Origin of the sequence: Roseiarcus fermentans (assembly GCF_003315135.1) — a bacterium.
Taxonomy (GTDB): Bacteria; Pseudomonadota; Alphaproteobacteria; order Rhizobiales; family Beijerinckiaceae; genus Roseiarcus; species Roseiarcus fermentans.
Genome location: NZ_QNRK01000009.1, coordinates 49,997 through 105,198, shown reverse-complemented (window position 1 = coordinate 105,198; position 55,202 = coordinate 49,997). Strand labels below are relative to the sequence as shown.

Below are 55,202 nucleotides of genomic sequence, written 5' to 3'. Positions count from 1 at the left end.
CGATGCTGAGCTGCACCTCGTCGCCGAGGCCGTAATACGAGTAGGCCGGCCGCGAGACCGCCCGGAGCAGCAGGAACAGGTTCAGCCGCAACCGTTGCAGGGCGTTGCTCCTGCGCGCGGGCAGGAGATGGTCGTGCATGACGTGCACGATCCACTGGTGCGGGTCCGTCGGCAGGTCGATCTCGTGATGGCGGGCGAGGTCCTCGAGCGCCCGTTCGACGTCCGGCTCCTCGAGAAAGCCGAACGACAGCTCGACGCCGATGACGCTGCCCTTCTTGTCGCTGCGGTCGAATACGGTCACCCGGCAGCGGCCGCCGTGGATATAGGGGACCTTCTTGTGGGCGACCTCGACGAAGATGAGGTTGCGCGGCAGCATGCCGGTCCGCTCGGCGATCAGCCGGATCAGCGACGGGGCGCGGTCGGCGAGCTTGTGCAGCGGCCGGGGCGACATGATCAGCGCGTTGCGCTCGAGGAACGACGTGCTCACCCGGTGCAGCGCGACCACCTCGGAGAGCGTCAGCGTCGCCTTGGCGTTGTGGGCGGCGTAGCTCGCCTTGCGGCCCCAGCGCCAGGTCGCCATCAGGGCGAAGGCGACGGCGCCGACCGCGACCGGCACGTAGCCGCCTTCGAGAAGCTTGAGTGAGCTTGCGACGAAAAAGGCCCCGTTCAGCGCGGTCAGCGGCCCCCAGACCAGCGCGGTCAACGCCGGGCTCCAGCCCCAGTAGCGCAGCGCGATCGGGATCATGGCGACCGAGGTGATGACCATCACCCCCGAGACGGCGAGGCCGTAGGCGGCCGCGAGCGCCGCGCTCGAGCCGAACGCCAGGACCAGCGCGACGCAGCCGCTCAACAGAGCCCAGTTGACGGCCGGGATATAGACCTGCCCCTCTTGCGCGTGATGGGTATGCTCGATGTCGAGGCGCGGGAACAGGCCGAGGCGGATCGCCTGCGCGACCAGCGAAAAGGCCCCCGAGATCAGCGACTGCGAAGCGATCACGGTGGCGACAGTGGCCAGGACCACCATGGGCGCCAGCAGCCAGGAGGGGCTCAAGGCATAAAAGAGCTTGCCGCCCGGCGCAGGCAGGCCGCCGAGCAGGAACGCGCCCTGGCCGAGGTAGTTGAGGATCAGCGCGGGAAAGACGATCGCGTACCAGGAGAGCCGGATCGGCAGCGCGCCGAAATGGCCGAGGTCGGCGTACATCGCCTCGCCTCCGGTCACCACCAGCATCAGAGCGCCGAGCAGCATCAGCGCCCCCAACAGGTTCGCCCGGCCGAGGAACTCGAAGCCGTACACGGGATTGAAGGCGGCGAGGATTTTCGGCGCCGCCGCGATCTCGGCCGCCCCGAGCGCCGCGATGACGACGAACCAGACCAGCACGACGGGGCCGAAAAACGCGCCGACGCCGGAGGCGCCCCTGTACTGCACGGCGAAGAGGGCGATGAGCAGCGCGAGCGTGATGGGCACGACGGCGGACGACAGGCCCGGCGCCGCGACGTCGAGGCCTTCGACCGCCGAGAGCACGCTGATCGCCGGCGTGATCATGCCGTCGCCGATCAGGAGGCCGGCCCCGGCCATCAGCGCCCACAGCAGCATGCGCACGCGCCGGTCCTTGCGGTCGTGAAGCAGGCCGTAGAGGGCGAAGACGCCGCCCTCGCCGTCGTTTTGCGCGCGCAGCACCAGCAGCGCGTATTTGATGGCCACGATCAGGGTGAGCGTCCAGATGATCAGCGACACGGCGCCGAGCGCGTCCTCGGCGGTTCGGCCGGGCGCGACGCGGAAAATCTGGTCCATCGCGTAGAGCGGCGAGGTGCCGATGTCGCCATAGACGACGCCGAGCGCGCCGAGCGCGAACGAAACAACCGCGGGATCGCGCGGGCGGTCGGCGCGCAGGCGATCGGTTTTTGCGGCGAGAAGCGACATTGTCCGGCTCTCTTGTCGCGATCTTGCGGCCTGAGCGCGCCGTCGGGCAACGCCCGCCCTCGAAAGCGCTTGCGTCCGATTGACGCACGGGGCGAACCGCGGACCGACGGGCGGCGGGTCGGCGCGTCCAACGACGACGCCAATACAAAGATAGTTCGCTATTTACAGATCGACTCCGAGCGTAGAACATCGCTCACGTTCCGAGTCGCAACATCAGGCTGAAACGAGGGCGGAGAGACCCCCGGGCCGACGGGAGATCGCCATGACGCTCGACAGCCGCGCAGTCCGTTCCGGATCGTGTCGGCAGGCGCGCGCGCGGAGCGCCCGATCGCCGGGACAGGGTCCGGCCGTCCGTCTCGTCAGGCGCCTGCCGGCCCGGGCGGCGCTGGCCGCGCTGGCGCTCGCCGCGCCGCCCGCCGCCCTCGCCGACGACCTGACGCTGCCGGCCCTGACGCCCGCGCCCCTGCTGACGGCCGACCGGGACGCCTGGACCGTGTGGACCCAGCCGCATCTGTTCGGCGACTGGGGCGGCCTGCGGCCGCGATTGAGCGCGCTCGGCGTCGACGTCACCCTGACCGGCGTCGACGAGGCGGTGGCGAACCTCTCCGGCGGCGTCCGGCAAACGGTCCAGGAAGCCGGGCAGGTCGGCTTGCAGGCGAAGTTCGACCTGCAAAAAATCATCGGCCTTCCGGGCGGCTCGTTCGAGGTGACGCTGGTCGACCGTTGGGGCGGCAATCTCGCCGCCGACGCCGGCATTCCGGCCCTGCAGTTGCTGAACGAAGTCTACGGCCGCGGCAACATCGTCCGCACCGAGGAATTCGCCTATAAGCAAAAGATGTTCGACGACCGGTTCGAACTGTCGGTCGGCCGGCTGGCGTTCGGCGACGAGTTCTTCTCGTTCTCCTGCAATTTCGTCAACCTGACGTTCTGCGGATCGGCGCCGGGCAACATCGTCGGCGACTATATCTACAACTGGCCGGTGAGCCAGTGGGCGGCGGTCGGCAAGGTCAATCTTCCCGCGGACCTCTATCTCAAGGCGGCGGTGTTCGACGCCAATCCCGACTATCTCGGCGCCAAGCCCAGCGTCGCCTTCTGGCCGAGTTTTCCCGACAATTCGCAAGGGTTGATCGTGCCGGTGGAGCTCGGCTGGAAGCCGAAGTTCGGCGCGCTCCTCGGCGACGATACGATCGGCGGCTGGTGGAACAACTCGGCCGCGCCCAACGCCGCCACCAGCGTCGACGGCCAGCCGATCTTGGTGTCGGGACTGCCGGCGCAGCCGGGCCACGGGCGCTACGGGTTTTCCGCCAATCTGCAGCAGATGCTGGTCCACGACGCCGCCAATCCCGACCCGAAGAACGGCCTCTACGGCTTTTTCAACGTCACCGTCGCCGATCGGCGGACGGCGACGCAGGACGCCCAGATCGCGCTCGGCGTGTTCCAGCAGGGGGTCGGGTCGCGGGCGAGGGACGGCTTCGGCGTCGCCGTCGGCGGGACGCAGGTCAACCCGAACGTCGCCAACGCGCAGGCCCAGGCCAACGTCCTCGGCCTCGGCCCCGGCTACGTGCAGCACATCGAATACGCGACGGAAGCCTGGTACGGCTGGCAGGCGACCGGCTGGCTCAACCTGAAGTTCGACACGCAATACGTGATGTGCCCGGGCGGCTACACCGCGCCGAACAACCGCAACGCTTTCGTGCTGGGGGTGCGGACGACGGTGGATTTCTGAGCGGCGGCGGGGCCGGCCCGGGCGGACAGGAGAGGCTGCGCGGGAAGCGCGGCCCTCGAAACGTCGAAGAGTCGGAGGTCAGACGACGAGCGCGCGGGCGCTCCGGCCCGACCCGCGATATCCGGCAAACCCGAGACACGCGAATCCGAGTCCCATCATCGCCCAGGTCGCCGGCTCGGGAACGCCGGCCTGGATGGCCGCGCCGCCGAGGCCGTTCCAGTCGCCGCCGGCGTTGGTCGCGACGCTCAGGCCGGTCGCGCCGCCGTCCTCGAACTGGAGGATCTTGATGGTCTGCCAGCCGCTCGGCCCCGAATAGGTTCCGGACTGCCAGTTGAATCCGTGGTCGCCGTCGTTGTCGATCAGCTCGGCGCCGTTGATCCAGAGGGCCGATCCGTCATCCGACCCGAGGCGGAGCTGTTCGCCGCTGACGAGATCGATCCGCCCGGTCAAGACGACGACATGATCGGCAAGGGAGGAGATCGCGTTCGGCGAGACGGCGCTCGCGTTTCCGCCGAGGAAAGACGCCAGATCGCCGCCGTCGCTGACGCTGCCTCCGCAATCGGGAAAGCAGATCGTGTTGGCGATGAAGGTCGCCGTCGGCCCGCCGGCCGCGGCGATCAGGCTTTCGCTGTTGGCGACCGAACCCGGCCAGCTGTTCAACTGGTAATAAGCCCCGTCGAGCCCCTGGGCGGCTTGCGCACTGGCCGAAGACGCCAGCGCGACAGCCAATGCGGCGCCGAGAATCGTCAGTTTTTTCATGAATAGCCCCGTTGGAAAGTGACGCGCGGTCAATTGCCGTCTACGCGTGTCAACTCTCGTGCCAGAGGCCTAGAGACCAAAATCGTTGAGGTTTTTGCGTCGGCGGCGCCGGATTGTGAACGGGGGTTCGCCAAATGCTAACGGGCGTTCGCGATATGCGAACACCCGTTTGCAAAATCCAACGCGTCAGGTCGGGGGCGCGGCGGCGGAGTCGGGGTGGTGGCGAAGCCCTCGTCCCCCTCACGCGCTCGCCGACTGGTTGGCCTGCCGGCGGCTCGCGGCGATGGCGTTGAACTTGGCGCGGAGGTCTGGGTTGGCGCGCATCAGGTTCTGGAAATCGGCGCGGCGCAGCACCAGGAGCCGGCTGTAGGTCTGGGCGCGGACGTCGGCCTGGCGCGGCTCGCCGGTGATCAGCGCCATCTCGCCGAACACGTCGCCGGTGCCGAGCATCACCCGGCCCTGGGGCAGGTCGACCCCGGCCGCGCCGGAGGCGATGAAGAACGCCGCGTCGCCGCGGTCGCCCTTCCTGACGATCAGCTCGCGCGGCGGCGCGAAACGCGGCTTGAGGAGCTTGGCGATGCTGTCGAGATGGGCGGTGTCGAGCCCGGCGAACAGGTCGAGCCGCGCCATCAGCGCGCGCGTGTCGAGCCCGATGTCGAAGCGGGGCAGGGCGCGCGCGTCGCGCTTGCCCTCGACGTCCGAGATCAGGTCGCGATACACCTCCGCGCTGATCAGCCCCTCGTCGTAGAGCGCCTTGTAGCGCCCGACCTCGCGCCGGATCGCGGTCTGGCGCAGGAAGCGCGCCTCGAGCGCGGCGGCGTAGTCGGGATACTGGAGGTGGAGCGCGTCGAGCCCGACCTTGATGCGGTCGAGCCGGTCGGCGAGCATCTTGTCGACCACCGCGTCGAGCCGTTCGCCGAAGATCGCCCGCGAGCGCTTCGAGGCGTCGCTCGCCAGTTCCTGGATCACGAGGCGCATCGTCAAGAGCCACTCGAACCGCTCGCCGAGCCGGTCGGCGAGAAAGCGGCGCACGCCGAACCGGCGATGGAGAAAATAGGCGAAGCGGAACGACAGCGGAAAGCCGAGGCCCGCTTCGGCCGCGCGCTTGTAGCCGAGGCGCCCGTCGGCGCGCGCCCCTTCCACCATCGCGTCGGCGCTGCGCATCAGCGCCTGCACCACCGCGGGCGACGCGGTCCGCGCCGACAGCGTCTGCAGCACCAGCGTCCGCTCCTGGGCGCCCAGCGCCATCAGCGACACCGCGACGCGCTCGTGGTCGGTGAGCGCGACCCCGCGCACCGCCCGGCGCGCCGCGGCCTCGTTCATCGCCACGTCGTAGGGCGCGAGCGCGCGCGCCGTCGCCGCCTGATCGAGCCCGTGCTCGGAGGCGGACTGGCGAATGAGCGTGGAGGCGTCGGCGTAGGACGCCTCGAGCACCCGGTCGCGCAGCACCTGGTCGGCGGGCGACAGCCGGTCGAGCCCGAGCGCGCGGATCAGGAGGCGAAGCGTCGTGCCGTTGACGAGCAGGGTGAAGAACACGAGGCCGGTCGCCAGCACCGCGACGAACCGCTGCACCGACGGCGGCACGGCCGGATTTTCCGTGACCGAGAGCGCGAGCACCAGCGTCAGCGCGCCGCGCAAGCCTCCCCACGCGATCGCCAGCTTGTAGGCGGTGCTGATCGGCTTGGTCAGCCGCGCGAGGCTGAGCAGCGGGATGAGGCCGAACAGCACCGCGAGCCGCGCCACGAACGCCGCCACGACCAGCGTCGCCACCAGCACGATGTCGTGCGCCTGCAGGTCGATCAAGAGCTTGGGCACCAGGATGGAGGCCAAGAGGAAGACCAGCGAATGCGCCCAGAACGCCACCTGGGTCCAGACCCCGGTGATGAACGACCAGTTGCGCGGGTCGATCTGGGCGCGCCCGAAGGCGCTGACGGTCATGCCGGCGGCCAGCGTCGCCACCACCCCGGAGATGTGGAAAAAGCGGTCCGCCACGATGTAGGACAGATAGGCCAGCGCCAGCGTCAGCGTCGCCTCGGCCTGGGGATTGTCGCGCGTCAGGCGGACCAGCGTCAGCATCAGCCGCCCGGCCGCGAACCCGAACGCGGCCCCGCCGAAGAACGACACGGCGAACTCGATCGCGCCGTCGCCCAGATGCGGCTCGCGCCCGTCGACGATGATGCCGAGCAGCACGGTGTAGGCGAGAATGGCGGAGGCGTCGTTCAGGAGCGACTCGCCCTCGACCAGCCGCGTCAGCCGCGCGGGCGCCCCGACGTCGCGGAAGATGGCGATCACCGCCGCCGGGTCGGTGGTCGAGACCACCGCCCCGAGCAGCAGGCAGACCACCAGCGGCTGGCCGGCGACCGGCCACAGCGCGAGCCCGACGATCGCCGCGGCGACCAGCGTCGCGATCACCGCGAGGAGGAGGATCGGAGCGGCGTCGGCGAGAATCCGCCGCACGTCGCTGGTCAGCGCCGCCTCGAAGATCAGCAGCGGCAGGAAGACGTAGATGAACGTTTCCGAGCCGAGCGGCAGATCGGCGAACAGGGTGACGACCGCGCTCGCCCGCTCCGAGAGATGGGCGTGGGTGAGCAATTCCGACGCCGCCCCGATCGCGGCGCCGATCGCGGCGAGCAGCACGACCGGCGCCAGCCGCAGCCGCTCGGCGACCGGCTGGCTCAGCGCCACCAGGACCAGCAGGGCGGCGAACACCGCCAGAACGAGAATGATGTCGGGCACGGGCTTGCTTCGTCAATCGCCGCGACGGGGACGCGACCGCGGCCCGCGACTGTCGCGGCGGCGACGCCGGCTTGTCAACTTGGCCGACCGCTTTCGAGCCGGGCGTCACGGGCGGCGCCTGGGAGGGCGCGCGTCTCCCGGTCACGGGCGGTGCTTGGGAGGGCGCGCGTCCCGCGCGCCCGGGCGGCGAGACGCCGCCCCTCCCGAGGGCGCTCCGTCCAGTTGGCGACAGCAGGACCGCGGGAGCCGTGCGACCGCGCCGGGCGTCACGGGCGGCGCTCGGGAGGGCGGGACGCCGCCGGCGGTCCGGTCAGCCGCCGGCCTCCTCGGCCGCCTTGCGCAGCCGCATTCCGAGTTCGCCCCGCATCCTCGTCATTTCCGACCATCCGCGCGTGGTCGCGGTCATGCCGCCGTCGACGATCAGGTCCTGGCCGGTGACGAAGCTCGCCCCGTCGCTCGCCAGAAACACGGCGGCGCGCGCGATGTCCTCGGGCAGCCCTGCGCGCGGGATCGGCTGGATGTGGGCGAACAGCGCCTTCACCACGCCGGTGACGGCGTCGGCCCGGGTTCCCTCGACGCCGGCGCCCTTGGCGAAGATGCCGGTGACGATCGCGCCGGGCGACAGGCTGTTGACCCGGACGCCGTGTTCGCCGAGCTCCATCGCCACCGAACGGGTCAGCGCCAGCACCGCGCCCTTCGATGCCGAGTAGACGTGCGCGGAGACGCCGCCGCGGTGGCCGGCGATGCTGGCGACGTTGATGATGCTGCCGGATTTCTGGCCGATCATCAGCGGCGCGACGTGCTTCATGCCGAGGAAGACGCCGCGCACGTTGACGGCCATGACCCGGTCGAACACGGCTGCGTCGGTGTCGGCGATCCCGACGATCGGCTGCGGCGAGCCGGCGTTGTTGACGAGGCAGTCGACGCGGCCGAACCGCCCGACCGCGGCGGCGACCATGGCCGCCACCTCGGCCTCGTTGGCGACGTCGGCGCGGACGAAATGCAGCCCGAGCCGCTCGGCCAGCGCCGCGCCCTCCGCCTTGCGCCGGGCGGCGGCGACCACCTGCGCCCCTTCCTCGACGAATGCCTCGGCGATCCGTTCGCCGATGCCGCTGGTCGCGCCGGTGACGATGGCGACCTTACCGCTCAATGCGCCCATGGGCCGTGTCCCTCCGCTTAAAGTCTTGGGAATCTTAGCCGCGCCGGGCGCGCGAGGATAGGGCGCTCGCCCGCGCTACGGCGCGCGCACCGGCGGCGCCCCGATCCGGGCCGCGGCCCGCGCCAGAGCGCGATCGAAGGTGGCGAACGTCTCGGCCGCGGTCGAACTCGCCAGATGCAACGCGTCGGCAAAGTCCATGCCTTGCTCTGCCCAGTCGAGCGCCTGCCGGGCAACGGCGGCGGCTTCGAGCCTGACCGTCGGCAACCGGACGAATGAAGCGAGGGCGCGCAGAACGACCGGACGTTCGAGGCGGTAGAGGGAGCGGAGAACCCATTCGACTTCGAGAAGTACGGTCGTACAGAGGAAAACAGGTCCGCCCTCGACGAGCGCCTTTGCCCGCCGGAATTGCCCGGGGTCGTCGGAGGTCAGGTAGCGAACGACGACGTTCGTATCAATCGCGATCATCGACCGCCTTGCGGAAGCGGCGCACCGCTTCGTCGAGCACCGCCTGATGCATCTCCTCGATCGAAACAGTCCGTGGGAACGGTCCCAGAGAACCCGCGACATCCTCGAACCGCGTGGGGGTCTCCTTCGGCGCCGTGCGCAGGAGCACGCCCTCGGGCCGCTCCTCGATCACGAGTTCGTCGCCCGCGACCCAGCCGCGCCGGTCGCGGATCGCCTTGGGCAGCACGATCTGGCCCTTCGTCGACACCCGTGTCGTCGGGCTCTCGGCTTTCGCCATGGCTCAGGTCCCCGAACAAGTAAGACGCAGGGTAAGATAGATCTCGCGCGACGCCGGCGCAATGCGCTACGTCGCCCCCGCCGCCTCGACCCGGCTCCAGAACCCGAGCTTGCGGCCGTGGCGGCGGCGCAGTTCGGCGCGGTAATGGCGGTGGGGCTCGATCGGCCAGCCGGGCGCCTCGCGCGCCTCCAATCCCTGGAGCGCCGCGTAATAGCGCGCCGCGCGCCCGTAGGCGAGGGACAGGCCGCGATCGAGGATCGCGTCGAGCAGCGCCCGATAGAGGACGACCGCGGCGAGGGGATGCCTCGATTCCAGCGCGTCGGCGGCGGGCGCGAGCGCCTCGCACCGCCGCCCGTCCCATTCCGTGCGCCGCTCGACGACGAGACGCTCCGCGAGATCCAGGCGCGGCCATTGCAGGAAAAAGCGCAAGGCGGCGGCGATCATGGGCGAGGCGAAGACCGCGGCGAAGGCCGCGTCCAGCGCCTCGACATCTTCGAAGTCGGGCAGCCTTGCGACCTGCTCGCGCAGGATGTCCGCGTCGAGCGTTTCCGTGAACAGGCGCCAGCGCAGCGCTTGCGCCGCCGCGTTGTCCCCCAGCGCCTCGAGCGCCGCGATCTCGACGTGGGCCCTGCGGTCGGCGGCGGGGTCGCGCGGCGGCAGCCCGACGTGCAGGTCGGCCAGCGACAGCCGCTTGATCGAGGGCGGGGCGGAGCGCCGCAGCCAGGCGAGCGCCTCGGCGGCGCGGCCGGCGCCGACCAGCCGCTCGCCGATCGCGGCGACGTCGGGACCCTCCCCGGGCAGCGCCGTCGCGAGCGCGATATAGGCGTCGACGTCGCCGCGCCGGTCGGCGATGCGCTGGCGCAGTTCGATCAGGCGGCGCGCCCGCGCCCTCAGGCTCCAGTTGGGCGGGTCGCCCGCGAGCGGCCCGAGCGCAAGGACGCCCTCGGCGAGGCGGGCGTCGAGGGCGGCGACCGTGGCGGCGGGAGCGGCGGCGAGAATGTCCGCCGCCGCGCGGAGGACGAAGGCCGAGCGCGAATCCGCAGCCAGCGCGTAGAGGCCGTCGGCGAGCGCGCCGCCGTCGTCGCCGGGCAGACGCGCCAGCAGCGCGGGCAGGGCCGCGGCAGCGGCGGAAAACACGCCGGCCGCCTCGTCGCCGGCGCGGGCGAGGGCGCCGTCGGCGGCGGCCAGCAGCCGCAGCAGGCGCTCGACCGCGCTCGCCGGGTCCGCGCCGGCGAGGTCGTCGGCGATGATCTTCAGCGTCGCGGACAGGTCCTCGACGAAGGCGCGCCGGCGCGCCGCGGCGATCGTGGAGCGGCCTTTCTCGAGCGCGGCGAGGCGCCGGTCGACGATCGCCGCCACCGCCGCGGGCCCGCGGGCGGCCGCGATCGCGGCGGCGAGGCGCTGTCGGAACGCGGCGTTGCTCCCGGCCTCGTCGAGCGCGAGTTCGGCGAGGCGCCGCGCGCCGAGGCCGATCAACTGGTCGAGGCTCGGCGGCGCGTCGCGCGCCATGGTCGGCTCTCCCTTTCGCGTCCTCGCATCGCGCGGGCGCCCCCGGCGCGATTCGCGCTGCGATCATCGTCCGGAAACCACGCCGGCGCCACGGGGCTGCGACTTAGGCGGCGATTGCCAGCGGCGGCAGGGCGTCGTATCGCAGTGCGACAGGCGCCTGGCGCGCCCTGCGAGAGCCACGATGGACCCCCTGATCGAAGGCTACCGAAAATTCCGCGCGGAGATCTGGCCGACGGAGCGGGCGCGTTACGAGGCGCTCGCGCACTGGGGCCAGAGTCCCGAGACGATGGTGATCGCCTGTTCGGATTCGCGCGTCGATCCCCAGACCATTTTTGCAGCCGTGCCCGGCGAACTGTTCGTTGTCCGCAACGTGGCGGCGCTGGTGCCGCCCTATTCCCCCGACGTCGGCTATCACGGCACCAGCGCCGCGCTCGAGTTCGGGGTGAAGGTGCTCAAGGTCGCCCGGCTCGTCGTGGTCGGGCACGGACAATGCGGGGGCGTGCGGGCGATGGCGTTCGGACCGCCGCCGCAGGCGCGCGACTTCATCGCCGCCTGGGTCGAGATCGGCCGCCCAGCGGTCGAGGCGGCGGGAGAGGCGCAGGAAGGCCGGCAGTCGCGGATCGAGGCCGAGGTCGTCCGCCTGTCGCTCGCCAACCTGATGACCTTCCCCTGGATCGCCGAGGCGGTCGCGGCGGGCCGGCTCGTGTTGCAGGGCTACCTGTTCGACGTCCACACCGGCGTGCTCGCCAGCGTCGGAAAGGAAAAGCTGACGCCGGTCGAGTAGCGGCGACGACGAGGATCGCCATGGCGCCCCGAGCGAGCCCGCGCCGCTCGGACGGCGCCGAGGCCTTCGAGTCCTGAGCGAGAGTTTCTGAATGTATGATCTTGTCGGCGTCGTCGCGTTGGTGGCTGTGCTTTGCCTGTTGATCATCGTGCTCCGGCGAATACAGACCATGTTTCTCCTGATCAACAAGGAGAACGAAAGCATGAGGGCGGAACTCTCCGTCACCAATGCCATGTTGAGGCGCCTGGATGGCGACAGCCAGGGCCTGGTGTCGAGCCTGGTGCGCCTGTCGCGCAACATAACCGATAATCACATCGGTCGGAGTATCGACGCGGCGCACATCAATCTCGAGAACAAGCTGAACCGGATTGTTTCCTCTCTGGATTTCATCAGGACGAATTTCACGACCTATCTCGGCGACGGCGTCGCCCTGAGCTACCTGATCGGAGACATTCCCTTATACGTCAATTGCAACGACACCGGCGTCGCCGCCAACGTCATCATCGGCGGAAACTACGAGCCGGACAATATTGCTGTCCTGCTCAGCTTTCTGAAGCCGGATTCGGTGTTCGTCGACATCGGCGCCAATCTCGGCGTGTTCAGCGTGATCGTGGGCGCATACACGGAAAGGACGGCGGCCAAGATCTACACGTTCGAGCCCAATCCCGAGATCTTCGAATTGCTCAAGCGTTCGCTGGCGATCAACGGGTTCGCCGAGCGGGTTACGGCGTTTCCGATCGCGCTCGGCGAGACCGAGGGGACGCTCGGTCTTGCGATTCCGGTCGGCGTCTCGGGCGGCGCCACGCTGCTGACCGATCGGCAGGACATTCGCGATTTCGATCCCGACGGAACCGCGCTCAGGGTCGTCAAGGTCGCGGTGAAGCGGCTGGACGACGTCATGCCCGCCGACTTTACCTGCGACCTCGTCAAGATCGACGTCGAGGGCAAGGAGGCCGAAGCCATCGAGGGCATGAAGGGGATCATCGGCCGCTCCGACGCGATCAAGATGATCATAGAAAAGCTGGACGTCCGTCAGGAATACACGGCCAAGTTGTGGCGCAAGCTGACCGAATGCGGGTTGTCGGTCTATACGATCAACGCGAGGTCCGTTCTCGAGGAGGTCAGCGAATTCGAGGCGTTTTCGTCGTTTCGCGGCTACATCCTGGCGTCGAAAGAACGGGCGTTCGAGTCGCTGGAGCGGGATCGCATTGCGATCTGGCCGGAGGCGTTGTTTTCCCCGTCGCGCCCGGCCGCCGAGGGGCGGCTGGACAGTTCCGCAGATCGAGGGGATCTGCTTTTCTACGGGCCCTACTGGCCGCTCAGGGCGGGTCTTTACGAGATCGTTCTGGACGCGGAGATCACCGGGGACATCAGGATCATCATCACCGAAAGGAAGGGTCACCCCGTCGCCGACTGCAACATCGCCAACAATCGCGGGTTCTTTCGCGTCGACCAGGACCTGAGCCAGTTCGAATGCGTCGGGCGCGCCCGCAACGGGCCCGCCTCGATCGCGCTGCGCCGGATCGCGTTGATCCGGCGGGGGTAAAAGGTGCGGCGATCTCGCCGCTTTACGCGCCGCCGGTCCGGGCGCGATCGCGCCCGGCGGACGGCAAGGGGAGGCTCGATGCGCGACGGAGCGACGGAACGCCAGTTCGACGCCGTCTTCCGGGCGGAGTTCGCGGATCTGCTCGCCTGGCGGCGCGACGTGCGGCGGTTCCGCAGCGACCCGGTGCCCGAGGAGACGCTCGACCTGCTGTTCCGCCTCGCCGACCTCGCGCCGTCGGTCGGCAATTGCCAGCCGACGCGCTTCGTGCGGGTCGACGACGCGGCCCGCCGCGCCGCGGTGCGGGCGAATTTCGAGGCCGCCAACCGCGAGGCGCTCGCAGCTTACGCCGGCGAGCGCGCAAAACTCTACGCCGGGCTGAAGCTCGCCGGCCTCGTCGAGGCGCCGGTGCAGGTGGCGGTGTTCTGCGACGAGGCGACCGGGCAGGGCCACGGCCTCGGCGCGCGCACCATGCCCGAAACCCGGCGCTACTCGGCGGTGTGCGCGCTCTACACCTTCTGGCTCGCCGCCCGCGCCTGGGGGCTCGGCGTCGGCTGGGTGTCGATCCTCGATCCGGGGCCGCTCGCCGAGGCGCTCGACGTCCCCGCGGAATGGAGCTTCGTCGGCTACCTGTGCGTCGGCCGGCCCGAGCAGGAGGACCGCACGCCGGAACTGGAACGGCTCGGCTGGCAGGCGCGGACCGCGCACCCGGTTCTGAGGCGGTGAGGCGGCCGCCGCCATGGCGCACGACGGCGCTCAACCGAACCGGCGTCCAGGCGCTCGCGTCAATCTGCGAATGGGGAGCGCGATTCGCGAAGCGACGATCGCGCGGGCGCGGGATCTGGGCGTCAAGCTGTTCATCGAGGATGACACCCGCGAGGGCCCCGATGGGGCGTCTTCGATCCTCTGGCTGACGCAGTGAGGCTCGCCGCAGTCGGCCGGATCGTCGACGCCCGTCGGGGCGCTCTCGAACTGCGACGCCGCCGGCGCTTGGCGTGCGCGGCCGGCGGGGGTAGGGAGACGGCATGAGCGACGTGATCCCGTTGGTCGAGGCGCCGACGCGCCTGACGGCCCGAGCCCTGATCGTGGGCGACCGCATCGACACCGCGGGGCTCGAGCGCCCGGACACGATCGCGCTGCTGCCGCTCGCCTTCCGCGTCGGGCCGTACGGCCTGGTGGCCCTCTTTCGTTTCGGCGTGGCGGTGCTGGTCGGCCTGACGCCGCTCGAGGAGGAGGACACGCTGGCGAGACTCCGCTCGCGGGTGAGCGGCGAACGGGCCAAGGGCGACGACGAGACGGCTGTCCTGGAGATTTCCCCGGTCGGCGACGAGCAGAAGTCGTCCGGCGGCCCGATCCAGGTCAAGGACCTGTCGCCGCAGCGCTTCCTCGTGGTGGCGGACGCGCTGGCGAAGTCGGTGGCGTTGGCGCGCGACGAGCGCGAGGTCAACAAGGTGTTCGACGTGATCGAGCCGTTCGCGGCCAAGCTCGCCGCCACCGGCTCGACGCCGTTCCGCCGCCGCGACATGCTGCGGCTGATCGGGCAGGCGCTGCTCGTCCAGCACCGGGTGTCGGGCCGGGTCGCGGTCGAGGAGAAGCCCGACGTGCTGTGGGACCGCCCGGATCTCGAGCGCCTCTACGCCCGCCTCGAGGATGAATACGAGCTTTCCGAGCGGGCGGGCGTGCTCAAGCGCAAGCTCGACGTGATCGTCGAGACCGCGCACGCCCTCACCGACATCATCGACGCCGACCGCTCGACCCGGCTCGAATGGGCGGTCATCGTGCTGATTCTGGCCGAATTGATCGCCGCGATGGTCCAGATCTGGCTCGCGACGGTCGGCCACTGAGGTCGAGGGCCCGGAGGCTTCGGTTTCGGCGCCAGCTTACCTTGCCCGTCTTCCGTTGTCGTCGATTGCGCGTTATCGCGTGTCCCGACGAGAGAGCCGCGCGGCTATCCCGATAGGGCCGTACGGCGGGATGGGGAACAGGCAATCGGCGTCCGACCGGATTGCGGCAAGCGTCGCCGGCGACCTGCCGGGCGTCAGTCGCGCGATATGGACAGGCCCGCGAGAAGCGGAGCGTACGCGGCGAGCCTGCGCGATACGAACTCCGTGAAGAGCCGCACGCGCTTCGTCTTGCGTGTCTCCCCCTGTGTGAGCAGCCAGAGCGTTCCGTACATGTGCAGGTCGGCGCCCGGGACCCGCGCCAGCAGGGGGTCGGCGTCGCCGACGAAGCACGGCAGCGTCGTCATCCCGAGCCCTTGCCGTACAGCGACGATCTGCGCCTCCGCGTCCGTGGTCCTGAACGGAACCCCCGCGGCGCCGACCTCGCCCGCGCTGGCCCAATCCGGAATGCCATGACTACTGATGACGATCCACCGAATGGGATCGGGCGCGCCCGCGCGCCAGGCGGCTAGTCGATCGCGGGCGATATAGACGCCGCCGAACACCTCCGGTCCCTTCAGGCCGTGAAGATTGGGCGGCAGGGTTTTGCGGTCGTAGACGACGCGGATCGCGACGTCGGCCTCTCGGTTGGTCAGATTCGCCAGCTCGCCGGACGACAAGATGTCCATCTCGATGTCCGGATGCAGACGGGCGAAATCGGCGAAGTCGGGCATGAGCAGGTGTGCCGCCAAGGGCGGCGCCAGCGTCACCCGCAGAAGCCCGCGCACGCTCTCGTCGCGACCGAAGACGCGCGTCTCCAGCAGATGCGACGACGCCTCCATCTGGTGCGCAAACTCGAGGACCTCCTCCCCCGCAGCCGTCAGGCGGTAGCCCGAAGGCAGCTTCTCGAACATCTGCGCCCCGAGGCGCTCCTCGAGCTGAGCGATCCGTCGCAGCACGGTCGCGTGGTTCACGCCGAGGCGCTTGGCGGCGGCCCGCACTGAGCCTTCGCGCGCGGCGGCGAGAAAGTAGCGAACGTCATCCCAATCGACCATGGTGCAATCTTGCGCCGAACGGCGCGCTTTCCAAAGCCCGTTTCGAACGCGCCGAGCCGCAGCGCGCGCGATCGACGGGGCGGTCGCTCGTCCATCCGGATCGTTTTCGCACCACCGATGTGCGCGCTTCCGCACTCAAGGCCAGACGCCGGCGAACTATCTGCAAGTTCTCGGAGGCCTCCTCGGACAACCAGAACGGAGCCTCAAAGGAGAAGTCATGGGAAAGCTAGACGGTAAGGTCGCAATCATCACGGGTGGAACGAGCGGCATGGCGCTGGCGAGCGCCAAGCTCTTCGTTGAAGAAGGAGCCTATGTTTTCATCACGGGCCGAAGGCAGGAGGCGCTCGACGAGGCCGTCAAGCTGATTGGCCGGAACGTGACCGGCGTGCGCGGCGACGCGGCCAATCTCGACGACATCGATCGTCTGTTCGACACGGTCAAGCGGGAAAAGGGCAGCCTCGACGTCCTGTATGCGAGCGCCGGCATGGGCGAAGCCGTCCCACTCGGCGAGATTACCGAGCAGCATTTCGACGCGACTTTCGGCCTGAATACGCGCGGCACGCTGTTCACGGTTCAGAAGGCCTTGCCGCTTTTCAACGATGGCGGATCGATCTTCATGACCGGGTCCGTTGCTTCGGTGAAAGGTTTTCCGGGTTACGGCGTGTATGCGGCGAGCAAGGCGGCATTGCGCTCATTCGCACGCACTTGGCTCAACGAACTGAAGGGCAGAAATATCCGGGTGAACGTGCTGAGCCCGGGGCCGATCGCCACGCCGATGCAGGACCAAGTTCTCACCGCGGAGGCGAAGCAGATGTTCGAATCCCTGATCCCGCGGGGGAAGATGGGTCGTCCCGAGGAAATCGCGGCGGTTGCGCTGTTTCTGGCTTCAGACGACTCGAGCTTCGTGAATGGGGTGGAGTTGTCTGTCGACGGCGGCTTTTCGGCCATCTGAATTCGCGCCGATTGGATCGGACACGATACGACGCACGGAAAACGGAGACATTTCGATGAGCGCTCAAGACAATGTCCAAACCGTGAGGGACTTCTTCGCGGCGATCGGCCGCGGCGACAAGGAGGGTCTATTGGCGCTGGTTGCCGAGGACATCGAGTGGATCATTCCGGGCGAGGACTGGCCGCTGGCCGGAACGCACCGCGGGCGCAACGGGGTGGCGGATGTGCTTCGCAAAGCGTCCGAAGAGGTGGAGACGACCTTCCCAGAGCCCCCCGAATTCGTGGCGCAGGGAGACCGGGTTCTGGTCGTGGGCGTCGCGACCGGGAAAATCAAAGCCACGAATCGGACGTTCAGGGACGACTGGGTCTTCGCCATCACCGTTCGAAACGGCAAGCTGACGAAGATCCGGGAATACATCGACACGCAGGCGCTGGCGCGGGCGTCGCAGATGGACGCCTCCGGGCCGAGGTAGCTTTGGCCATCTGCGGCGATCGGATCGGGGTCGACGGTAGTTCAGCCGTAGACCGCCCCTCGCACGCTGCGCGCTCGTTAAATGCGTAACCCTAAAGGAGATCCCGATGTACGACCAATCCAAGCTGTCCGAGTTGATCCGGTTCGCACGCGTCGAGGCGGGCTCCGCCGTCATCGACGTTTATCCGGGCGACGGCGACTGGACCCGTCTTTTCTCCGACGTCGTGGGACCCGAAGGACGGGTCACCAGCTTCGTGCCGGCCGAAGTCGCCCACTTCAAAAACGATCCGGTCGGCCGCATGCGGACGCTTGCCAAGGAGCCGGGCCGAGAGAACGTCGCAGCCGTCTCGGCGGACCTCGTGGCGATTGGGGAGGCCGCGCAACCCGCGGATGTCCTGTGGCTGCATCTGTTCTACCACGATCTCCACACCGCGCTGATCCAGGCCAGAGGCGCGACGGCGGCCCGCTTCAATCGAGCCGTCTACGATCTTTTGAAGCCCGGGGGGTCCTACGTCATCGTAGACCACGCCGCCGCCGTCGGGGCGGGCGCGAGCGACGCCCAGTCGCTGCATCGGATCGAGCCTGCATCCGTTCGCGAGGAGGTGGAGGCGGCCGGCTTCGTACTGGACGCGGAAAGCGCCATGCTGGCGAACAAGGACGATCCGCACGCGATCAAGGTGTTCGATCCCGCGATCAAAGGCGAGACCGATCGCTGCGCCTATCGGTTCGTGAAGCCCTGACAGGTCCCGGCGCCGACGTCCCGTGACCTCCCAACAGGTGCAAACAAGCCGATCGAAGACATCGAGGGCAAGCCTGCTTGCCGCCACGAAGTCGGCTCTGGATGAACTCGTCTGCTCTTCCAACCGTGGATTGGGCGCCGACCGTGGAGAGGGGACATGGTAAACCGCCACCTTGATCCCCACCTCAATCCCTGGCGCGGCCACGCGCTGAGAATCGAGGCGCGCCCGACCGTCGCGCGCCATTGTCACGGCGCCTCCGAGCGATTAGGTAAGCGCGCCATGTCGAGACACATCTTCGTCCTCACCGGCGCCGGGGTTTCCGCCGAGAGCGGGCTCGGGACCTTTCGCGACAAGGCGGGCGAAGGGATCTGGGCGAAGTTCGATCCGATGAAGCTCGCCACCCCGCAGGCCTTCGCCCGCGACCCGCAAACCGTGCTCGCCTTCTATGACGCCCGCCGGCGCAACCTGCTCGCCGCCCGACCCAACCCGGCGCATGTCGCGCTGGCGCGGCTCGAGCGCGAGCTGGCGGCGAAGGGCGACCGGCTGACGCTCGTCACCCAGAACATCGACGACCTGCACGAGCGCGCGGGCTCGAAAGAGGTCGTGCACATGCACGGCGAGCTTCTCAAGGCGCGCTGCCAGAGTTGCGAGGCCGCGCACGCCTGGCTGAACGACCTGACCGTCGGCGACGCCTGTCCCCGATGCGACCGCGTCGGCGCGCTCCGGCCCGACATCGTCTGGTTCGGCGAGTTCCCCCATCACCTGCACGAAATCGATCGGGCGCTGCGCGACGCCGACCTGTTCGTGGCGATCGGCACGTCCGGGGCGGTCTATCCGGCGGCCGGCTTCGTCGCCGAGGCGCGCGCCTTCGGCGTGCCGACCTGCGAGATCAACCTCGAGGCGGCCGACAACGCCCTTCTGTTCGATGACGCGCTGTATGGTCCCGCGACCGAGATTGTGCCGGCCTGGGTTGAGGAAACGCTCCGGACGTGATCGAAAGGGGAGGGGCGTCGTCCGGCGGCGGGGCGCTTGATGCGAGCCGGACCAAGCCTTGGGATCGAGCGATTGGCCGAGTCCTCCCTCGAGTTCAGTTACGCGGACGTCAACGATGTGATGATCCACTGCGCGGCGGCGGGCCCGAGAGACGGCCCGCTCGTCGTGCTGCTGCATGGTTTCCCGGAGTTCTGGTTCGCGTGGCGCGACTATTTCCGGCCCCTCGCCGAGCGCGGGTTCCGCGTCGTCGCTCCCGATCAACGCGGATACAACCTGTCGGGCAAGCCGGAGGGCGCGGCGCGCTATCGGCTCGCAGCCGCGGCCGCCGACGTGTTCGCCCTCGCCGACGCCCTCGGCCGCCAGCGGTTTCACGTGGTCGGGCACGACTGGGGCGCAGCGGTCGCGTGGACCATGGCCGGGATCGATCCCAAGCGGCTCACCAGCGCGACGATGATCCAGGCGCCGCATCCCGCGGTGTGGCTGAAGGCGATGCGCGAGGATCCGGAGCAGCGCGCGCGGAACCGCTATGTGCGCATCCTGCGCATGCCCTGGCTCTCCGAGATGGGTCTCAAGCTCGGCAATTACGCGGGCCTCGCGCACGCATTCCGCGAGTCGGCGCGGCCCGAAGCCTTTCCGCCCGAGGTGCTGGACCTCTATCGCGAGGCGTGGCGCAGGCCGGGCGCGCTCACCGGCATGCTGAACTGGTATCGCGCCCTGTTCGAGGACGATCCGGCGCTGCCGCCGCCCCGGAGCCTCAAGCCGCCGACGCTGGTGCTCTGGGGCGACCGCGACGTATATTGTGATCCGCAACTGGCCGACCGCAGCGCGGCGCTGTGCGCCAACGCGCGCATCCGCCACCTGCCGCAGGCGACGCACTGGATCATCCATGACGCGCCCGAGATCGTGCGCGACGCGCTGCTGGACCATCTGTAGCCTTGTCCCGGGGGACCGCCGCAAACGCAGCGTGGCCGGCGCGAACGGGATAAAGCCGCCGTCCAGCCTTCCGCATCTCGCCGGCGGCAGCTAGAATTGGGCTCGCAGACATCGGGGCCGGGGACCCGGCCGCCGACCGGAGACCAGAGCAAAGGGGGGCAAGACCATGTTCGATCACATCGGCTTCAACGTCGACGACGTCGCCAGGAGCAAGGCCTTCTATGTCGCGGCGCTCGCGCCGCTCGGCATGGCGGTTCTTGCGGAAGGCGAGGGTTGGGCGATCATCGGCAGTTCCGCCGGCCGGATCTGGATCGGCCAGCTCGGGCTCGCTGCGAGCCCGATTCATTTCGCGTTCCGTGCGGACAGCCGCGCCGCGGTGGACGCGTTCCACAAGTCAGCGATCCAGGCTGGCGGACGTGACAACGGCGCGCCGGGCCTGCGCCCCGAATACGGACCCGGCTATTACGCCGCTTTCGTCTACGATCCCGACGGCCACAATGTCGAGGCGGTCACCGGGTCCGCGACGTAACGCGGCGACGCGCCGCCCGCGTCGCGGGCCGACCCCACGATCGCATACCGCCTATACGGCCGACCAGGCGGCCTCCGGCGCGCGGCGGCCGGCCTCGTCCGTCAGCGGCCACGCGCGCCTGAAGTCGGCGACGGAGCGGTCGAACACGGCGAAGGCGCGACGCGCGGTCGCCTCGTCGGCGAAGCTGGCCAGATAGGTCCATTCACGCCGCGGCTCGATGAAATAGCCGAGCAGGAATGACCGGTCGTCGCTGGACACGACGGCGCAACGCACGCTTTCCACGACGTAGCGCGCAGGATGAAGATTGGGCATGGCTCCCTCGATCGCAATGGAGGCGCGGCCTCGCGCGCCCGGCGATCCGATTTGCAGCCGCCGTGCCACGCCAATCCCCGCGAAAACAGCCGGGACGCCCGCGTCGCATTTGCGGACTGCGACGACAGACGGGTGTTCACACGCGCAATGCGACGGTGGTTTCCAAAAATGCGATTCCGGGCGCGGTCGTAAACCTCGGCGCGGTTACGGGAGCGGCTGGGCCTCGGGCAGCTTCCAGGTCCCGGCGAGGATCGCGGCGCGCGGCCGGTACAGGCGGACCACGTAGCTCCAGTCCGGCGGGGTCGGGAGGCAATTGGCGACGTGACCGTCGCAGCCGCCGAACTGGACGACGACCGCGCCGTCGGGCGCGGTGACGGCGGTGGCGGAGCTGACAGTGTAGGCCTTCTGCGGGTTTGGCGCAAAACGCCCGTAGGAATCGTACACGCTGACCGACCACGGCCCGTCCGCCGGTACGTCCTTCAGCGTCAGGCGGTGAATGGTCGCGCCGTCGTTACGCTCCGGAACCACGTTGACGAACAGCGCGTCCTCTTGCGGCAGCCCGCCCCAGGCGGCGCCGGCGCCGATCAGCCGCCGCACCGGATCGCCCGCGCCGCGCGCGCCGAACATGCCTTTCGTGTCCGGCAGGGTTTCGGCGAGAACCATCAGGCCGCTGCGCACGTCGACCTGGCTGGCCGCGTCCCAGTTGGGAATGACGAAGGCGCCCGGGCCGCCCGGCTGCGCGACGGTGATCGCGTTCTGCAGGGCGCGGACGGCGTCGAGGTCTTTCGGGTCGCCGGCGTCGACGAAGATGCGCACCGCCGCCAGCGCGTAGCGCGATCCGACCGTCGCGCGGGTGATCGTGGTCGGGCCCGGGGCATAGACGACTTCGGTGGTGTCGGCGTCCTCGTCGACGATCTGCAACGAGAAAAAGCGCCGGCCCGGGTCGGGCAGCGTGATCGTCACGGGGCCTGCGTCGAGATCGAACACCGCGGCCGAATAGAGCGTGTCGCGGTTCATCCGCGTGACGCCCTGATGGTCGAGCGCGACCGGGTCGCGGCGGTGGATGAATTTTCCGAAACCCCCTTCTTTCACCAGGCCGGCGAAATTGAGATCGGATTCGGCGCGCGGGAACGTGTCGGGGTTCACCGGGACGGGCGGCGGCGGGGGCGGGGCCTTGGGCTGCGCGACGTGGACGGCCGGCGCCGGCTGGGCCGCGAGCGCGGGCGCTGCCGCCGCGAGCGCGGCGGCGAGAATGACCGAGGCGTGTCTCATCCGTCCCATCGTGCTTCGAAATCCCCGCGCGCAATCGCCAAGCCGGGTTCGCGGACCGTCGTCGGCGCGAGCCGCAGGCGAATCAATCGACGCCGCAGGCCCATCAGCGGCGCGTGTAGATTGCTTCGTCGCTTCGCTCCTCGCAATGACGGGCTCGGCGGGCGCCCGGGCGCGACGGTCACGCCGCCGCGTCGTCCCTCGCGCCCACCATGTACTGCACCAGTTCCTCGGCCGTCGTCGAGGCCGTCGCCTTTTCGGCGACCTTGCGCCCGCGGTGCATGACGATCACGCGGTCGGTGACCGCGAACGCGTCGGGCAGGATATGGGTGATCAGGATGACCGGGACATTGCGGTCCCTGAGGGTGCGGATCAGTTCGAGCACCTTCATCTGCTCGGGCACGCCGAGGTTGTTGGTCGGCTCGTCCATGATCATCAGCTTGGCGTCCCAGTAGACGGCGCGGGCGATCGCGACAGCCTGCCGTTGGCCGCCCGAAAGGGTCTGGATCGGCTGGGTGAGGCTGGGAAAGCGGATCTGCAGCGAATCCAGGGTCTCGCGCGACTCCCTGAGCATGAACTTGTCGTCGAGCGTCTGAATGAGCCCGCCGAGCCGCCGCCTGCGCGCCTCGCGGCCGAGAAAGATGTTGGCGCCGACGTCGAGGTTGTTGGCGAGCGCGAGGTCCTGGTAGATCGTCTCGATGCCGGCGCGGCGCGCGTCCATCGGGCTGGCGAACAGCGCCGGCTCGCCGTCGAAGCGGATCTCGCCCTCCTCGGGGCGATGCACGCCGGAGACGCACTTGATCAGGGTCGATTTTCCCGCGCCGTTGTCGCCGAGGAGGCCGACGACCTCGCCGCGGCGGACGTCGAAGCTCACCGCGTCGACGGCGACGAGGCCGCCGAAGATCTTGGTCAGGCCGCGGATCGACAGGATCGGATCGCTCATCGCCGCACGCCCCCCTTCGGCCGGCCCATGATCAGATCGCGCGACTGGTCGATCAGCACCGCGACGATCACCACCGTCCCGACCACGATGAACTGCCAGAAGGCGTCGACGTTGAGCATGACGAGGCCGGTGGTCAGCACCGCGATGATCAGCGCGCCGATCACCGTGCCGACGATCGCGCCCGACCCGCCCGACATCGACACCCCGCCGATGATGACGGCCGCGATCGAGGAGAGCAGCAGCGGATCGCCGATCACCGCCGAGCCCGCGGTGTAGCGCAGCGTCGACAGGAATCCAGCGACCCCCGAGGTCGCAGCCGACAGCATGTAGAGCGCGACGATGTGGCGGTCGACGGGAATGCCGGCGCGGATCGCCGCGTCCATGTTGCCGCCGATGGCGAAGGTGTGGCGGCCGAAGCGGGTCCGGTGCAGGAGGAACATCGCCCAGGCGACCACGGCCGCGGTCATGATCACCGGCCAGGGGAGGAGGATGTCCATGCGCCGCAGCATCGCGCCGCTGAGCTCGGGCCGGGCGAGAAAATAGATCCCGCCGCCGGGGCCGCCGACGAGATAGACGAGGGCGTCGTTGCCGTAGGCGCGCACGCCGGCGGGCAGGCCGATCACCGTGGTGTTCTCCGACATCAGGTAGGCGACGCCGCGCACGATGAACGAGGTCCCGAGCGTGACGATGAAGGCCGGCACCTTCAGCTTGGCGATCACCACGCCGTTGACGAAGCCGACGAAGGCCGCGCCCGCGACCGCCGCCAGCAGGCCGAGCACGACCGCCGGGAACAGGGGCAGGCCGGCGTCGTACGAGTCGCGGATCGCCAGCGCCGACAGCACCGAGGCCAGGCTCATCACCCAGCCGACCGAGAGGTCGATGCCGGCGGCGATGATCACGAAGGTCTGCCCGAGCCCGAGCAGCAGCACCGGCACGATGGCGACGAGAATGTTCTGCGAGTTGCGGACGGTGAGGAAATTGACCGCGCCGCCGGTGCTGAGCGGCACCGCGGCGACGAAAAACAGCGCCATCAGCCCGAGGAACGCCCAGGCCCAGACGCGGCTCAGGAAAAGGCCTGCGCGCTGGAGCGGCGTCAGCACGCCCGCGGCGGCGACGTCGACGCGGCGTGCGGCCCGAACGGCCCGTTCGCTCAAAGGCGCGGCTCCCTGCTGCGGATTGTCGAAGAGGGGTCCGGGGCGCGGCGGCGCGCGCCCCGGGAGGCGGATCAGCCGATCACTTGCCGGGGACCTGATAGATGAACCGGGCGACGGCCGGGTCCTTGACGTTGGTCTTGTCGATGATGGCGAAGCCGGTCTCGACGCGGGGCGGCAGGCTGGTGACGCCGGCGGCGTCGGCCGCGGCGAAGGCGACCGCCAGATAGCCCATGTCGAACGGCTTCTGCGCCAGCACCAGGCTGACGACGCCCCGGTCCATCAGCTCGATCGCCTGCTTGGTGGCGTCGTAGGCGACCACCTGCACCGCGCCGCCGAGGCCGGCGTTGACCACCGCCGTGCCCGCGCCCTGGGCGCTGAACACGTTGGTGCCGAACACGCCCGCCAGGTTCGGCGTGCGCGCCAGCGCCGCCGCGGTCTGCTGCGTCGCCTTGTTGGCGTCGTCGAGGTTGTAGTCGGGGCCTTCGACCTTGATGTCGGGGTATTTGGCGGCCATCTCCTCCTTGAACCCCTTGGCGCGGCCGTCGACCGAGCTGACGTTCGGGTTGGTGGAGTTGATGTAGACCGTGCCCTTGCCGCCGATCGCCTTGGCGAGGCCGTCGGCGGCGATCCGCCCGCCCTGGACGTTGTCGGAGCCGATGTAGCTCAGCGGGAACTTGACGGGGCCCTTCACGTAGTCGCCGTCGCCGAGGTAGGTGTCGACGGTGATGATCTTGACGCCGTGGTCGACGGCGGTCTTGAGCGGCCCCACCATCTGGTCCTTGTCGACCGGCGCGGTGATGATGTAATTCAGGTCGCCGCGCGCAACCATCGCGTCGAGCAGCGGCGTCTGCGCTTCGACCCCCCAGGTCGGCGGGATCTGCGTCACCACCTCGACGCCGAGGTCCTTGGCCGCCTTCTCCACGCCGATCTGCATGACCTGATAGAACGGATCGACCACGCCCGGCAGAAAGCCGATCTTGATCTTGTCGGCCGCCGCGGCGGCCTGGACGGCGAGCGCGAGCGCAACGCCCGCCGCCATGGTGAAAAGCCCGAGTTTGCGCATTCCGAGAACCTCCCGTGACGTCCAGCGTCTTCCCCTTGTCCGGCCGTTTCCGAAGGCTCGCGACGCATGCTGCGCCGAAGTCGCCACGCCGGCCGGCGTGCTTGTGCACTTGATTCGGCCAGCCGCATTGACGCGGATCAACGCGGGTAGGCCCGGGACAATCGAGGCGGCGAACGGGAGAATGTCAAGCCGACATCGAGCGGCGTTGTCGGCGATGCGGTCGACGCCGGTCGCCGCGCGGCCGCCGGCCTTGAATCCGCGCCGTCGCCGTCCCACGATGGCGCCTTGCGGAGGGGGAACGGACGGTGAGCGCGACATGACCATCTTGAGCGTCCGCCACCTGACGAGCTACCGCTACGCCCGTCCGGTGGAGCTGTGCGAACACCGCATGATGCTGCGCCCGCGCGACGGTCACGACCAGCGGCTGGTCGAATCGGCGCTGGTGATCGAGCCGCGGCCGACCCGCATCCGCTGGCTCTACGACGCCTTCGACAATTGCGTGGCGCTCGCCACCTTCGCCGGGTCGACGACGTCGCTCAGCGTCGAAAGCCGCTTCACCGTCGAGCGCACGGAGGACGAGCAGCCCGGCGGCGAGATCGATCCGCGCGCCCAGACCTATCCCTTCGCCTATCTTCCCGAGGAACTGCCCGACGTCTCGCGCTCGATCGAGCGCCTCTGGGGCGATCCGGGCGGCGATCTCGACCGGTGGGCGGCGCAGTTCGTCACCGCTGGCGGGGCCACCCGGACCAGCCATCTCCTGATGACGATGACCTATGCGATCAAGGAGGGCTTCGCCTACGAGCGGCGCGAGGAGGCGGGCGTGCAGCCGCCGTGGCTGACGCTCGACCGGCGCAAGGGCAGTTGCCGCGACTTCGCCGCGCTGATGATGGAGGCCGCCCGGGCGCTCGGGATCGCCGCCCGGTTCGTCTCCGGCTACATCCACGACCCGGGCGTCGACGACGGGCCGGCGCGACTCGGCGGCGGCGCGACGCACGCCTGGGTCCAGGTGTACCTGCCCGGCGCCGGCTGGCTCGAGTTCGACCCGACCAACGGCCTGATCGGCGGCAGGGACCTGATCCGCGTCGCGGTGGCGCGGGTCCCCGCCCAGGCCGCGCCGCTGACCGGCGCCTATTACGGCAGCCGCGACGACGAACTCGGCATGGACGTGTCGGTCGAGGTCACGCAACGGAAGTGAGGGGTGCGGCGGCGCGGTTCGGGCGGCGCGACCGACGATGGTATGGTGACAGACGGCGACGGTGGGCTACGGGGCAGGGCTGTGAAGTTACGCTGCGCTTGGCCGTCTCACCCTACCCCGTAACCCGCCGTAACCCGCCACCGTAACCCCGTAACCCGTAACCCCGATGTGAAGGGCTGGAGGGCGGGGCTGGCTCGGCGCGCGCCGGACGCGTGACCCTGGCGCGCCGCCGTCCCGCCCTACGCGATCACTTCCCAGAACAGTCCGCAGACGGCGACGAAACCCAGGACGAACGCGAGGGTGCGGATGAAGGGCCAGCCCGCGAGGTACACGACCGCGTGGATCAGGCGGACCCAGAAGAACGCGAGGGTCCAGAACGCCGTCATCGCGTTTTCCTTGCCGGCGACATGGGCGATGAGGACCAGCGCCGCGAAAGGCGCGAACGTCTCGACTGCGTTCAGGTGCGCGCGGTAGGCGCGCGCGCCCCAGAGCGGAACGTCGCGCGGCTTCGGGTCGACATAATTGGCGGGCGCCAACAGGCCGTTCGTCTGGACCTGGCAGACGATGTAAGGAATCCACAACGCTGCGGTCAAAAAGGCGGTGTAGGCGAGATAGCGCAGTTCGGCGGACATGGCGTTCTCCCAAGACCCGGACGTCCATGTCGGGCGTCGCAGCGGCGACGTCCGACGAGGTGTCGCCGCCCCTTTTACATGTCCATCGCCTGGGCGATTTCGATCGTGCCGCCGGCCTTGAGCAGCGGGCACCCCTTGGCCTTGGCGTGGGCGTCTTCGACGCTCGCGGCCTCGATGAGGCTGTAGCCGCTCGCCGGATTGGCCCCGCCATCGCTGACCAGCGATCCGTCGGATTTCACCATGTAGGACTTGCCGACGGGATTGCCGCCGTCGATCACGGCCGGGCCGAGCGCGCCGAACCAGGCGCCCCACGCGTTCATCACCTCCTGCGCCTCGGCGGGGTTCGTCGGTTGTTTGCCGCCGTGATAGACGAAAAGATACTTGGCCATCTGAAGTCTCCTGGCTCGAGGGAAACGAGACCGTTGCCTGGGTAGCACCGGCCGCGAGATCGGCCCATGGCGACTCCAGAGGTTGAACTCCGCCCGGCATTGTGAAGACTTCACAAAATGACCGACGCCGCCCCCTCCAACCGCGCCCTTCGCCAGACCCTCGAAAGGCTCGCGGCGCTGAGCGTCATCCCCGATGTCGCCGCGAAGCTCCGCCGCTCCGCCGCGGCGGTCGAAGCGGCCCTGCGCGACGCCGTGCTCGGCGAGGTGGCCGGCTTCTCCGACAGCCGCAACCCGCAGATCCTCCCCGATCTCAAGGGGCATTCAAAAGACCATGTCGCGGAGGTGACTCGCCTCTTCGCAGGCGAGGCGCCGGACGATTTCGCGTTCGTCCGCGCGCATGCGCGCCGGCGCGCCGAGCAGCGCTTTCCGCTGGAAGTCTCGCTGCACGCCTACCGCTGCGGACACCGGGTGCTGTCGCGCTGGCTGCGCGACGCCGCTGCCGGCGCTCATCCCCACAGCGCCCGCGAGGCTGTCGACGCGATCGCCGATTTCGCGATCGAATACACCGACGTCATCAGCGCCGTCATGGCCTCGGAATACGTCGCCCACACCCGCCTGATCGAGGCCGCCCAAGGCGACCGCAGCGCCGAGCTTCTCAACATCCTGCTGAGCGGCTACGACGAATCCGACGGCCGGATCGCGCGGCTCCTGAAGGCGGCGGGCTATCTCGACCAGCGCCAGAGCTATTGCCTGGTCGCCGCGCGGACGCCGATCGCCAGCGAGCTCGAGAGTCCCGAACGGGGGCAAAGGCTGCTGGCCGCCCTCGCCGAACTCGTCGCCTCGGTCAACATCCGGCTCCTCGCCGGCCTGCGAAACGGCCGCGCCATTGCGGTCGCTTCGGCGCTGCGCCGGCAATCGGGCTGGACGGCGCCGCAGACCAGCCTCGCAGAGCGCCTGAACCCGCTTCTCCTGCAGCTCGGCCCTTCGGTCCTGATCGGCGTCAGCGCCGACCGCCCCTCGACCGCGTCGATCCCGAAGGCGTTGCGCGAAGCCTCCGCGGCGCTCGATTTCGCCAGCGCCGACCGGCGCGTCGTCCTGTTCTCGACCCTCCCCGTGCGCAGCCTGCTGGTGCACGCCGGCGGCGAATACGTGCGCTCGGCCGCGCCAGTCTGGATCGAAGCGCTGCTCGCGGCGGACGCCAGGGCCGGCGGCGCGCTGATCAAGACGCTGACGACGCTCGCCGACGCCGACCTGAACGTACAACTCGCCGGACGCCGGCTCGGGGTGCATCCCAACACGGTCTACGCCCGGTTGCTGCGCATCCAGGACATGACCGGCCTCGACGGTCGCCGCCACCACGATCTCGTCGAGCTCTTGCTCGCCGTCGAATGCGCCCGGGTCTGAGGCGGACCTTGCCGTTCGGATTGATGGCGCGAAAGGCGGCCGCATGCTGTTCGCCTTTCGCGGTGTCGACGGGCGCGACCTCATAGGTGAGGCCCGCCTCCTCCAGAAACAGGGCGACCTTGGCGGGGTTGGGAGTCGGGTGATAGGAGAAGCGGATCATGAAGGAGCTCCAGTCGACATGCCGGGCTGCGCCCTTGTCCGCGGCCCGGCATGACGAGTAGGCGCTCGGTCCGTTACGCTGCGGCGTTCGCCCGGAGACGCCGAAGAACGGGCGCCAATTCGCTCGGGTCCGGGCGGCGCGTATAATCCGGGTTGACTTCGGCGTAGGCGATCGTCCCGTCCGTCGCGATGACGTAGCGAGCGGGCATCGGCAGCGTCCAGCTGTCCTCGCCGTTGCCGATCGCGAGATCGTTGCCGAAGCCCTTGTAGACGGCGATCAGGTCGTCGGGAAGGCGGAAGCGCAGACCGAACTGGTTGGCGAGCGCGTTGCCGTGGTCGCTGAGAATGGGGAAGCTGAGCCCGTTCTCGCGCTCCGACTTGCGCCGGCTCGGCGCCGTCTGCGGCGAAATCGCAACCAGCGACGCGCCGAGGGCGCGAATCTCGTTCGCCACCGCTTCGATCGCCTGCAGGTCCATGTTGCAATAGGGGCACCAGATCCCGCGATAAAAGGTCAGAACGAGCGGGCCCTTCTGGAGCAGGTCGGCCGACCGGACTGTTGCGCCATGAGCGTCGGGCAATGCGAATTCGGGGGCCTTCGCGCCCGCCTTCAGCGCCCGCTCCGCCTGGCCCGACGCGATGAGATCGGCGGTGGCCTTGTGCATGACCGCGACCACATGGGGCGGCGCCTTTTTGCCTTCGAAATCCGCCTTGAAGGCGTCGAGCTTGTCCTGAAGCGACATGAGAGTCTCCCGTGAGGTCGGGTAGCCGACCGCCGCAGAGACGTTCATCCATTTGCCTCATCGCCGCTAGACGACCCTTGCGAATAAATTCTATTTGTTCCGCAAATGAGTGACCGGCTGTCGGCGCGACGAACGATTGTCCGGGCGGGGCGCTTCCGGACGCGTTTTCGCGCGCCGGCCGCGACCTCGGTCTGGGGTCGATCTCGCGCATTCTCGCTCATCCGGCGGCGGAGGAAGCGGCGCGGGTTGCGCCGTTTTCTCGGCGGCCATGGCCGCTGTCCGCGAGAGGATCGGCCAGCGGACAGGCGAGCCGACCGGCGCACGTCCATCAGACCGCCGCGATCATCGTCTCAATCGGATCAGTCGCCTTCAGAGTTGCGACCAGCCGCCATCGACCGGGAGTTCGGCGCCGGTCGTGTAGGTCGCGTCGAACGCGAGGAAGAGAACGGCCTTCGCGACTTCCTCCGATGTCCCCAAGCGCTTCATCGGATTGGCTTCGCGCATCTGCCGAGCGATCCCGCCAGCCATGTCTTTGTCGGGAAACGCCTTGCCGATGATCGGCGTGTCGATGGGGCCGGGCGTCACCGCGTTGACGCGAATCCCGCGGGGAAGAAGCTCGACGGCGAGCACCCGCGCGAACGATCGGAGCGCGGCCTTGGCGGCTCCGTAGGCGGCCAGGCCGGGCATTCCCTTGACGTTTGCGACGGAGGTCGTGAGGACGACCGCGCCTCCCCGATTGATCAGCGGCGCGAGCTTCTGCACCGCGAAGAACGGTCCCTTGGCGTTCAGGTTGAACATCTCGTCGTAGATCGCCTCGGTCGTGTTCTCGAGAGGGGCGAAGAGGCCGAACCCGGCGTTGACGAAGAGCAGGTCGACAGTGTCGAACTCGGCCTTCACGCGAGCGGCGAGGGCGTCGATGTCCGTCAGCGACCGCGCGTCGCTCGAAACCACGACGCCGCCCTTGCCGAGCTCTTTCTGCGCCGAGTCGAGGCCGGCCTGCGAGCGTCCCGTCACCAGAACGCGGGCCCCCCCGTCGAGGAGCATCTTCGCCGTCGCGAGCCCCATGCCGCTCGTGCCGCCGATGATCACCGCCCGCTTCGCTTCGTACCGTTCCATGCGAACTCTCCTTGCGACGCCCGTGTCGCCTCGCCTATTTAGAACTATTTGGTACGATAATCGGCGCGACAGGCGCGGTCAAGGAGTTTCGAACCAAATGTTTTAAAATGTCGCCAGGGACGACCACGTCGCTTCGACGAGGCGGGTGGGCGGGCGGGCGGAGCTCGAGGCTCATTCATTTGCGCCGCCGCCGCTAGACGACGATCGCAAATAAGTTCTATTTGCTCTGCAAATGACCGATCGACTGTTGGCGCTACGGATCTTTGTCCGGACCGCGCACTCCGGAAGCTTTTCGCGCGCGGGCCGCGACCTCGGTCTGTCGCAGCCTTCAATCTCGCGCATTCTCGCCCAACTGGAAGCGGAGGTCGGCGCGAGGCTGCTGGTCAGGACGACCCGCGCGGTGACGCTGACCGAGGCGGGCGCGGACTATCTCGCGCGGGTCGAGCCTTTGCTGGCGGCGCTCGAGGAGGCCGATCACGTGGCCCGCGGGACCGGGGAACTGCGCGGCCTGGTTCGGGTCGCCGTCTCGTCCAGCTTCGGGGTTCGCGAGGTGATCCCTCGTCTGCCGAAGTTTCTCGAGCTTCATCCGGCGCTGCGCATCGACCTGGGCATCAATGATCAGCGCCAGGACCTGATCGTCGATGGGGTCGACGTGGCGCTTCGGCTCGGCTCGCTGCCGGATTCGAGCGTGGTGGCGCGCAAGCTTTCGGAGGCGCCGCGTGTCCTCGCGGCTTCGCCGGCCTACCTCGCGCGTCGCGGACGACCGCGCAACCCGGAAGACCTGGCGTCTCACGCGGTGATCATCGGACCCGGCGGAGCGAGCGGTCCAAACGCCTGGACCTTCCGGAAGAGCGGCCAGACCCGATCGGTGCGGGTCGAGGGGCAATTGACGACCGCCGTGAACGAGGCCGCCGTCGCCGGGGCCGTCGCCGGCCTCGGGATCACGCTCACCTCGCTTTGGGGTTGCCGCGCCGAGATCGAGCGGGGCGATCTGACCAGGATCATGGAGGACTGGACGATGGCGCCGGTGGAAGCGCACGCGCTCTTTCCCTCCGGACGGGCGGCGTCGCCCGCGGCGCGCGCTTTCATCGACTATCTGGCGGCGGAGCTTTAGCTCCGCCTCCGGTCCCGTACCGGGAGGGCGCGCGTCGCCTCCCGGCGGACTCGGCCGCTGCGGCCCGGGGGTCAGGCGAGGCCTTCCGCGGCGAGCGCGCGGGCGATCGACGGCAGGGTCTTCAGCCGCGCGTGATAGCGGACGAGCGGTTCCGGCGCTTCGATCCCGAACATCGCCGCCCACGACAGCATGACGAAGAGATAGGGGTCGGCGATCGTCATCTGATCGCTCGCCAGGAACGGCTTGTCGCCGAGCTGGTCGGCGAGGGTTGCGAATCGCTTGTCCAGCATCCGCCGCGCCTTGTCTGTCTCGGCTTCTGGCGCGTCGGAGAAGAACGGCCTGAATTGGCCGTGGATCTCGGTGGTCATGAAGGCGGTCGCTTCCAGCGCTCGCCAGCGGGCGAGGCCGTCCTCGGGCGACAGTTTGCCGGTCAGATCGGCGATGTAGGCGAGAATGGCGAGGTTTTCCGTGAGAATCGTCCCGTCGTCGAGCTTGAGCGCGGGCGTGTAGCCCTTCGGGTTGATCGCCGCGAAGTCGCGGCCGTCCTCGGTCCGGCGCTCGCGATTGACCCGGACCAGCGTGTGCGGCAGCCCCGCCTCGATCAGCGCGATGTGGCTGGCCTGGCTGCAGGCGCCGGGAGCGTAGTAGAGGATCATGGTCAGTTCCTTCCTGGCAGACCGCCCGATGCGGTCCACAAAGTTGACCAGAACCAGATAAGTGACCATATGCTGGCCGTCCAGAACGCATAATTTCGGGGCCTGGTCACATGGATGAGACCGCTTCGCCGGTGGAGTCGGCCGACTGTCGCGCGATCAGCGAGGTTTTGAGCCGGGTCGGCGACAAATGGACCATGCAGGTGGTGGTCACGCTGTCCGACGGACCGCGGCGTTTCAACGACCTCAAGCGCCGGGTCGAGGGCATCTCGCAGCAGATGCTGACACGGACCCTCAAGGCCCTCGAGCGCGACGGCATGGTGAAGCGCACGGTGTGCGCCACCACCCCGCCGCAGGTCGAATACGACTTGACCGCGCTGGGGCGGTCGCTGGCCGAGCCGGCCCGGCGGCTGGCGCAATGGGTCCGCGGCCATCTCGGGATCATCCACGCCAACCGGCGGCAGTACGATTCGCGGCGCTGAAGCCGATTGGGCAAGCGGGGCGGGTCCGACCGCTCGGCCGACGGCTCCGCCTCGATGAGATCGGCAAAGCGGCCGCTGCAGCGATCGAGCGGGGGCGCGAGGCTCGCGAGTCCGTCGTCGCTCCCCGCCAGAGGCGCGGCGCGGGACCGTGAACATTCCTGCGACATCGGGGGAGACCGAGGCGAATTTGCGGGATAGCGGGCGAGTTTGGCAAACTGTCCGCGAAAACCTAAGTCCGCCGCGGAATGGCCTCCGCGAAGAAATCGGTCACCTGGCGGACACGCGCCGGCACGAAACGGCGTTTTGGCCAGACGAGGCTGATATCTCTGACATCGCCTATGAATTCCTCGAGGATAGAGATGACTTCGAGATCGCGGAGTTCATCGGCGATCGTAACCTTGGCGAACAGGCCTATTCCGACACCGGCCAGAACCGCGGCCCGAATTGTTTCGACGCTGTTAGACGAGAGATTCCCTCGAACCGGCACGCGGAATCGACCGTCTCGCCCCACGAACGGCCAGTTCGCCTCCTCGGTCAGGCCGCCATACAGAAGACAATTGTGCTCGGCGAGCTCCGAAGGGGTCTTTGGGATCCCGCGGCGCTCGAAATAACCGCGAGACCCTACGCATACGAGGGGGGTGACGGCCACGCGCCGGACCACCGCCTCGGGTTCATGGACAGGGCCGACGCGGATCGCCAGGTCGATCCGATCTTCCACCATATCGCGCACGATGTCCGAGAGAACGAGATCCACCTGGAGGCCGGGATTGCACGCCAGCAGGTCGGGGATGAGCGGCAAAACATGAAGGCGGCCAAAAGTGCTGGACGCCGCGATCCGAATTGAGCCCGAAACGCTCAGCGTGCTGCTGGTCAGTTCGCTATCGGCGTCCTGAATCTCATCAATCAGCGGCTTTGTCCGGTCATAGTACTGCCGACCCTGATCGGTCAGGGTCACCCGGCGTGTGCTTCGGTTGAGCAGCCTTACGCCAAGTCGCTTTTCCAGCGCGCCGATCGCCTTGCTGACCGCGGGCTGGGAATCCCCGGTCGTGCGCGCCGCGGCGGAAAAACCGCCGGATTCCACCACGGCGATGAAGGCGTTGAGTTCCTGGAATCGATCCATTCCATTCCTCCGGTGAATTAATGTTATGGGAACGTAACCCATTATCGACGTCCGGAACATGACCCAGATACGGCTCCGACCTCATTGGAAGGAGCCGCGTCATGAACATCGAGCTGAAGGGCCGCAAGGCTGTTGTCACGGGATCCACGGCAGGGATCGGCCGAGCCATTGCGGAAGGGCTGGCGCGTGCGGGCGCCGCGGTCGTGATCAACGGCCGCGGCCGGGAACGGGTCGCTGCTGCGCTTCGCGACTTGCGCGCGCTTTTCCCAAAAGGCGAGTTCACCGGCGTCTCCGCCGACCTTGCGACCCCGGAAGGCGCGGCGGACTTGTTCGCGCAAGCGCCGGATGCGGACATTCTCGTCAACAATGTGGGCACGGGGCGCCCGAAGTCCTTCTTCGAAATTGGCGACCGCGAGTGGACCGATCTCTTCGAGCTGAACGTCATGAGCGGCGTTCGCGCCGCCCGCCACTATGTGCCGAACATGACGAAGCGCGGCTGGGGGCGTGTCGTGTTCATCAGCAGCGAGTCTGCGCTCGCAATCCCCAAGGACATGATTGACTACGCCATGACCAAGACCGCTCAGCTCGCCATTGCGAGAGGCTTGGCCGAGGCGGTCGGAGGAACCGGCGTCACCGTCAATTCGGTCCTCCCGGGTCCGACGAATTCGGAGATCATCCGCGGCTGGATGAAGGCGGCCGCACAAGAGCAAGGCATTACGCAACAGGAAGCCGAGCAACAGTTCTTGAGAACGATGCGCCCGACAACGCTCCTCAATCGCTTTGCGACAACCGAAGAAGTCGCGAACCTGGTGGTCTACGTCTGCTCGGAGCAGGCGTCGGCGACGACAGGCGCTTCCTTGCGGGTCGACGGCGGCGTCGTTCGGACAATTGCATAGGGCGCCCGCTCTTCAATTCCTCAGCGCGGCTCCGGGAAGGGCCAAACCATCGGTTGCCCTCCCGGGGTAGGCGACAGCCCCGGTCAAACGCGCCTGCGTTCGTCCGGGCATTTCCACCCCTAAACAGCGATCGGGAGATCTCATGAGCTTTGCGATCATAGGGTTTGGCGCCGTCGGCCAGGCGCTTGCCCGGGCGTTCGCCCGGAAGACCATTGCAGTCTCCGTGGCGGCCCGGCGGCCGCCCGAGGCGATCGCGCCGCAAGCCGAGGCGATCGGGCCGACCGTGACCGCGAGCTCGCTGCAGGACGCGCTCAAGGCCAGGATCGTCATCCTGGCGGTCCCCTTCGGGTTGCAAAATGAGCTCGCCAAGGCGGCGGACTGGCGGGGCAAGATCGTGATCGACGCCACCAACGCCTACGGCGTATCGCCGGACGCGCTCGGCGGTCTTCCGTCTTCCGTCGTCAACGCCCGAGCGCTGGTCGGCTCGAGACTGGTGAAGGCCTTCAACCATTTGCCGGCGCGGACGCTGGCGCAGGACCCGGACGTCAAGGGCGGGCGGCGGGTCGCTTTCCTGTCGAGCGACGATGAAGACGCGGCCTCGCAAGTGGCGGCCCTGGTTGAACAACTCGGATTCGCGCCCGTCAATCTCGGCAAGCTCGAAGAGGGCGGTTTGCTCGTCCAGGCGCGTGGATCCACTTGGACTCAGCTGATCTTCCAGGATTTGGTCAAGTTCAATTGAGCGGTCGCCGAAACCCCGCCGCGCGCGATCACCGCCCGTCGCCGCCCGAAAGTTCGAGCGAGGCCAGGTCGTCCGCCGGCGGGATGTCCGCGATCCGGACGCACGCGACCCGTCGCCCGTCGCCGGTCTCGATCAGCGGCGGCGGCGCGGCGACGCAGATGTCCGCCGCGAACGGGCAGCGCGGCGCGAACGGGCAGCCGGTCGAAGGCGTCGCGGCGTTGCGCGCGGGCGCGATCGTGAGCGCGCGCACCCGGCGACGCTCGCGCTGCGCGCGCACGTCGGGCAGGGGAACGGAGGCCAGCAGCGACCTTGTGTAGGGATGGGCGGGCCGGTCGCAGACGGCCTCGGCCGAGCCGTCTTCCATCACCCGGCCGCGGTAGAGGACGACGATCCGGTCGGAAATGTGCCGCACCGCCGCCATATTGTGCGAGATGAAGATGTAGCTGACGCCCTCCTCGCGCTGCAGCTCTTCGAGCAAATTGAGCACCTGCGCCTGCACCGACACGTCGAGCGCGCTCACCGCCTCGTCGCACACGACGATCGCCGGCTTCAGGATCAGCGCCCGCGCGATCGCGATCCGTTGCCGCTGGCCGCCGGAGAACTCCGCCGGGAACCGGCGCATGACGGCCGGGTCGAGGCCGACCCGCGTCAGCGCCTCGGCCGCCCGCCGCCGTACCGCCTCGGACCCGAGCTTCGGCGCGGCCACCCGCAGAGGTTCGCCGACGGCGTCGCCGATCGACTTCGACGGGTCGAGCGAACTGAACGGGTCCTGGAACACCGCCTGCAGGGTTTCGCGGAAAGCGCTGCGCTGGCGCCGGCTCATGCCGGCGATGTCGACGCCGTGGAGCAGGATCTCCCCCTTCGCCGCCGGCTGGAGACCGAGAATGGCCGATCCGATCGTGGTCTTGCCCGAACCCGATTCGCCGACGATCGACACCGTCTCGCCGCGGCCGACGGTGAACGAAACGTCCGCGACGGCGGTCAGCGGCGGCCGGCCGAAACCGCGCGGATAGGTGACGGTGAGCCCGGAGACGGCGAGCACGGCGGGTTCGGCCGTCACGAGCGTCGCTCCTGGCCGGCGGAAGCAAGGTCCAGTTCGCCGACCCGGATGCAGCGCGCCTGATGCGGCGAGGCGTCGGCGACGGGCGCGAGCGGGACGGGCCCCGCCGAGCATTGCGGCGTGCGGAAGCGGCAGCGCTCGCCGAAGTGACAGCCGATCGGCCAGTTCGCCGGACTCGGCACCGCGCCGGGAATCGAGGGAAGGGGCGATCCGCGCTTCGAGGCGATCGGGTTCGAGTCGATCAGACCGCGGGTATAGGGGTGCGCCGGACGGTCGAAGATGCTCTCGACGTCGGCGATCTCGACGATTTCGCCGGCGTACATCACCGCCACGCGGTCGCACAGATCGGCGACCACGCCGAGATCGTGGGTGATCAGCACGATCGCCAGGCCGGTCTCCCCCTGCAGGGTGCGCAGGAGGTCGAGAATCTCGCCCTGGATGGTGACGTCGAGCGCGGTCGTCGGTTCGTCGGCGATCAGGACGCGCGGCCGCCCGGCGAGCGCGCAGGCGATCGAGACGCGCTGCGCCATCCCGCCGGAGAGCTGGTGCGGATAGCGCGCCGCGGTGTCGGCCGGGTTGGGCAGACCGACCTGACGCAGCAGTTCGAGCGCCCTGGCGCGGCGTCGCGATCCGCGCAGCCGCTCGTGGCGGCCGATCAGCTCGCCGAGCTGGCTCTCGACGGTGAAGCAGGGGTCGAGCGCCACCATCGGGTCCTGCGAGACATAGGCGATGCCGGCGCCGCGGGTGCGCGCCCGGACCCGGCGCGGGGCGTGATTGAGGTCGACGCCGCCGAACACGACTTCGCCGTCGATCCGGGAGCCGGGACCGAGCTGGTCGAGCGCCGCCGAGGCGGTGACGCTCTTGCCGCAGCCCGATTCGCCGACGATGCCGAGCGTGCGGCCGTCGCGGACGTCGAACGAAACGTTCCTGACCACCTCGAGACCCGAGAACGAGACCGAGAGGCCGCGCACCGAGAGGGCCGCGGAGGCGTCGGCCTGTCCGGCGCCCGCCTGCGCCGACGGCTTCCGCGCGGCGGCGGCCTGCGCGCGCGCCGGGCGCGACCGGTTGCTGGCGGTGGCGTCCCTGAGGCCGTCGGCGGTCAGCATCAGCGCCATGATGACGAGGGTCAGCAACAGGCCGCTCGGCACGATCAGCCACGGCTGCTGCGCCAGCACGCGCTGGCCGTCGCTCACCATGCCGCCCCAGCTCGCCGCCGGCGGGTTCACCCCCAGATTGATGTAATTCAAGCCGCCCTGAATGCCGAGGATGACCGCGCCGAGCACCGCCGTGCTGACGATGATCGGGCCCCAGATGTTGGGCAGGACATGGTCGAAGACGATGCGCAGGCGCCCCATCCCCAGCACTTCCGCCGACGAGATATAGACCTCCTGGCTGACCGCGCGCGCCGCGGCGCGCGTCACCCGGGTGATGCTGGGCGAGCACAGGACGCCGAGCGTGATCATGCCGAGATGCGCGTTGTTGTTGCTGATGCCGTACACCATGAGCAGGACGACGATGCCCGGCGTCGCCATCAGCACCTCGGTCGTGCGCGAGATGGCGTTGTCGACCCCGCGCCCGACATAGCCCGCGATCAGCCCGGCGACGACGCCGATCGCGAAGGCGACCGAGAGCGCCTCGGCGAGGCCCCCGAGGCTCACCCGGCCGCCCCACAGCAGGCGGCTCAGCACGTCGCGCCCGAGCCGGTCGGTCCCGAGCCAATGTTTCGCCGAGGGGAGCGCGAGCGAATGGCCGAGATCCATCCTGAGCTGATCGTAGGGCGCGATCAGCGGCGCGGCGATCACCGCCAGCGCCACGAGGACGAGGAACGCCGCGGCGATCACGCCGAGCGGACGGCGCAGGTACTCGCGCGCCAGTCGCAAGCGCGATCCGCGCTCGGAGGGCTCGGCCGACTCGACGTCGGCGGCGTAGGGAGCTGCGGCGGCGATGGTCAGCGCACTTTCGGGTTGAGGATCGCGGCGGCAATGTCGATGACGACGTTGACCACGACCACGATGATGGTGAAATAGACGGCGATTCCCTGCACCACCGGCAGGTCCGCCTGCAGCGCCGATGCCAGCGACTGGGAGCCGAGACCGGGCAGCACGAAGATGTTCTCGATCACGACCGAGCCGCTCAGCGCGCCGACGAAGATCGTGCCGGCGATCGTGATCACCGGCGCCGCCGCGTTGCGAAGGGCGTGCTTGTAGACGATCGAGACCTCGGAGGCGCCGTTGGCGCGCAGCGTGCGCGCCCACGGACTGTGAATCGCCAGCATCATCTGGTCGCGCGTCTGCTTGGCCACGGCCGTGATCCCCGCGAACGCCAGCGCGACGACCGGCAGCACGAGCGACAGCAGCCAGAGCCTGGGGCTGTCGGAAAAGAACACGTATCCGGTGGCGGGGAAGATCGGCAGCGCCACGCCGAAGAGCGCAATCAGGATGACCGCGAGCCAGAAATTCGGCGCCGCGACGCCGATCGTCGACACGACGTCGAGGACGCGGCCGACGACCCGCCCCTGCGTCGCCGACATCACCCCGACGACGACGCCGGCGATGGTGAACACGGCCAGCGCGCCGAGGATCAGCGACAGGCTGACGCTCAGGCGCGGGGCGAGGATCTGCTGCACCGACTGATGGTTGGTGTAGGACGTCCCGAGATCGCCGGTGGCGGCGTTCGCGAGCCAGCGCGCGTAGCGCAGCATCAGCGGCTGGTCGAGGCCCAGCCGATGATTGAGGTCGGCGATCTGCGCCGGCGTGGCGTCGAGGCCGAGCAGGCCTTTGACGACGTTCGACGGCGACAGCCCCTGGATGAAGAAGGTGATCGTCGGCACCACGATCAGCAGCGCCAACGATCCGAGCGTGCGCGACGCGAGAGTCCCGAGAAAATTCATGGCCTTCCCGAATGCGAGGGCGCCGGCCCGCCGCGTGGGGCCGGCGCGAGCGGCTATCTGTTACTTCGCGGGCTTCCAGTTCGTCGGGTCCGGCCACGGATAGGTCGCGAACTTCAGGCCGTCCACGCCTTTGGTCGCGAACAGCAGCGCGTCGACGCTCACCACCGGGGTCAGGAAGGCGTTCTCGACCATGTAGGTCTCGGACGCCTCGGCGGCCGCGACGCCTGCAGGCGATTCGATGTCCTGCCTGCGCTGCGCCTCGGCGAGGGCGTTCGCCTTCGCGTCCGTGAATCCCATGTAATTGTAGAGCGCGGGATTGGTGACCAGCTGCTGCGTGTCGGTCAACTGCACCGAATACTGGAACGTCAGCGTCGTCGCCGGATATTTCTGCGTCCCCATCAGCGGCACGTAGGTGGCGAACGAGTCGGTCGGCTTCAGCGTCACGTCGATGCCGACGTCCTTCCAGTTGGCGACCATGGCCTGGGCCAGCAGGTCGCCGCTCGACACGGCAGGCTGCTCGACCAGCGTGAACTTGACGCTGTCGGCGAAGCCGGCCTCGGCCAGCAGCGCCTTGGCCTTCTTGGGGTCGTACGGGTAGAAGTCCTCGAGCTTCGCCACATAGCCGCCGATGCCCTGCGGGACGAACTGCGTCGTCGGCTTGCCGTACTTGCCGTACAGCGACTCGGCGATGCCCTTGCGGTCGATCGCGAAGTTCAGCGCCTGGCGCACCCGCACGTCCTTCAGCGCCGGCACGATCTTGCCGTCGATGTCGCCGATGTACATGCCGAGCATCGCCGACGGGGCGCTGATGATCTTGAGGCCCGCGCCCTCGGCTTCGGCCGCTTCCGTCGCCGCGCCCTCGGCGACCTGCACCTGGCCGGTCTTCAGGGCGGACATCAGCGCGTTGCCGTCTGAGATGATCTTGACGACGACCTTGTCCCAGTGCTGCTCGTCCGGCGCCCAATAGTAGGGGTTCTTCACATAGACATACTGCGAGTTGAGGATGGTGGCCTTGGGGTCGATCATGTACGGACCGGCGCCGTTGGTGGTCGACCCGAGCGTGTCGGGATGGGCGAGCCCGGACGGCCCCACGACGTCGCCGGCCATGCCGTCCTGGTCGAGGCCGTAGGGAAGCATGGGATCGGGGGTGGACAGCTTCAGCGTCACCTGCATCGGGCCGGTCGCGGAGATGTCGGTGACCTTGCCGAGCCAGGCGGTGAACGACCCCTTCTCCTTGTAATGCTTAAGCCAGTTGACGACGTCGGCCGCGGTCATCGGGCTGCCGTCGCTGAACTTGACGCCCTCGCGCAGGTTCATGACGAACGACAGGCGATCCTGCGAATAGGCCCAGTCGAGCGCGAGGCCGGGCGTGGACCGACCGTCGGGGGCGCGGTGAATCAGCGCTGCGTAGCTGAGGTTCGGGAACCAGACGCTCGGCACGCCATTGGTCGAGGTGGTCGGGTCGAGGGTGGTCGGGCCGGCGGTGGCGGCGATGGTCAAGGTTTCCGCCGATGCGCCGGAGAGCGCGAAGGTTGCGCCCGCGAGCGCTGCGCCGGCGATCGCGCCGCGAACCCTGCGGCGATGAGGGGCTCTTGTGGTCAACATGTCGTTTTCTCCCGGTGTCGTTTCTCGGCGTTGGGGTCTAGGCGTCGCTGAGGGTGGAAAGGGCGGGCGCGGAATGCGCGCGGTTGCGCTCCCAGAAGTCGAGCCGCGCCGCCAGCCGGTCGATCTCGACCCGCGAGGTTGCGGCGAAGACGCGGGTCGCGCGGTTCGATGGGGTGAACGGAGGCCAGTCGCCGGGTTCGCCCGAGCGCGCGAAGGCGGCCGCCGCGGCGCTGAATTCGCGCGCCAGGCGGCGCGCCGGCGGCGCCGAGCCCGCCTCGCCCAGAAGCTCGCCGACGCCGGGGGCGTCGAGATTGTCGAACAGAAACGGCAGGTCGACGAGATGCGCCGCGCCGACGCGGCCGTCGAGCGCCGACGACGCCCAAGCGAATTCGTAGAGATAGGCGCGGCCGCCGGCGGCGGCGTGGACGGCGGCGAGCCGCCGCGCCGGCTCGGCCCAGCTGTGCTCGGTCGCGATCAGATGGGTCAGCGCGACCGGATCGCCGCCGCGCTCGGCGAGCGCCGGCGCGTACAGGGCCTCGGCCTCGGCGCGCGCCCCCCCGTCGCGAAGAAAGCGGGCGAGCGTGGGCCGGAGGCCAAGCGCCGGCGGCGCCCAGCCGGTGACCGCGAACAGGCGGTCCTCCTCGCTGGTCGTGCCGATCAGAATGTCGACGTCGGGCCGCGCCGCCAGCGCCGCCATCGGATCGGCGGGCAAAGTGACGTCGTCGCCGACGAGCGGAAACGCGCGGCGGGACATTCCGAGCTCGCGCTGCAGGGCGGTGAGCCGGAAGGTCGACACCCGCCCGAGCGCGCCCAGCGTATCGCCTCCGGCGTCGACGCCGAGACGCTGCAAGATATAGCGAGTCGTCTCGCGCGCCGCAGCGACGTCGATGAAGGCGTCGAGGTGGCCGCTCTCGATGATCGCGCGACGAAAGAGGCCCCGGCTTTGCGGCGCGACCACCAGCGCCGCCGCCGACATCGCCCCGGCCGAGTGGCCGCCGACCGTGACGCGGTCGGGGTCGCCGCCGAAGGCGGCGATGTTGTCCTTTACCCAGCGCAGCGCCAGCGCCTGATCCTGCAGCGCGAGGTTGCTGCGCCGGGCGTCGTAGTCGCCGAGGAACAGGCCGCCGAGGTAGCCGAGCCGGTAATTGATCGTGACGACGACGAGGCCGTTGTCGCGGGCGTGTCGCGTCCCGTCGATCCAGAGCCCGCTGCCGGATCCGCACAGGAAGGCCCCGCCGTGAATCCACACGAGGACGGGAGCGCGGCCGGCGAGATCCGGGGTCCAGACGTTGAGGTTGAGGCAGTCCTCCGAGGCCACGGCGCCGGGGGCGTAGTAGTTGTCCTCCGTGCCGGGCAGCGCGAGCGGCAGAGGATCGATGTCCTGGATGGAGATGGGTCCGGCCGCGAACGCGTCGCACGCCCCGTCGATTCTGGCCGCGGGGACGGGGGGAGCAAAGCGCAGCGGGCCAATCGGCGCGGCCGCGTAGCGAAGGCCACGAAACACCGCCACGCCATCGTGCACGAGTCCGCGGAACCGCCCGGCCGGCGCGTCGGCTTGCGCAATGGGCGGCTCGTGGGGCGCCGGGTTCGGTCGCACGTGTCCCATCTGCTCAGGCCCCTCCTCCCGACGACGTTGCGCTTCGATCCCCGAAGGCAAAGTCGACAGTACTTTTGTAGGGGGCGCCCCCGAGGGCTGTCAAGCATTCGCTCATGACGCGAGCAGGTGCTCACGAAAACGCAGGCCAGGGATCCGAATTCCGATCGGAATGACAGGGACATACGGACCCGCCCCGACTCCGCGGAGACCGGGAGATTGCGGCGACGGAATCCTAACCGGCGAGCCGATCCATCAACTCGCGCAGGAGCAGACGCTCCCCCGGCGTCAGCGCGTCGGCCGCGTCGAGACGGGCGCGCAGACTCACGGCGAGCGGCGCGAGTCCATCGCCGACCGGCCCGGGCGGATCGACGACGAGCGCAGCGAGAACGGCGTCGCGCGCCGCCGTCGCCAGGCCCGGGTCCCGTTCGTCCTCGGGAACGGCGAGCAGAGTCGTGACCGCGCCGACGCCGACCGCGTGGATCAGGGCCACCGCGCGCTCCTCCGCCATGCGCAGGCGCCCGGCGAGCGCGAGTCGCCGGACGCGCGCCCGGAGAACGGCGATCCCGGCGAGCGCCGCAGGCGACCGGGACGCGAGCGAGCCGATCTCGTTCATGATGGCGAACACCGCCGGGTTGGCGAGGCCGAAAGCGACGTAACCGTCCCACGCGTCGCGCAGATCCTGGACCGGGTCGGCGTGCGGCGTCGCCGCGATCTTCCCGGCGATGAAGGCCGCCAGGCCATGTTCCGCCACGGCGTCGAGCAATCCCCGCTTGTCGCCGAACAGGCGGTACAGCGTGGGCGGCTGCACCGCCGCCGCCGCCGCCACCGCACGCGTCGTCAGAGCCGCGACGCCGCCGCCCGCGACGAGCCGGGCCGCCGCGTCGAGGATGCGCGCGCGCACGTCCGCATTGGCCTCGCTGTCCGTATCGTCGTTCATCGCCATCGCATACCACCGGTTCGCCTGCGCTTGTAGCCGTGATCCGCGCCTGCTATATCGATGATATCAAGAATCGCAATGCAACGATAATCGGAGACAGCCGCATGATCGTCGTCACCGGAGCAACGGGACATCTGGGATCCGCCGTGGTTGAAAACCTGGCGCGCCGGCTGCCAGCGAATCGGATCGTCGCCAGCGTGCGGGACGCCGCCAGGGCGTCGTTCATCGCCGGGCTCGGCGTGGACATCCGGACCGGCGACTTCGATGACCCGGCCAGCCTCGAGGCCGCCTTCGCCGGCGCGCAGCAGGTGCTGATCGTCTCCGCCGACAAGCTGGGCGACGAAGCGCTGCGGCTGCATCGCAACGCGATCGAGGCCGCGCGCGCGGCCGGCGCGCGCCGCATTCTCTACACCAGCCACATGGGAGCGCGGCCGAATTCGCCGTTCGCGCCGGCGGACCAGCATGCCGGAACGGAAGCCGACCTCGCGGCGAGCGGCGGGGCCTGGCTCGCCTTGCGCCACGGCTTCTACGCCGAAAGCTGCCTTCACGTGATCGGGGACGGCCTCGCGTCCGGGGTGTTGCGGGCGCCGGAGGACGGTCCGGTGAGCTGGACCGCCCGCGCCGATCTGGCGGAGGCGGACGCGGCCATTCTGGCCGACGACGGGCGCCGGGACGGCGTGACGCCGCCGCTGACGGCGCCGCAGGCGCTGACCTTGACCGACGTCGCCGCGATCGCGTCGGACGTCGCGGGCCGGGACATTCGGCGCGTGGTCGTCTCCGACGACGCGTGGCGCGAGGAAAAGATCGCGGCCGGCATGCCCGCGATGGTCGCCGAGCTGCTGCTGGGAATGTTCCGCGCCGCCCGGCGCGGCGACTTCGCGGCCACCGGCCCGGCGCTGGAAACCCTGCTCGGCCGACCGCCCCGGACATTCCGCGACGTTCTGGCCGGAACTTGCGGCCGCGCCCGAACGCTCTGAGCACGCGGCCGGAGGGAGCGGGGTCGCGGCGCCAGGTCATGGCGTCCCGGTTCCCCGGGTCGCAGCCGCCTCGCCTATCCAGCGCCGCCTTGATGTCGGTGGAAAGGACTCGTGGAGATGGCTCCGACAGGCTTCCCCTGTCGGAAGCCCCGCCACCCTTCTACCCGCGTCTCACTTTCGGGGTCCGGTCGACCCCCTTCTCGGCCGCTGCGGACACTTCCAGATCGAATTTTTTCAGGAACGCGTCTCGCGTCGTCTCGCCCATGTCGACGGCCTTCGCGTTTCCGCCGGCCACCACGGTGACGTCCTCGATCCCGATCACCCTCAGGATCAGTCGCAGGTACGCGGTCGCGATGTCGCGGTCGCGAATCGGCGAGCCCTCGCTATAGACGCCGCCCGACGCCATCAGGATCGTGCACGTCTTGCCCTTGACAAGACCTTCTCCCGAGAAGCCGAGCGTCAGACCCTTGCGGACGATGTGGTCGATATAGGCCTTGAGAACCGCAGGGATGTTGTAATTGTAGACGGGCGTGCCGATCGCAATCGCGTCCGCCGCCAGGAGCTCGGCGACCAGTTCGTCGGAGAGAGCCAGAATTCTCTTCATCTCCGGCGTGTGTTGATCGGAGGGTGTGAAGTACGCCCCCAGCCACGGCATCGTGACGAAAGGGAGGTCGGTCTTGATCAGATCGCGCTCGATCACCCGGCCGTCGGGATTGTTCCCGATCCACGCTTCGACGAACCGCCGGGTAAGACCGCGCGACATCGAGCGTTCGCCGCGGGGACTGGCTTCTATGACGAGGAGGGTAGGCATCGAGAGGCTCCTTAGGAAGGGGAAGCGGCAGCCCGGGATGGGCTTGCCGGGCGATGGCGTCCGGGGCGGCGCCGGCCGCGACCATCAGCGGCGCCGGATGATTCTCATCCGAGGTCGTCGTCCTGCGGCGGCTTCCAGGTCGCGCGCATCGGTCCAGGCTCGAGGAAGACGCAGGGGCCGCAGCCGTGGTTGATGAGGAATGTCGGGTGCATGCCGATGCTGTAGCGGCCGACCGGCTTCTTTAAAACTGATGAAATTATGATATAGTCAATCGCCTTTGGAGATATTGTATGATCGGCAACCTGACGCTGGATCAATTGCGCGTGCTGGTGACGATCAGCGACACCGGGAGCTTCTCAGCCGCGGCGCGGTCGCTGGGTCGGGTGCAATCGGCGGTCAGTCAGGCCGTCAAGGCGTTGGAGGACACGCAGGGGATCGAGCTGTTTGATCGCAACACATACCGACCAACGCTCACTCCCGTCGGCGAAGCGCTGGTGGAGCAGGCGCGGGCGGTCCTGGCGAGCGCGGATCGCTTCGCCGCCATCGCGGCGGGAACCCGGACGGGCCTCGAACCGGCTCTCGCCCTGGCGATCGATCCGCTCGTTCCGACCGAGCCGCTCATCGACAGCCTGCGCGCGCTTCAGGGCAAATTCCCGGACTTGCCGGTCTCCTTCTCGACAGAAGGGGTGAGCGGGGCCGAGCGTCGCCTGCGCGACGGCTCCGCTTCTCTCGCCTTCTGCCTGCTGTTGCCGGCAGCTCCGGACGATCTGACGGTCTATCCGATGATGGATTTGCGACTGACGCCGGTCGCCGCCGCGGATCACCCCCTCGCACGCCTCCGCCGCGAGCTGGTTCGGCCCGACCTCGAAGCCCACGTGCAACTGGTTCTGTCGAGCGGCTTCGCGGCGGACGGGCCGAGCTACGGAGTCGTCGGCCCCCGCGTCTGGCGCTTCGTCGATCTGGGACGGCGACTTGATTTCCTGCTCGCCGGTTTCGGGTGGTGCAAGATGCCGCCGTATATCGTCGAGCCATACCTCGCGGACGGCCGGTTGGTCGCGCTGGACATATCGGACGAGAGCATGGCGCCGACCAGACCGCTGCCGGTCTATGCCGCGCACGTGCGTGACCGGCCCCTTGGGCTGGGCGGCCGCTGGCTGCTGGACGATTTGCGAAAACGGTTGGCGAAGTAAGGGATTGCGGCCTCACCGCAATCCCTGTCGCCGTCAGCCCCGGTTCGTCTCCGGATCCGTCTCCGTACTCTCCTCGAGCGCGAGCCCGCCCGCCTGGGGCTGCGGCGCGACGCACGCCCGGGGTCGGGCGCGCCCGTCCGCACCCGGCGGCCGCGGGCGCGCAACAAAAGGGACTCTCGAACGTTATCGGGCGAGAAGTTGCAGTTCCTTCAGGAGCGTCGGGATGATCATTCGGGCCGGCTACAGGATCGCATTCGAATGCGCCGCTCCGACGAGTATGTTGCTCATGCTCAACGTTCATCCGTCTCGTGAGGCGGACCTCGTGACGCCTGATACGATCAGAGTGACCCCGAGCGCGCCGATGGACAGTTATATCGACACGTTCGGCAATCGCGTGACGCGGCTTCAGGCGCCGGCCGGCCCGATCGCGTTCGAAAGCGATTTCGCCATCCGCGACAGCGGATTGCCGGACGACCTTCCCCACGACGGCCCGCCCGTCGCCGTCACCCAGGCGCCGAACGACGCGCTCGTGTTCCTGATGCCGAGCCGCTATTGCGACAGCGACGTCCTGAGCGATTTCGCATGGAGCCAGTTCGGCGGCATCGCCGGCGGCGCCCGGCTGGTCCAGGCGATCTGCGATTTCGTTCACAACCGGATCCGGTTCAACTACCAGCTCGCGAGCCCCTTTCGCACCGCCTCCGGCGCGCTCAACGAGGGCGTCGGCGTCTGTCGCGACTTTACCCATCTGGCGGTTGCGCTCTGTCGCGCCATGAACGTGCCGGCCCGCTATTGCACCGGCTATCTCGGCGACATCGGCGTGCCGCCCGACCCGGCGCCGATGGATTTTTCCGCCTGGTTCGAGGTCTTCCTGAACGGCAGGTGGTATCCCTTCGACGCACGTCACAACATTCCCCGGATTGGCCGGGTCGTGATGGCCCGCGGCCGCGACGCGGCCGACGTCGCAATCTCGACCGCGTTCGGCAATGCGCCGCTCAGCCGCTTCGAGGTGACCACCTACGAGGAGGCGATGGCGGCCTGAAGGGCGATGGCTTCCGCCGCTTGGCCGGGTGCGGCGCCGTCTCCGCAATGGTCTTCGCCGCCCCGTTCGCCAGCGCCGGGGAGCCGACGATCAGCGGGTCGGTCCTTGTCGGGTAGGGTAGGGAAGCAGGATAGGGAAAACCCGCGTTTCGACCGGCGGTTACGTGAAGAGGCCTGCGGTCGCGACCTCCACCCGCCTGCGTGCGGCCTGCTCGTCGTCACGAAACCGATCGACCCCCCAGGACAGCGCGAGGATCAGTTCGAACACCTCGTTGGCGGTGACGGCGGCGACGGCGTCGCCCGATGCCTTCGCCCTGTCGAGGAGCGCGCCGGTCTGCATGAGCAGGGGGGAGCAGGCGGCGTTCATGGACGACGCCGGGTCGCCGCGCGCGCTGGCGACGCAGTCGGGCAGGTCGTGCCAGATGCGCAGTCGCCAGGTCAACCGCGCCAGCCATTCCGCCAGCGCCTCACGCGGCGGACGCGAGCGCGACAGGTCGGCGGCTTCGGCGAGCGCGGCTTCCACGCTGGCCTGACTGACCGCGGCAAGCAGATCGTCGCGCGTGGGAAAGTTTCGATAGAGCGTGGCGTTTCCCACGCCGGCGCGCAACGCGATGCCGTCGAGCGAGGCGAGAACGCCCTCCGCCTCGAAAGTCTGGCGCGCCGCCTGGAGGATCGCGTCGCGGTTCCGCCTGGCGTCGGCGCGCAGAGGGCGCGGCCCTTTCACAGCGCGCCTCGACGGACAACCATGACATTCCCTCTTGACGAAGTGGGGAGTATCCCCGGATATTGAATTGGGGATGGTCCCCACTTGACCAGGGGTACAGCATGAATGAGCTGCACGACAAGACGAACCGGTCGCTCGACGGCCGGACCGTGCTCGTCACGGGCGCGAACGGCGGGCTCGGAGAGCAGTTCGTCCGGCAAGCGCTGGAACGCGGCGCGCGCAAGGTCTACGCCGCGGCGCGCAAGCCGAAGGGCCGGGAAGACCGCCGGGTCGAGCCCCTGGCCCTCGACGTCACCGATTCCGGCGCCGTCGCCCGCGCCGTCGCGTCGGCGCCCGACGTCGACCTGTTGATCAACAATGCGGCGATCGCGCCCGGCGGGGATTCCATTTCGGGGCCGGAGGACGAGCTTCGCCGGATCTTCGAGACCAACTTCTTCGGAACGCTGCGCGTCGCGAACGCCTTCATACCCGTGCTCGGCGCCAACGGCGGCGGAACCATGCTGAACATCTTGTCGGCCGCGGCCTGGATCAGCGTGCCGACCGGCTATGCGGCTTCGAAGGCGGCGATGTGGTCGGCGACCAACGCGCTGCGGCTGCAACTGCTGGGGCAGGGCACCCAGGTGATCGGCCTCCTCGTCGGCATGGTCGACACGCCGACGTCGGCGCGGTGGGAGGTTCCGAAGGTCAGCGCCGCGAGCGTGGTCGCTCAGGCCTACGACGGCGTCGCCGACGGCGCGATCGAGATCCTGGCGGACGAGCAGACGCGCGGCCTCAAGTCGCAGTTGAGCGCCAAGGCCGAACAGTTCTACCCTTGGCTCCACGAGCAGCTCAAATTCTTCGTGGCCTGATCCGAACCGATGGATGGGGTCGATCGTCTTCCGGGGGGCCGACCGTGACAGCCGACGATGGCTCCGCTTCAAGCCTTGGTCGCGCCGGCAAAGAAGCCCCCGAGCTCGGAAAAGCCCATCGCGCGCTGCGAAAAACTGAATGAGCCCGCCGATTTCATCTCGCGGGCGGCGGCGACGAAGGCGCCGTAGGCGAGCCGGGCCAGAGCCGATCCGACGCTGACGCGCTTGACGCCGGCCTCCGCCAGTTCCGACAAACCGAACGTGGCGCCGGGCATGCCCATGACGACATTGACGGGTTTGCTCACGGCGTCGCAGACGGCGCGGATCGTCGCGAGATCGTGAAGCCCCGGCGCATACAGCACGTCGGCGCCGGCCTTCTCGAAGGCTTGCAGCCGCCTGACGGTGTCGTCGAGATCGGGACGACCCCACAGAAAGTTCTCGCAGCGGGCCGTCAGAACGAAATCGCGAGGCAGCGCGCGGCGCGCCTCCGCCGCCGCCGCGATCCGTTCGACCGCGAGGGCGAAATCGTAAATGGGCCGGTCGCGGTCGCCGGTGTGGTCTTCGAGCGAGCAGCCGGCCAGACCGATCCGGGCGGCGGCGCGGATGGTTTGGGCGGCGCTCTCCGGGCTGTCGCCGAGCCCGCGTTCGAGATCGGCCGAAACCGGGAGGGCGGTGGCGGCCACAAGGGCGCGGCAATGGTCGAGGGTGTGTTCCCAAGAGACCCGGCCGTCGGCGACGCCGAGCGAGAAGGCCATGCCGGCGCTGGTGGTCGCCAGCGCCGGAAAGCCCAGCGCCGCCAGGATGCGCGCCGTGCCGACGTCCCACGGATTGGGGATGATGAACGCGCCGGGCGAGTCGTGCAGCTTGCGAAACGCCGCGCCCTTGTCATCCATCGGCGTCCCCCTGGTCATGACCTGCTTCCCGATCGGTATCGCGGAGCATGGCACGGAATCGAGAACGAATAAAGAACAAAGAGCGCCGCCCGAGTCTTGGTGACGGGCGCCGTCCGGGGCGGTAGACTGCCGCAACCGGAACGGCGATCGCGGGTCGACGCCGCGAAGCGAATTCGACGAGACGGCGATCGGCCGATGACCCAACTCTTTCGACTTCCCGGCGCAATCCGAAACGACCCGGCCGTCGACGCCTGGTTCGCCGCGGGCGGGTCGGCGTTGCGGCGCTTCGCCGAACCATGGTTCGAACGCATGCGCGGGTGCGGCGGCGACGTTCGCGAACGCCTCCATGACGGGCGCCCCACGGCCTGCGCGGGAGACGCGGCGTTTGCCTATGTCGACGCCTTCAGCGCTCACGTGAATGTGGGCTTCTTCCATGGCGCGGCGCTGGACGATCCGACTGGCCTTCTGGAAGGCTCCGGCAAGCGCATGCGGCGCGTGAAGCTTCGCCCGGATCGGCCCGTCGACGCCGCGGCGCTGAACGACCTGATCGCCGCGGCATACCGGGATATCGCGGAGCGCCTCGCAGACCAACGTTGACGCTTTCCTCGGCGCCGGTTCCGGTTCGCCATGCGGCGACGGCGACAGAGTCAACTGGCGCCGAAAAGCAAGGGCGCCCCGATGTCGGCGCGGCGGCAGGTTCCGACGGTCGGCGCCGCGAGCGTTGTCGCTCAGGAAAGTTTGGGTTCCCCGTTACTTGGCGGCGACGACGGCCGTCGCGTCGACCTCGATCAGCATGCCCGGCCACGCAAGCTGGCTGACATTCACGAGGGTATGCGCCGGCAAGACCACGCCACTCATCGCGTCGGCAAAGCATTTCGAGTAGTCGGGCCCGTACCTCATGTCGGTGACGTAGGCTGTGACCTTGACGATGTCCGCCATCGTAGCGCCCTGCGTCGCCAGAAGTTTTTTGATCTTGCCATACGCATATCGGCACTGTTCGAGAAAGTCGCCCTGATACCGGATGGTTCCGGAGACCGCATCCTCGGGCCCCATGCCGGCAAGGTAGATAGTCTTGGCGGGCCCGGTGACAGTGACCGCGTCGGCGAAGATGTCTTTGCTCCAGATACCGAACGTGGTGTGTTTCTGGAAGACGTCGGTGGCCGGCGGTTCCTGCTTGTCCTGCTGAGCCTGACTGACCGTCGAGATCGAGATAAGAGTTGATATTGCAACAAGATAACAGGCAGACAGACACACCCTGAACGTCGGCATTGCAACCCTCCCAGTATCACACTCGAAGCGTATATTGATCCAGGCTCGGGCACAAGCTGAAAGGCGCGTCATCGTGGAGAGCCATCGCGAAATCGATGGCGGGATCACCGAGGGAAAGCGCTTCCCCTTTACCTCACTGATCTTTTCGGACCCTGCGATGGGACGGACGATTTTCGATCATCGGGAGGTGGAAAACTGCCCGCATCGGGTCATGGAGGATGTCATTGTCACGCGGCGCTGGACGATCCAGCGGGCCTTGTGAAAGGCTCCGGCAAGCGCATGCGGCCCGTGAAACGGCGACGGGGCCTGCCGGGACGTCGCGCTGCGTCTCGCAAGCGCCTCCCTACTTCCGCCGCTTGGCCGGGTGCAGCGACGTCTCCAGAATGTTCTCCGCGGCGCCGATCACCAGCGCCGAGGAGCCGACGATCAGCGGGTCGGGGCCGACGACGACGTGGCGGTCCTTGTTGGGGTAGGGCAGGTTGTGCAGGAAGTGGTGCATGGCGTTGATCCGCGCCCGCTTCTTGTCGTCCGACTTGACGATGGTCCAGGGCGCGTCGGCGGTGTCGGTGTTGAAGAACATCGCCTCCTTGGCCTCGGTGTACTCGTCCCACTTGTCGAGCGAGGCCTTGTCGATCGGCGACAGCTTCCACTGCTTCAGGGGATCGGTCTCGCGCGCGGCGAAGCGGCGGCGCTGTTCCTCGCGCGTCACCGAGAACCAGTACTTGAACAGCCGGATGCCGGAGCGCACCAGCATGCGCTCGAGCTCCGGGCACTGGCGCATGAACTCGAGGTATTCGTTGGGCTTGCAGAAGCCCATGACCCGCTCGACGCCGGCGCGGTTATACCAGGAGCGGTCGAAGAACACCATTTCTCCCGCGGCGGGCAGGTGCTGGATGTAGCGCTGGAAATACCATTGCGTGCGTTCGCGCTCGTTCGGCTTCTCCAGCGCGACGATGCGGGCGCCGCGCGGGTTGAGGTGCTCCATGAAGCGCTTGATCGTGCCGCCCTTGCCGGCGGCGTCGCGGCCTTCGAACAGCACGATCAGCTTTTCGCCCGACTCCTTGACCCAGTTCTGCGCCTTCAGCAGTTCCGCCTGGAGCGGCAGCATCCGCTCGAGGTAATGCGACTCGGTGACCTTCGTCTTGTAGGGGTAGTCGCCGGTCTCGAAGCCGCGCCGGATGGCGTCCGGGTCGTGGCGCAGCGACTGCACCTCGAATCGGTGGGCGGGTTCCGGCGCCGGGGCGGGAGCGGGGGCGGGAGCGGGAGCGGCGCGACGGCGGCGGCGGATCGGCGCGGTGACGACGATGCTCGGCGCCGGCGCGGCGGCGGCGTCGCCTTGCGCGGGGTCCTCGGCCCTGGCCGCGGGCTTGACCTCGGTGTCCATGTTCATCGGCGAGCATTCCCAAAAGCCTGTCGCGCCGGGGCGCTGAAGGTCCAGCATGGACCTTCGCGGCCGTCGGCGGGTCGAGTCAACGCGGCGCGGCGTCGCGGGCGACGACGACAGGCGGTGTTGCGCCCTTGCCACGGCGGCGAGGAGCTTGCGGCGAATGGCGTCCCCGGCTTGCACGGGTCCCGTCGGCTCGGCTAGGCTCAACGCTGGACGCGAGTCGGCAGGATCACCGTGGCTTCCAGACTTCGAATGACGCTCGGTCTGGTCGGCGCGGCGCTCCTCGCGGGGGGCGCGCAGGCGGCCGATGTCGGCGATCCGCAGCCAGCGCCCGCCGGCCCCGCCGTGTTCAGTCCGGTCGATGAAATTCGCGCCGGCGTCTTCGCCCACAACTGGATTCACGACGAGAACGCGCCGGTCGATCTTTCCGTCGAGGCCTTGTCGTCGCCGCTCTCCCTGCCGGGGTACGCCAGCCCGTGGGTCGCCGGAAACCCGTGGGTGTCGTGGTTCTTCGCCCCGCGTCTCAATCTCGGCGCCATGGTCAACACCGGCGGCAAGGACAGCTACGCCTTCGCCGGCTTCGCCTGGCGCATCCCGATCTACAATAAGTTCTTTTTCGAGGGCGAGCTCGGCGGCGCCGTGAACAACGCGCCGCACTGGAACGAGCCGGGCCGGGTCGACATGGGCTGCAACGCGACCTTCCGCGAGTCGGGCGGTTTCGGCTACCAGTTCGACGCCAACTGGGACCTGATCGCCAGCGTCGAGCACGTGTCGCACGCCTCGTTCTGCGGCAGGACGAATCCGGGCCTGACGCAGGTGGGCGTGAGGATCGGCTACAAGTTCTGACGCGGCGGGCCGGCGACAGGCGGGCGCAGGGTCGGCGCGCCGCGCGATTTCGTCGGCCACGACTCGCGGACACGAACCGTCCCGCCGACCCGCAAGGCGTCGCGTGACCGGCGCCTGCACCGATTGCGCGGCGATCGGGTGGAAAATTCTTGCGCATGTGTTCATGGTATGTTTCTATGATGGCGTCCCCATGCGCGAGGTGTCCGCATGTCTCCGGTCTTGCCGTCGCACGTTTTCGCTTTGCGCAAAGGGGGGCTCGAATGCGACGGCGACGGGCCGCGCCTGGCCGGCGTCGCGCTGCTCGAGGGGGACGCCCGAGCCGGCTGGAGGCTTCGGGACGACCGCGAACTGGCGGACGACCTCGGGCGCGCCTATCGGGTCCCCGTCGATGCGAGACCCTTGCGCCCCGGCCTCGCCGTCGTCGCGGACGCGCTGCGGGGTCGGAACCTCGCCAAGGCGCAGATCGCGGCGTTGCTGCTGCGGCTTCCGGACCCGCCGGCGGCGGAGCAGAGCCCGGACGCCCTTCGCCGCGACCTCGCCGCCTGCGGCCTCTTGAAGGCGGACGACGGCTGGGATGAGCAGCATCCGAGGACCGGAACGCCGCCGAACCCCGGCTGGTTCGCGGCCAAGCCCCAGGCGTCCGGCGCCGCTGAAGAAACACCCGCCAAAGTCCGTCCCGGATGGCCTTCGAGGGCCGCCGTCGAGAAAGCGATGGAATGGGTCGAGGATAAGGCCGCGCAGCTCGCGTCGCGTGAAGGCGCGGACGCTCTGATTGGCCCGAATCTCTATTTCGACGCGATCGCTGCGTTTCTGGAAGTGATGGAGCCTCAACCGACCAACGTGGGCGAAGAGCGGCTGCTGGCGCAATTATACGCGAACTACGCTCCGCCCAAGACCTTGGAGGAGCTGCGGCAGCCGCCCCAGAACAATGCGCTCGGCTACGAGAGGCATCACGTCGTCGAACAGAACCCATCGAACGTCGCAAAGGAGGACGACGTCTGTGAGGTCTTCTTCGCCGTGAACAAATTCGGACGAGAGGCGATCGACGACGACAACAACCTGGTCTTCGTCCCGCGCTTGAAGCACGAGTTGATCACGGCCGACTACAATCGCAAGCCGGAAGGCGGTCAGCCATTTCGGAGGCTTCGAGATTACGCCAATACGCTGGACTTTGATCGCCAGCGCCAGATCGGGCTGGAGGAACTGCGGGAATATGGGGTTCTGAAATGAGCGCGCGCGATGTGGCGGACATGGCTGTCGCCGAACTCGTCGACGAGTTTCGCCTGCTCGCCGACGAGCTTGGAACGCCTTGGGATTC

The 55,202-nt window shown here is 68.8% G+C and carries 56 protein-coding genes and 1 pseudogene (1 of these 57 cut by a window edge); 26 read left to right on the top strand and 31 right to left on the bottom strand.

Translation table 11 applies throughout. The features are described 5' to 3' along the window. Positions 1-1,921 carry the 5' portion of a KUP/HAK/KT family potassium transporter gene (locus DFR50_RS09880; protein WP_113889039.1) on the bottom strand. 26 nt of this gene lie to the left of the window's left edge, so 1,921 of the gene's 1,947 nt are visible here — the first part of the coding sequence; the start codon lies at positions 1,919-1,921; the stop codon falls past the left edge of the window. A gap of 262 nt (positions 1,922-2,183) precedes the next feature. Here DFR50_RS09880 and DFR50_RS09875 point away from each other — a divergent pair, with 262 nt between their 5' ends. Then, entirely contained in the window at positions 2,184-3,647 is a 1,464-nt protein-coding gene (locus DFR50_RS09875) for a carbohydrate porin (protein WP_113889038.1), read from the top strand. Positions 3,648-3,725: 78 nt separating this feature from the next. Here DFR50_RS09875 and DFR50_RS32500 read toward each other — a convergent pair whose 3' ends face one another. From DFR50_RS32500 to DFR50_RS09845, 6 genes are all read right to left on the bottom strand, one after another. Further along, complete coding sequence (locus tag DFR50_RS32500) at positions 3,726-4,406, bottom strand: PEP-CTERM sorting domain-containing protein (RefSeq protein WP_210208851.1); 681 nt, start codon at positions 4,404-4,406, stop codon at positions 3,726-3,728. Positions 4,407-4,646: 240 nt separating this feature from the next. Next, on the bottom strand, positions 4,647-7,142 hold the full coding sequence (locus DFR50_RS09865; RefSeq protein WP_113889037.1) for a cation:proton antiporter: 2,496 nt from the start codon (positions 7,140-7,142) through the stop codon (positions 4,647-4,649). A 310-nt stretch (positions 7,143-7,452) separates the two neighbouring features. Further along, positions 7,453-8,301, bottom strand: a complete 849-nt coding sequence (locus tag DFR50_RS09860) for an SDR family NAD(P)-dependent oxidoreductase (protein WP_113889036.1) — start codon at positions 8,299-8,301, stop codon at positions 7,453-7,455. Positions 8,302-8,376: 75 nt separating this feature from the next. Continuing rightward, positions 8,377-8,766 (bottom strand): type II toxin-antitoxin system VapC family toxin, encoded by a 390-nt coding sequence (locus tag DFR50_RS09855; protein WP_113889035.1) that lies wholly within the window; start codon positions 8,764-8,766, stop codon positions 8,377-8,379. Further along, positions 8,753-9,043, bottom strand: a complete 291-nt coding sequence (locus DFR50_RS09850; RefSeq protein ID WP_113889034.1) for an AbrB/MazE/SpoVT family DNA-binding domain-containing protein — start codon at positions 9,041-9,043, stop codon at positions 8,753-8,755. The genes DFR50_RS09855 and DFR50_RS09850 overlap by 14 nt, the downstream gene beginning before the upstream one ends. A gap of 66 nt (positions 9,044-9,109) precedes the next feature. Then, on the bottom strand, positions 9,110-10,552 hold the full coding sequence (locus tag DFR50_RS09845; RefSeq protein ID WP_113889033.1) for a DUF6880 family protein: 1,443 nt from the start codon (positions 10,550-10,552) through the stop codon (positions 9,110-9,112). Positions 10,553-10,733: 181 nt separating this feature from the next. Here DFR50_RS09845 and DFR50_RS09840 point away from each other — a divergent pair, with 181 nt between their 5' ends. From DFR50_RS09840 to DFR50_RS09825, 5 genes are all read left to right on the top strand, one after another. Next, positions 10,734-11,336 carry a carbonic anhydrase gene (locus DFR50_RS09840; RefSeq protein WP_113889032.1) on the top strand — a complete coding sequence of 201 codons (603 nt, stop codon included), beginning with the start codon at positions 10,734-10,736 and terminating at the stop codon, positions 11,334-11,336. Between the two features lie 91 nt (positions 11,337-11,427). After that, the gene (locus tag DFR50_RS09835) at positions 11,428-12,882 is read left to right on the top strand and encodes an FkbM family methyltransferase (protein ID WP_113889031.1); all 1,455 of its coding nucleotides are present in this window, start codon (positions 11,428-11,430) and stop codon (positions 12,880-12,882) included. Positions 12,883-12,960: 78 nt separating this feature from the next. Next, entirely contained in the window at positions 12,961-13,605 is a 645-nt protein-coding gene (gene bluB, locus DFR50_RS09830) for a 5,6-dimethylbenzimidazole synthase (RefSeq protein WP_113889030.1), read from the top strand. 13 nt (positions 13,606-13,618) lie between these two features. Further along, positions 13,619-13,801 carry a hypothetical protein gene (locus tag DFR50_RS31325; RefSeq protein WP_147262715.1) on the top strand — a complete coding sequence of 61 codons (183 nt, stop codon included), beginning with the start codon at positions 13,619-13,621 and terminating at the stop codon, positions 13,799-13,801. A 103-nt stretch (positions 13,802-13,904) separates the two neighbouring features. Beyond that, the gene (locus DFR50_RS09825) at positions 13,905-14,723 is read left to right on the top strand and encodes an RMD1 family protein (protein ID WP_113889029.1); all 819 of its coding nucleotides are present in this window, start codon (positions 13,905-13,907) and stop codon (positions 14,721-14,723) included. Between the two features lie 194 nt (positions 14,724-14,917). On the opposite strand, the gene DFR50_RS09820 is transcribed toward DFR50_RS09825, so the two are convergent. Beyond that, positions 14,918-15,814 carry a LysR family transcriptional regulator gene (locus DFR50_RS09820; RefSeq protein ID WP_113889028.1) on the bottom strand — a complete coding sequence of 299 codons (897 nt, stop codon included), beginning with the start codon at positions 15,812-15,814 and terminating at the stop codon, positions 14,918-14,920. Positions 15,815-16,031: 217 nt separating this feature from the next. Here DFR50_RS09820 and DFR50_RS09815 point away from each other — a divergent pair, with 217 nt between their 5' ends. From DFR50_RS09815 to DFR50_RS09790, 6 genes are all read left to right on the top strand, one after another. Continuing rightward, positions 16,032-16,766: an SDR family NAD(P)-dependent oxidoreductase gene (locus DFR50_RS09815; RefSeq protein ID WP_113889027.1), complete on the top strand. Its 735-nt coding sequence runs from the start codon at positions 16,032-16,034 to the stop codon at positions 16,764-16,766. A gap of 55 nt (positions 16,767-16,821) precedes the next feature. Continuing rightward, positions 16,822-17,238 (top strand): nuclear transport factor 2 family protein, encoded by a 417-nt coding sequence (locus DFR50_RS09810; RefSeq protein WP_113889026.1) that lies wholly within the window; start codon positions 16,822-16,824, stop codon positions 17,236-17,238. A gap of 106 nt (positions 17,239-17,344) precedes the next feature. After that, a complete protein-coding gene (locus DFR50_RS09805; RefSeq protein WP_113889025.1) occupies positions 17,345-17,977 on the top strand; it encodes a class I SAM-dependent methyltransferase in 633 nt (210 codons plus the stop codon). A gap of 279 nt (positions 17,978-18,256) precedes the next feature. Further along, positions 18,257-18,970: an NAD-dependent deacylase gene (locus tag DFR50_RS09800; protein ID WP_113889024.1), complete on the top strand. Its 714-nt coding sequence runs from the start codon at positions 18,257-18,259 to the stop codon at positions 18,968-18,970. A gap of 72 nt (positions 18,971-19,042) precedes the next feature. Beyond that, positions 19,043-19,903, top strand: a complete 861-nt coding sequence (locus tag DFR50_RS09795; RefSeq protein ID WP_170153138.1) for an alpha/beta fold hydrolase — start codon at positions 19,043-19,045, stop codon at positions 19,901-19,903. 166 nt (positions 19,904-20,069) lie between these two features. Beyond that, complete coding sequence (locus DFR50_RS09790) at positions 20,070-20,432, top strand: VOC family protein (RefSeq protein ID WP_113889022.1); 363 nt, start codon at positions 20,070-20,072, stop codon at positions 20,430-20,432. 51 nt (positions 20,433-20,483) lie between these two features. On the opposite strand, the gene DFR50_RS09785 is transcribed toward DFR50_RS09790, so the two are convergent. From DFR50_RS09785 to DFR50_RS09765, 5 genes are all read right to left on the bottom strand, one after another. Continuing rightward, on the bottom strand, positions 20,484-20,744 hold the full coding sequence (locus DFR50_RS09785) for a hypothetical protein (RefSeq protein WP_113889021.1): 261 nt from the start codon (positions 20,742-20,744) through the stop codon (positions 20,484-20,486). 204 nt (positions 20,745-20,948) lie between these two features. Next, complete coding sequence (locus DFR50_RS09780) at positions 20,949-22,016, bottom strand: DUF1254 domain-containing protein (RefSeq protein ID WP_113889020.1); 1,068 nt, start codon at positions 22,014-22,016, stop codon at positions 20,949-20,951. A 178-nt stretch (positions 22,017-22,194) separates the two neighbouring features. Continuing rightward, positions 22,195-22,956, bottom strand: a complete 762-nt coding sequence (locus DFR50_RS09775) for an ATP-binding cassette domain-containing protein (RefSeq protein ID WP_113889019.1) — start codon at positions 22,954-22,956, stop codon at positions 22,195-22,197. Next, complete coding sequence (locus DFR50_RS09770) at positions 22,953-24,110, bottom strand: ABC transporter permease (RefSeq protein WP_113889018.1); 1,158 nt, start codon at positions 24,108-24,110, stop codon at positions 22,953-22,955. Before DFR50_RS09770 ends, DFR50_RS09775 begins: the two co-directional genes overlap by 4 nt. 79 nt (positions 24,111-24,189) lie before the next feature. Next, positions 24,190-25,173 (bottom strand): ABC transporter substrate-binding protein, encoded by a 984-nt coding sequence (locus tag DFR50_RS09765; RefSeq protein WP_170153137.1) that lies wholly within the window; start codon positions 25,171-25,173, stop codon positions 24,190-24,192. A gap of 316 nt (positions 25,174-25,489) precedes the next feature. Between DFR50_RS09765 and DFR50_RS09760 the strand changes: the two genes are divergently transcribed. Further along, a complete protein-coding gene (locus tag DFR50_RS09760) occupies positions 25,490-26,368 on the top strand; it encodes a transglutaminase family protein (protein WP_113889016.1) in 879 nt (292 codons plus the stop codon). Positions 26,369-26,607: 239 nt separating this feature from the next. Here DFR50_RS09760 and DFR50_RS09755 read toward each other — a convergent pair whose 3' ends face one another. Together DFR50_RS09755 and DFR50_RS09750 are read right to left on the bottom strand one after the other, a co-directional pair. Next, positions 26,608-27,000 (bottom strand): MAPEG family protein, encoded by a 393-nt coding sequence (locus tag DFR50_RS09755; RefSeq protein ID WP_113889015.1) that lies wholly within the window; start codon positions 26,998-27,000, stop codon positions 26,608-26,610. A gap of 74 nt (positions 27,001-27,074) precedes the next feature. Beyond that, entirely contained in the window at positions 27,075-27,389 is a 315-nt protein-coding gene (locus tag DFR50_RS09750) for a YciI family protein (RefSeq protein ID WP_113889014.1), read from the bottom strand. 117 nt (positions 27,390-27,506) lie between these two features. On the opposite strand from DFR50_RS09750, the gene DFR50_RS09745 reads away from it, so the two are divergent. Then, positions 27,507-28,793: a PucR family transcriptional regulator gene (locus DFR50_RS09745; protein WP_113889013.1), complete on the top strand. Its 1,287-nt coding sequence runs from the start codon at positions 27,507-27,509 to the stop codon at positions 28,791-28,793. Positions 28,794-28,809: 16 nt separating this feature from the next. On the opposite strand, the pseudogene DFR50_RS09740 reads toward DFR50_RS09745, so the two are convergent. The 3 genes and pseudogenes from DFR50_RS09740 to DFR50_RS09730 all read right to left on the bottom strand — a co-directional run. Next, positions 28,810-28,953, bottom strand: a pseudogene (locus tag DFR50_RS09740) (thioredoxin domain-containing protein); the annotation flags it as partial. 73 nt (positions 28,954-29,026) lie between these two features. Next, positions 29,027-29,692, bottom strand: coding sequence for a peroxiredoxin-like family protein (locus tag DFR50_RS09735; RefSeq protein ID WP_113889012.1), 666 nt, complete (start codon positions 29,690-29,692; stop codon positions 29,027-29,029). A 369-nt stretch (positions 29,693-30,061) separates the two neighbouring features. After that, positions 30,062-30,808 carry an SDR family oxidoreductase gene (locus tag DFR50_RS09730; protein ID WP_113889011.1) on the bottom strand — a complete coding sequence of 249 codons (747 nt, stop codon included), beginning with the start codon at positions 30,806-30,808 and terminating at the stop codon, positions 30,062-30,064. A 232-nt stretch (positions 30,809-31,040) separates the two neighbouring features. Here DFR50_RS09730 and DFR50_RS09725 point away from each other — a divergent pair, with 232 nt between their 5' ends. Then, the gene (locus DFR50_RS09725; RefSeq protein ID WP_113889010.1) at positions 31,041-31,922 is read left to right on the top strand and encodes a LysR family transcriptional regulator; all 882 of its coding nucleotides are present in this window, start codon (positions 31,041-31,043) and stop codon (positions 31,920-31,922) included. Positions 31,923-31,993: 71 nt separating this feature from the next. On the opposite strand, the gene DFR50_RS09720 is transcribed toward DFR50_RS09725, so the two are convergent. Next, on the bottom strand, positions 31,994-32,647 hold the full coding sequence (locus tag DFR50_RS09720) for a glutathione binding-like protein (RefSeq protein ID WP_342634552.1): 654 nt from the start codon (positions 32,645-32,647) through the stop codon (positions 31,994-31,996). Positions 32,648-32,688: 41 nt separating this feature from the next. On the opposite strand from DFR50_RS09720, the gene DFR50_RS09715 reads away from it, so the two are divergent. Then, on the top strand, positions 32,689-33,057 hold the full coding sequence (locus DFR50_RS09715; RefSeq protein ID WP_113889009.1) for a winged helix-turn-helix transcriptional regulator: 369 nt from the start codon (positions 32,689-32,691) through the stop codon (positions 33,055-33,057). A gap of 229 nt (positions 33,058-33,286) precedes the next feature. Here the strand turns inward: DFR50_RS09715 and DFR50_RS09710 are convergent, their stop codons facing one another. Further along, positions 33,287-34,177: a LysR family transcriptional regulator gene (locus DFR50_RS09710; RefSeq protein ID WP_113889008.1), complete on the bottom strand. Its 891-nt coding sequence runs from the start codon at positions 34,175-34,177 to the stop codon at positions 33,287-33,289. 101 nt (positions 34,178-34,278) lie between these two features. On the opposite strand from DFR50_RS09710, the gene DFR50_RS09705 reads away from it, so the two are divergent. Together DFR50_RS09705 and DFR50_RS09700 are read left to right on the top strand one after the other, a co-directional pair. After that, the gene (locus tag DFR50_RS09705) at positions 34,279-35,073 is read left to right on the top strand and encodes an SDR family NAD(P)-dependent oxidoreductase (RefSeq protein WP_113889007.1); all 795 of its coding nucleotides are present in this window, start codon (positions 34,279-34,281) and stop codon (positions 35,071-35,073) included. A gap of 142 nt (positions 35,074-35,215) precedes the next feature. Continuing rightward, complete coding sequence (locus DFR50_RS09700; RefSeq protein ID WP_113889006.1) at positions 35,216-35,812, top strand: NADPH-dependent F420 reductase; 597 nt, start codon at positions 35,216-35,218, stop codon at positions 35,810-35,812. Between the two features lie 28 nt (positions 35,813-35,840). Here DFR50_RS09700 and DFR50_RS09695 read toward each other — a convergent pair whose 3' ends face one another. The 6 genes from DFR50_RS09695 to DFR50_RS09670 form a co-directional block, all read right to left on the bottom strand. Then, entirely contained in the window at positions 35,841-36,872 is a 1,032-nt protein-coding gene (locus tag DFR50_RS09695; protein ID WP_210208850.1) for an oligopeptide/dipeptide ABC transporter ATP-binding protein, read from the bottom strand. Further along, positions 36,869-38,752, bottom strand: a complete 1,884-nt coding sequence (locus DFR50_RS09690) for a dipeptide/oligopeptide/nickel ABC transporter permease/ATP-binding protein (RefSeq protein WP_170153136.1) — start codon at positions 38,750-38,752, stop codon at positions 36,869-36,871. The genes DFR50_RS09695 and DFR50_RS09690 overlap by 4 nt, the downstream gene beginning before the upstream one ends. 68 nt (positions 38,753-38,820) lie before the next feature. Then, complete coding sequence (locus DFR50_RS09685) at positions 38,821-39,762, bottom strand: ABC transporter permease (RefSeq protein WP_113889003.1); 942 nt, start codon at positions 39,760-39,762, stop codon at positions 38,821-38,823. Between the two features lie 60 nt (positions 39,763-39,822). Continuing rightward, positions 39,823-41,367, bottom strand: a complete 1,545-nt coding sequence (locus DFR50_RS09680) for an ABC transporter substrate-binding protein (RefSeq protein ID WP_113889002.1) — start codon at positions 41,365-41,367, stop codon at positions 39,823-39,825. A 37-nt stretch (positions 41,368-41,404) separates the two neighbouring features. Beyond that, positions 41,405-42,973, bottom strand: a complete 1,569-nt coding sequence (locus DFR50_RS09675; protein WP_113889001.1) for a carboxylesterase/lipase family protein — start codon at positions 42,971-42,973, stop codon at positions 41,405-41,407. 223 nt (positions 42,974-43,196) lie between these two features. Further along, positions 43,197-43,901, bottom strand: coding sequence for a TetR/AcrR family transcriptional regulator (locus tag DFR50_RS09670; protein ID WP_245427552.1), 705 nt, complete (start codon positions 43,899-43,901; stop codon positions 43,197-43,199). Positions 43,902-44,005: 104 nt separating this feature from the next. Here DFR50_RS09670 and DFR50_RS09665 point away from each other — a divergent pair, with 104 nt between their 5' ends. Then, entirely contained in the window at positions 44,006-44,878 is an 873-nt protein-coding gene (locus DFR50_RS09665; protein ID WP_113888999.1) for an NmrA family NAD(P)-binding protein, read from the top strand. A gap of 160 nt (positions 44,879-45,038) precedes the next feature. Here the strand turns inward: DFR50_RS09665 and DFR50_RS09660 are convergent, their stop codons facing one another. Next, positions 45,039-45,689, bottom strand: coding sequence for an FMN-dependent NADH-azoreductase (locus DFR50_RS09660; protein WP_113888998.1), 651 nt, complete (start codon positions 45,687-45,689; stop codon positions 45,039-45,041). 290 nt (positions 45,690-45,979) lie between these two features. On the opposite strand from DFR50_RS09660, the gene DFR50_RS09655 reads away from it, so the two are divergent. Together DFR50_RS09655 and DFR50_RS09650 are read left to right on the top strand one after the other, a co-directional pair. Beyond that, positions 45,980-46,879, top strand: coding sequence for a LysR family transcriptional regulator (locus DFR50_RS09655; protein ID WP_113888997.1), 900 nt, complete (start codon positions 45,980-45,982; stop codon positions 46,877-46,879). Between the two features lie 223 nt (positions 46,880-47,102). Further along, the gene (locus tag DFR50_RS09650; protein WP_113888996.1) at positions 47,103-47,918 is read left to right on the top strand and encodes a transglutaminase-like domain-containing protein; all 816 of its coding nucleotides are present in this window, start codon (positions 47,103-47,105) and stop codon (positions 47,916-47,918) included. 159 nt (positions 47,919-48,077) lie between these two features. On the opposite strand, the gene DFR50_RS09645 is transcribed toward DFR50_RS09650, so the two are convergent. After that, a complete protein-coding gene (locus DFR50_RS09645; protein WP_113888995.1) occupies positions 48,078-48,641 on the bottom strand; it encodes a TetR/AcrR family transcriptional regulator in 564 nt (187 codons plus the stop codon). 101 nt (positions 48,642-48,742) lie between these two features. On the opposite strand from DFR50_RS09645, the gene DFR50_RS09640 reads away from it, so the two are divergent. After that, positions 48,743-49,489 (top strand): SDR family oxidoreductase, encoded by a 747-nt coding sequence (locus DFR50_RS09640; RefSeq protein WP_113888994.1) that lies wholly within the window; start codon positions 48,743-48,745, stop codon positions 49,487-49,489. Positions 49,490-49,557: 68 nt separating this feature from the next. Here DFR50_RS09640 and DFR50_RS09635 read toward each other — a convergent pair whose 3' ends face one another. Next, positions 49,558-50,382: an isocitrate lyase/PEP mutase family protein gene (locus tag DFR50_RS09635; RefSeq protein WP_113888993.1), complete on the bottom strand. Its 825-nt coding sequence runs from the start codon at positions 50,380-50,382 to the stop codon at positions 49,558-49,560. Positions 50,383-50,481: 99 nt separating this feature from the next. On the opposite strand from DFR50_RS09635, the gene DFR50_RS09630 reads away from it, so the two are divergent. After that, entirely contained in the window at positions 50,482-50,979 is a 498-nt protein-coding gene (locus tag DFR50_RS09630; RefSeq protein ID WP_210208849.1) for a DUF1801 domain-containing protein, read from the top strand. A gap of 153 nt (positions 50,980-51,132) precedes the next feature. Here the strand turns inward: DFR50_RS09630 and DFR50_RS09625 are convergent, their stop codons facing one another. Next, positions 51,133-51,651, bottom strand: coding sequence for a RidA family protein (locus tag DFR50_RS09625; RefSeq protein ID WP_113888991.1), 519 nt, complete (start codon positions 51,649-51,651; stop codon positions 51,133-51,135). A gap of 34 nt (positions 51,652-51,685) precedes the next feature. Between DFR50_RS09625 and DFR50_RS09620 the strand changes: the two genes are divergently transcribed. Next, a complete protein-coding gene (locus DFR50_RS09620; protein ID WP_113888990.1) occupies positions 51,686-51,913 on the top strand; it encodes a hypothetical protein in 228 nt (75 codons plus the stop codon). Between the two features lie 81 nt (positions 51,914-51,994). Here the strand turns inward: DFR50_RS09620 and ppk2 are convergent, their stop codons facing one another. After that, on the bottom strand, positions 51,995-53,035 hold the full coding sequence (gene ppk2, locus DFR50_RS09610) for a polyphosphate kinase 2 (protein ID WP_113889118.1): 1,041 nt from the start codon (positions 53,033-53,035) through the stop codon (positions 51,995-51,997). Positions 53,036-53,272: 237 nt separating this feature from the next. Between ppk2 and DFR50_RS09605 the strand changes: the two genes are divergently transcribed. Beyond that, on the top strand, positions 53,273-53,884 hold the full coding sequence (locus DFR50_RS09605; protein ID WP_147262713.1) for an acyloxyacyl hydrolase: 612 nt from the start codon (positions 53,273-53,275) through the stop codon (positions 53,882-53,884). 471 nt (positions 53,885-54,355) lie between these two features. Next, positions 54,356-55,114 carry a hypothetical protein gene (locus DFR50_RS09600; RefSeq protein WP_170153135.1) on the top strand — a complete coding sequence of 253 codons (759 nt, stop codon included), beginning with the start codon at positions 54,356-54,358 and terminating at the stop codon, positions 55,112-55,114. Positions 55,115-55,202: the final 88 nt, after the last annotated feature.

Excerpts from the sequence above, each read along its gene's own strand:
- DFR50_RS09755 (WP_113889015.1), bottom strand. The coding sequence starts at position 27,000 with ATGTCCGCCGAACTGCGCTATCTCGCCTACACCGCCTTTTTGACCGCA.
- DFR50_RS09745 (WP_113889013.1), top strand. The coding sequence starts at position 27,507 with ATGACCGACGCCGCCCCCTCCAACCGCGCCCTTCGCCAGACCCTCGAA.
- DFR50_RS09875 (WP_113889038.1), top strand. The coding sequence starts at position 2,184 with ATGACGCTCGACAGCCGCGCAGTCCGTTCCGGATCGTGTCGGCAGGCG.
- DFR50_RS09805 (WP_113889025.1), top strand. The coding sequence starts at position 17,345 with ATGTACGACCAATCCAAGCTGTCCGAGTTGATCCGGTTCGCACGCGTC.
- DFR50_RS09660 (WP_113888998.1), bottom strand. The coding sequence starts at position 45,689 with ATGCCTACCCTCCTCGTCATAGAAGCCAGTCCCCGCGGCGAACGCTCG.
- DFR50_RS09700 (WP_113889006.1), top strand. The coding sequence starts at position 35,216 with ATGAGCTTTGCGATCATAGGGTTTGGCGCCGTCGGCCAGGCGCTTGCC.
- DFR50_RS09760 (WP_113889016.1), top strand. The coding sequence starts at position 25,490 with ATGACCATCTTGAGCGTCCGCCACCTGACGAGCTACCGCTACGCCCGT.
- DFR50_RS09635 (WP_113888993.1), bottom strand. The coding sequence starts at position 50,382 with ATGGATGACAAGGGCGCGGCGTTTCGCAAGCTGCACGACTCGCCCGGC.
- DFR50_RS09825 (WP_113889029.1), top strand. The coding sequence starts at position 13,905 with ATGAGCGACGTGATCCCGTTGGTCGAGGCGCCGACGCGCCTGACGGCC.
- DFR50_RS09820 (WP_113889028.1), bottom strand. The coding sequence starts at position 15,814 with ATGGTCGATTGGGATGACGTTCGCTACTTTCTCGCCGCCGCGCGCGAA.
- DFR50_RS09765 (WP_170153137.1), bottom strand. The coding sequence starts at position 25,173 with ATGCGCAAACTCGGGCTTTTCACCATGGCGGCGGGCGTTGCGCTCGCG.
- DFR50_RS09720 (WP_342634552.1), bottom strand. The coding sequence starts at position 32,647 with ATGGTCACTTATCTGGTTCTGGTCAACTTTGTGGACCGCATCGGGCGG.
- DFR50_RS09655 (WP_113888997.1), top strand. The coding sequence starts at position 45,980 with ATGATCGGCAACCTGACGCTGGATCAATTGCGCGTGCTGGTGACGATC.
- DFR50_RS09710 (WP_113889008.1), bottom strand. The coding sequence starts at position 34,177 with ATGGATCGATTCCAGGAACTCAACGCCTTCATCGCCGTGGTGGAATCC.
- DFR50_RS09815 (WP_113889027.1), top strand. The coding sequence starts at position 16,032 with ATGGGAAAGCTAGACGGTAAGGTCGCAATCATCACGGGTGGAACGAGC.
- DFR50_RS09860 (WP_113889036.1), bottom strand. The coding sequence starts at position 8,301 with ATGGGCGCATTGAGCGGTAAGGTCGCCATCGTCACCGGCGCGACCAGC.
- bluB (WP_113889030.1), top strand. The coding sequence starts at position 12,961 with ATGCGCGACGGAGCGACGGAACGCCAGTTCGACGCCGTCTTCCGGGCG.
- DFR50_RS09670 (WP_245427552.1), bottom strand. The coding sequence starts at position 43,901 with ATGAACGACGATACGGACAGCGAGGCCAATGCGGACGTGCGCGCGCGC.
- DFR50_RS09850 (WP_113889034.1), bottom strand. The coding sequence starts at position 9,043 with ATGGCGAAAGCCGAGAGCCCGACGACACGGGTGTCGACGAAGGGCCAG.
- DFR50_RS09835 (WP_113889031.1), top strand. The coding sequence starts at position 11,428 with ATGTATGATCTTGTCGGCGTCGTCGCGTTGGTGGCTGTGCTTTGCCTG.
- DFR50_RS09750 (WP_113889014.1), bottom strand. The coding sequence starts at position 27,389 with ATGGCCAAGTATCTTTTCGTCTATCACGGCGGCAAACAACCGACGAAC.
- DFR50_RS31325 (WP_147262715.1), top strand. The coding sequence starts at position 13,619 with ATGGCGCACGACGGCGCTCAACCGAACCGGCGTCCAGGCGCTCGCGTC.
- DFR50_RS09855 (WP_113889035.1), bottom strand. The coding sequence starts at position 8,766 with ATGATCGCGATTGATACGAACGTCGTCGTTCGCTACCTGACCTCCGAC.
- DFR50_RS09775 (WP_113889019.1), bottom strand. The coding sequence starts at position 22,956 with ATGAGCGATCCGATCCTGTCGATCCGCGGCCTGACCAAGATCTTCGGC.
- DFR50_RS09675 (WP_113889001.1), bottom strand. The coding sequence starts at position 42,973 with ATGGGACACGTGCGACCGAACCCGGCGCCCCACGAGCCGCCCATTGCG.
- DFR50_RS09665 (WP_113888999.1), top strand. The coding sequence starts at position 44,006 with ATGATCGTCGTCACCGGAGCAACGGGACATCTGGGATCCGCCGTGGTT.
- DFR50_RS09625 (WP_113888991.1), bottom strand. The coding sequence starts at position 51,651 with ATGCCGACGTTCAGGGTGTGTCTGTCTGCCTGTTATCTTGTTGCAATA.
- DFR50_RS09735 (WP_113889012.1), bottom strand. The coding sequence starts at position 29,692 with ATGTCGCTTCAGGACAAGCTCGACGCCTTCAAGGCGGATTTCGAAGGC.
- ppk2 (WP_113889118.1), bottom strand. The coding sequence starts at position 53,035 with ATGGACACCGAGGTCAAGCCCGCGGCCAGGGCCGAGGACCCCGCGCAA.
- DFR50_RS09725 (WP_113889010.1), top strand. The coding sequence starts at position 31,041 with ATGACCGATCGACTGTTGGCGCTACGGATCTTTGTCCGGACCGCGCAC.
- DFR50_RS09640 (WP_113888994.1), top strand. The coding sequence starts at position 48,743 with ATGAATGAGCTGCACGACAAGACGAACCGGTCGCTCGACGGCCGGACC.
- DFR50_RS09730 (WP_113889011.1), bottom strand. The coding sequence starts at position 30,808 with ATGGAACGGTACGAAGCGAAGCGGGCGGTGATCATCGGCGGCACGAGC.
- DFR50_RS32500 (WP_210208851.1), bottom strand. The coding sequence starts at position 4,406 with ATGAAAAAACTGACGATTCTCGGCGCCGCATTGGCTGTCGCGCTGGCG.
- DFR50_RS09800 (WP_113889024.1), top strand. The coding sequence starts at position 18,257 with ATGTCGAGACACATCTTCGTCCTCACCGGCGCCGGGGTTTCCGCCGAG.
- DFR50_RS09790 (WP_113889022.1), top strand. The coding sequence starts at position 20,070 with ATGTTCGATCACATCGGCTTCAACGTCGACGACGTCGCCAGGAGCAAG.
- DFR50_RS09810 (WP_113889026.1), top strand. The coding sequence starts at position 16,822 with ATGAGCGCTCAAGACAATGTCCAAACCGTGAGGGACTTCTTCGCGGCG.
- DFR50_RS09680 (WP_113889002.1), bottom strand. The coding sequence starts at position 41,367 with ATGTTGACCACAAGAGCCCCTCATCGCCGCAGGGTTCGCGGCGCGATC.
- DFR50_RS09780 (WP_113889020.1), bottom strand. The coding sequence starts at position 22,016 with ATGAGACACGCCTCGGTCATTCTCGCCGCCGCGCTCGCGGCGGCAGCG.
- DFR50_RS09845 (WP_113889033.1), bottom strand. The coding sequence starts at position 10,552 with ATGGCGCGCGACGCGCCGCCGAGCCTCGACCAGTTGATCGGCCTCGGC.
- DFR50_RS09785 (WP_113889021.1), bottom strand. The coding sequence starts at position 20,744 with ATGCCCAATCTTCATCCTGCGCGCTACGTCGTGGAAAGCGTGCGTTGC.
- DFR50_RS09685 (WP_113889003.1), bottom strand. The coding sequence starts at position 39,762 with ATGAATTTTCTCGGGACTCTCGCGTCGCGCACGCTCGGATCGTTGGCG.
- DFR50_RS09715 (WP_113889009.1), top strand. The coding sequence starts at position 32,689 with ATGGATGAGACCGCTTCGCCGGTGGAGTCGGCCGACTGTCGCGCGATC.
- DFR50_RS09650 (WP_113888996.1), top strand. The coding sequence starts at position 47,103 with ATGATCATTCGGGCCGGCTACAGGATCGCATTCGAATGCGCCGCTCCG.
- DFR50_RS09705 (WP_113889007.1), top strand. The coding sequence starts at position 34,279 with ATGAACATCGAGCTGAAGGGCCGCAAGGCTGTTGTCACGGGATCCACG.
- DFR50_RS09840 (WP_113889032.1), top strand. The coding sequence starts at position 10,734 with ATGGACCCCCTGATCGAAGGCTACCGAAAATTCCGCGCGGAGATCTGG.